Origin of the sequence: Paenibacillus sabuli (assembly GCF_014705605.1) — a bacterium.
GTDB lineage: Bacteria > Bacillota > Bacilli > Paenibacillales > Paenibacillaceae > Paenibacillus_D > Paenibacillus_D sabuli.
On sequence record NZ_JACXIZ010000047.1, the window covers coordinates 1 to 57,671 of the forward strand.

General features: G+C 59.7%; 49 protein-coding genes, 1 tRNA gene and 1 riboswitch (1 of these 51 running past the window's edge). Of the genes, 36 read left to right on the forward strand and 14 right to left on the reverse strand.

Going from position 1 to position 57,671, the window contains the following annotated elements; translation table 11 throughout:
• The 9 genes from IDH44_RS22020 to IDH44_RS22060 all read left to right on the forward strand — a co-directional run.
• The coding region (locus IDH44_RS22020) for a hypothetical protein (RefSeq protein WP_223869936.1) at nt 1–180 on the forward strand (180 nt) is incomplete at its 5' end.
• A 3-nt stretch (nt 181–183) separates the two neighbouring features.
• Entirely contained in the window at nt 184–807 is a 624-nt protein-coding gene (locus tag IDH44_RS22025) for a CIS tube protein (protein ID WP_190920987.1), read from the forward strand.
• 4 nt (nt 808–811) lie between these two features.
• Complete coding sequence (locus IDH44_RS22030; protein WP_190920988.1) at nt 812–1,912, forward strand: phage late control D family protein; 1,101 nt, start codon at nt 812–814, stop codon at nt 1,910–1,912.
• Nucleotides 1,909–2,640 carry a phage baseplate assembly protein V gene (locus tag IDH44_RS22035; RefSeq protein ID WP_223869937.1) on the forward strand — a complete coding sequence of 244 codons (732 nt, stop codon included), beginning with the start codon at nt 1,909–1,911 and terminating at the stop codon, nt 2,638–2,640. Before IDH44_RS22030 ends, IDH44_RS22035 begins: the two co-directional genes overlap by 4 nt.
• Nucleotides 2,641–2,671: 31 nt before the next feature.
• Nucleotides 2,672–3,073 (forward strand): GPW/gp25 family protein, encoded by a 402-nt coding sequence (locus IDH44_RS22040; protein ID WP_190920989.1) that lies wholly within the window; start codon nt 2,672–2,674, stop codon nt 3,071–3,073.
• A gap of 19 nt (nt 3,074–3,092) precedes the next feature.
• Nucleotides 3,093–6,191, forward strand: a complete 3,099-nt coding sequence (locus IDH44_RS22045) for a putative baseplate assembly protein (RefSeq protein ID WP_190920990.1) — start codon at nt 3,093–3,095, stop codon at nt 6,189–6,191.
• Between the two features lie 21 nt (nt 6,192–6,212).
• Entirely contained in the window at nt 6,213–8,441 is a 2,229-nt protein-coding gene (locus tag IDH44_RS22050) for a putative baseplate assembly protein (protein WP_190920991.1), read from the forward strand.
• Between the two features lie 73 nt (nt 8,442–8,514).
• Nucleotides 8,515–10,620 (forward strand): phage tail protein, encoded by a 2,106-nt coding sequence (locus IDH44_RS22055; RefSeq protein ID WP_190920992.1) that lies wholly within the window; start codon nt 8,515–8,517, stop codon nt 10,618–10,620.
• A 32-nt stretch (nt 10,621–10,652) separates the two neighbouring features.
• Complete coding sequence (locus IDH44_RS22060; RefSeq protein WP_190920993.1) at nt 10,653–12,332, forward strand: hypothetical protein; 1,680 nt, start codon at nt 10,653–10,655, stop codon at nt 12,330–12,332.
• Between the two features lie 144 nt (nt 12,333–12,476).
• Here IDH44_RS22060 and IDH44_RS22065 read toward each other — a convergent pair whose 3' ends face one another.
• Nucleotides 12,477–14,555 carry a hypothetical protein gene (locus IDH44_RS22065; protein WP_190920994.1) on the reverse strand — a complete coding sequence of 693 codons (2,079 nt, stop codon included), beginning with the start codon at nt 14,553–14,555 and terminating at the stop codon, nt 12,477–12,479.
• Nucleotides 14,555–14,941: a DUF4280 domain-containing protein gene (locus IDH44_RS22070; RefSeq protein WP_190920995.1), complete on the reverse strand. Its 387-nt coding sequence runs from the start codon at nt 14,939–14,941 to the stop codon at nt 14,555–14,557. Before IDH44_RS22070 ends, IDH44_RS22065 begins: the two co-directional genes overlap by 1 nt.
• Nucleotides 14,942–15,149: 208 nt before the next feature.
• Between IDH44_RS22070 and IDH44_RS22075 the strand changes: the two genes are divergently transcribed.
• The 7 genes from IDH44_RS22075 to IDH44_RS22105 all read left to right on the forward strand — a co-directional run bounded on the left by IDH44_RS22075 (nt 15,150) and on the right by IDH44_RS22105 (nt 24,728).
• A complete protein-coding gene (locus IDH44_RS22075) occupies nt 15,150–17,897 on the forward strand; it encodes an adenylate/guanylate cyclase domain-containing protein (RefSeq protein WP_190920996.1) in 2,748 nt (915 codons plus the stop codon).
• A 29-nt stretch (nt 17,898–17,926) separates the two neighbouring features.
• Nucleotides 17,927–18,436 (forward strand): GNAT family N-acetyltransferase, encoded by a 510-nt coding sequence (locus IDH44_RS22080; RefSeq protein ID WP_190920997.1) that lies wholly within the window; start codon nt 17,927–17,929, stop codon nt 18,434–18,436.
• Nucleotides 18,437–18,441: 5 nt separating this feature from the next.
• Entirely contained in the window at nt 18,442–21,480 is a 3,039-nt protein-coding gene (locus IDH44_RS22085) for an MFS transporter (protein ID WP_190920998.1), read from the forward strand.
• A 57-nt stretch (nt 21,481–21,537) separates the two neighbouring features.
• Entirely contained in the window at nt 21,538–22,365 is an 828-nt protein-coding gene (locus IDH44_RS22090; RefSeq protein WP_190920999.1) for an eCIS core domain-containing protein, read from the forward strand.
• A gap of 134 nt (nt 22,366–22,499) precedes the next feature.
• Entirely contained in the window at nt 22,500–22,970 is a 471-nt protein-coding gene (locus tag IDH44_RS22095) for a GyrI-like domain-containing protein (protein WP_190921000.1), read from the forward strand.
• Nucleotides 22,971–23,034: 64 nt separating this feature from the next.
• A complete protein-coding gene (locus IDH44_RS22100; protein WP_190921001.1) occupies nt 23,035–23,598 on the forward strand; it encodes a GNAT family N-acetyltransferase in 564 nt (187 codons plus the stop codon).
• A gap of 2 nt (nt 23,599–23,600) precedes the next feature.
• Complete coding sequence (locus IDH44_RS22105; protein ID WP_190921002.1) at nt 23,601–24,728, forward strand: glycosyltransferase family 4 protein; 1,128 nt, start codon at nt 23,601–23,603, stop codon at nt 24,726–24,728.
• 40 nt (nt 24,729–24,768) lie between these two features.
• On the opposite strand, the gene IDH44_RS22110 is transcribed toward IDH44_RS22105, so the two are convergent.
• Both IDH44_RS22110 and IDH44_RS22115 read right to left on the reverse strand, forming a co-directional pair.
• Nucleotides 24,769–25,818 carry a YkvI family membrane protein gene (locus tag IDH44_RS22110; RefSeq protein ID WP_190921003.1) on the reverse strand — a complete coding sequence of 350 codons (1,050 nt, stop codon included), beginning with the start codon at nt 25,816–25,818 and terminating at the stop codon, nt 24,769–24,771.
• 175 nt (nt 25,819–25,993) lie between these two features.
• On the reverse strand, nt 25,994–26,701 hold the full coding sequence (locus tag IDH44_RS22115; RefSeq protein WP_190921004.1) for a hypothetical protein: 708 nt from the start codon (nt 26,699–26,701) through the stop codon (nt 25,994–25,996).
• Between the two features lie 233 nt (nt 26,702–26,934).
• On the opposite strand from IDH44_RS22115, the gene IDH44_RS22120 reads away from it, so the two are divergent.
• The 5 genes from IDH44_RS22120 (at nt 26,935) to IDH44_RS22140 (ending at nt 29,202) form a co-directional block, all read left to right on the forward strand.
• A complete protein-coding gene (locus IDH44_RS22120) occupies nt 26,935–27,504 on the forward strand; it encodes a xanthine phosphoribosyltransferase (protein ID WP_190921005.1) in 570 nt (189 codons plus the stop codon).
• Between the two features lie 82 nt (nt 27,505–27,586).
• Nucleotides 27,587–27,913 carry a hypothetical protein gene (locus tag IDH44_RS22125; protein ID WP_190921006.1) on the forward strand — a complete coding sequence of 109 codons (327 nt, stop codon included), beginning with the start codon at nt 27,587–27,589 and terminating at the stop codon, nt 27,911–27,913.
• Nucleotides 27,914–28,051: 138 nt separating this feature from the next.
• A complete protein-coding gene (locus tag IDH44_RS22130) occupies nt 28,052–28,270 on the forward strand; it encodes a hypothetical protein (protein ID WP_190921007.1) in 219 nt (72 codons plus the stop codon).
• A gap of 24 nt (nt 28,271–28,294) precedes the next feature.
• A complete protein-coding gene (locus IDH44_RS27470; RefSeq protein WP_397326826.1) occupies nt 28,295–28,744 on the forward strand; it encodes a TFIIB-type zinc ribbon-containing protein in 450 nt (149 codons plus the stop codon).
• Nucleotides 28,745–28,944: 200 nt separating this feature from the next.
• Nucleotides 28,945–29,202: a hypothetical protein gene (locus IDH44_RS22140; protein WP_190921008.1), complete on the forward strand. Its 258-nt coding sequence runs from the start codon at nt 28,945–28,947 to the stop codon at nt 29,200–29,202.
• Between the two features lie 31 nt (nt 29,203–29,233).
• Here IDH44_RS22140 and IDH44_RS22145 read toward each other — a convergent pair whose 3' ends face one another.
• The gene (locus IDH44_RS22145) at nt 29,234–29,401 is read right to left on the reverse strand and encodes a hypothetical protein (protein WP_190921009.1); all 168 of its coding nucleotides are present in this window, start codon (nt 29,399–29,401) and stop codon (nt 29,234–29,236) included.
• Between the two features lie 148 nt (nt 29,402–29,549).
• Between IDH44_RS22145 and IDH44_RS22150 the strand changes: the two genes are divergently transcribed.
• Entirely contained in the window at nt 29,550–29,786 is a 237-nt protein-coding gene (locus IDH44_RS22150; RefSeq protein ID WP_190921010.1) for a phage holin, read from the forward strand.
• A gap of 87 nt (nt 29,787–29,873) precedes the next feature.
• On the opposite strand, the gene IDH44_RS22155 is transcribed toward IDH44_RS22150, so the two are convergent.
• A tRNA-Leu gene (locus IDH44_RS22155) sits at nt 29,874–29,960 on the reverse strand.
• Between the two features lie 231 nt (nt 29,961–30,191).
• Here IDH44_RS22155 and IDH44_RS22160 point away from each other — a divergent pair.
• On the forward strand, nt 30,192–30,959 hold the full coding sequence (locus IDH44_RS22160; RefSeq protein WP_397326828.1) for a divergent polysaccharide deacetylase family protein: 768 nt from the start codon (nt 30,192–30,194) through the stop codon (nt 30,957–30,959).
• Here the strand turns inward: IDH44_RS22160 and IDH44_RS22165 are convergent.
• Nucleotides 30,927–31,622, reverse strand: coding sequence for an N-acetylmuramoyl-L-alanine amidase family protein (locus IDH44_RS22165; protein WP_190921011.1), 696 nt, complete (start codon nt 31,620–31,622; stop codon nt 30,927–30,929). The genes IDH44_RS22160 and IDH44_RS22165 overlap by 33 nt on opposite strands.
• Before the next feature lie 150 nt (nt 31,623–31,772).
• Here IDH44_RS22165 and IDH44_RS22170 point away from each other — a divergent pair, with 150 nt between their 5' ends.
• Nucleotides 31,773–31,973, forward strand: a complete 201-nt coding sequence (locus IDH44_RS22170; RefSeq protein ID WP_190921012.1) for a YqzE family protein — start codon at nt 31,773–31,775, stop codon at nt 31,971–31,973.
• Nucleotides 31,974–32,010: 37 nt separating this feature from the next.
• Here IDH44_RS22170 and IDH44_RS22175 read toward each other — a convergent pair whose 3' ends face one another.
• The 3 genes from IDH44_RS22175 to IDH44_RS22185 all read right to left on the reverse strand — a co-directional run bounded on the left by IDH44_RS22175 (nt 32,011) and on the right by IDH44_RS22185 (nt 35,799).
• On the reverse strand, nt 32,011–32,892 hold the full coding sequence (locus IDH44_RS22175; protein ID WP_190921013.1) for a hypothetical protein: 882 nt from the start codon (nt 32,890–32,892) through the stop codon (nt 32,011–32,013).
• A 160-nt stretch (nt 32,893–33,052) separates the two neighbouring features.
• The gene (locus tag IDH44_RS22180; protein WP_190921014.1) at nt 33,053–34,024 is read right to left on the reverse strand and encodes a YqhG family protein; all 972 of its coding nucleotides are present in this window, start codon (nt 34,022–34,024) and stop codon (nt 33,053–33,055) included.
• Entirely contained in the window at nt 34,021–35,799 is a 1,779-nt protein-coding gene (locus IDH44_RS22185) for a DEAD/DEAH box helicase (protein WP_190921015.1), read from the reverse strand. The genes IDH44_RS22180 and IDH44_RS22185 overlap by 4 nt, the downstream gene beginning before the upstream one ends.
• A gap of 202 nt (nt 35,800–36,001) precedes the next feature.
• On the opposite strand from IDH44_RS22185, the gene IDH44_RS22190 reads away from it, so the two are divergent.
• The 5 genes from IDH44_RS22190 (at nt 36,002) to IDH44_RS22210 (ending at nt 44,952) form a co-directional block, all read left to right on the forward strand.
• Complete coding sequence (locus IDH44_RS22190; protein ID WP_397326827.1) at nt 36,002–38,698, forward strand: adenosylcobalamin-dependent ribonucleoside-diphosphate reductase; 2,697 nt, start codon at nt 36,002–36,004, stop codon at nt 38,696–38,698.
• 161 nt (nt 38,699–38,859) lie between these two features.
• Nucleotides 38,860–41,181: a helix-turn-helix domain-containing protein gene (locus tag IDH44_RS22195; RefSeq protein WP_190921017.1), complete on the forward strand. Its 2,322-nt coding sequence runs from the start codon at nt 38,860–38,862 to the stop codon at nt 41,179–41,181.
• A 348-nt stretch (nt 41,182–41,529) separates the two neighbouring features.
• Complete coding sequence (locus tag IDH44_RS22200; protein WP_223869939.1) at nt 41,530–42,435, forward strand: ABC transporter permease; 906 nt, start codon at nt 41,530–41,532, stop codon at nt 42,433–42,435.
• Nucleotides 42,436–42,499: 64 nt separating this feature from the next.
• Complete coding sequence (locus IDH44_RS22205) at nt 42,500–43,312, forward strand: carbohydrate ABC transporter permease (protein WP_190921037.1); 813 nt, start codon at nt 42,500–42,502, stop codon at nt 43,310–43,312.
• A 38-nt stretch (nt 43,313–43,350) separates the two neighbouring features.
• Nucleotides 43,351–44,952 (forward strand): extracellular solute-binding protein, encoded by a 1,602-nt coding sequence (locus tag IDH44_RS22210; protein ID WP_190921018.1) that lies wholly within the window; start codon nt 43,351–43,353, stop codon nt 44,950–44,952.
• 164 nt (nt 44,953–45,116) lie between these two features.
• On the opposite strand, the gene IDH44_RS22215 is transcribed toward IDH44_RS22210, so the two are convergent.
• Nucleotides 45,117–45,947, reverse strand: coding sequence for a TerC family protein (locus tag IDH44_RS22215; RefSeq protein WP_190921019.1), 831 nt, complete (start codon nt 45,945–45,947; stop codon nt 45,117–45,119).
• 90 nt (nt 45,948–46,037) lie between these two features.
• Nucleotides 46,038–46,156: riboswitch (yybP-ykoY riboswitch) on the reverse strand.
• Between the two features lie 138 nt (nt 46,157–46,294).
• Here IDH44_RS22215 and IDH44_RS22220 point away from each other — a divergent pair.
• Both IDH44_RS22220 and IDH44_RS22225 read left to right on the forward strand, forming a co-directional pair.
• Nucleotides 46,295–46,606: a HesB/YadR/YfhF family protein gene (locus tag IDH44_RS22220; RefSeq protein ID WP_190921020.1), complete on the forward strand. Its 312-nt coding sequence runs from the start codon at nt 46,295–46,297 to the stop codon at nt 46,604–46,606.
• A gap of 143 nt (nt 46,607–46,749) precedes the next feature.
• Nucleotides 46,750–47,916 (forward strand): hypothetical protein, encoded by a 1,167-nt coding sequence (locus tag IDH44_RS22225; RefSeq protein ID WP_190921021.1) that lies wholly within the window; start codon nt 46,750–46,752, stop codon nt 47,914–47,916.
• A 30-nt stretch (nt 47,917–47,946) separates the two neighbouring features.
• Here the strand turns inward: IDH44_RS22225 and IDH44_RS22230 are convergent, their stop codons facing one another.
• Together IDH44_RS22230 and IDH44_RS22235 are read right to left on the reverse strand one after the other, a co-directional pair.
• Nucleotides 47,947–48,480: a methylated-DNA--[protein]-cysteine S-methyltransferase gene (locus tag IDH44_RS22230; protein WP_190921022.1), complete on the reverse strand. Its 534-nt coding sequence runs from the start codon at nt 48,478–48,480 to the stop codon at nt 47,947–47,949.
• Nucleotides 48,473–49,096: an Ada metal-binding domain-containing protein gene (locus IDH44_RS22235; RefSeq protein ID WP_190921023.1), complete on the reverse strand. Its 624-nt coding sequence runs from the start codon at nt 49,094–49,096 to the stop codon at nt 48,473–48,475. The genes IDH44_RS22230 and IDH44_RS22235 overlap by 8 nt, the downstream gene beginning before the upstream one ends.
• A 177-nt stretch (nt 49,097–49,273) precedes the next feature.
• Here IDH44_RS22235 and IDH44_RS22240 point away from each other — a divergent pair, with 177 nt between their 5' ends.
• Nucleotides 49,274–50,167: a DNA-3-methyladenine glycosylase family protein gene (locus IDH44_RS22240; RefSeq protein WP_190921024.1), complete on the forward strand. Its 894-nt coding sequence runs from the start codon at nt 49,274–49,276 to the stop codon at nt 50,165–50,167.
• Between the two features lie 65 nt (nt 50,168–50,232).
• Here IDH44_RS22240 and IDH44_RS22245 read toward each other — a convergent pair whose 3' ends face one another.
• Complete coding sequence (locus tag IDH44_RS22245) at nt 50,233–51,105, reverse strand: C40 family peptidase (RefSeq protein ID WP_190921025.1); 873 nt, start codon at nt 51,103–51,105, stop codon at nt 50,233–50,235.
• Between the two features lie 391 nt (nt 51,106–51,496).
• On the opposite strand from IDH44_RS22245, the gene IDH44_RS22250 reads away from it, so the two are divergent.
• The 4 genes from IDH44_RS22250 to IDH44_RS22265 form a co-directional block, all read left to right on the forward strand.
• Nucleotides 51,497–53,815, forward strand: a complete 2,319-nt coding sequence (locus IDH44_RS22250) for a helix-turn-helix domain-containing protein (protein ID WP_190921026.1) — start codon at nt 51,497–51,499, stop codon at nt 53,813–53,815.
• A 367-nt stretch (nt 53,816–54,182) separates the two neighbouring features.
• The gene (locus IDH44_RS22255; RefSeq protein ID WP_190921027.1) at nt 54,183–55,121 is read left to right on the forward strand and encodes an ABC transporter permease; all 939 of its coding nucleotides are present in this window, start codon (nt 54,183–54,185) and stop codon (nt 55,119–55,121) included.
• A complete protein-coding gene (locus IDH44_RS22260) occupies nt 55,115–56,014 on the forward strand; it encodes a carbohydrate ABC transporter permease (protein WP_190921028.1) in 900 nt (299 codons plus the stop codon). Before IDH44_RS22255 ends, IDH44_RS22260 begins: the two co-directional genes overlap by 7 nt.
• Before the next feature lie 115 nt (nt 56,015–56,129).
• Nucleotides 56,130–57,671, forward strand: partial view of an extracellular solute-binding protein gene (locus IDH44_RS22265; RefSeq protein ID WP_190921029.1) — the 5' portion only. Its footprint extends 48 nt past the window's final position; only the first 1,542 of its 1,590 coding nucleotides appear in the window; the start codon lies at nt 56,130–56,132; its stop codon lies beyond the right edge, outside the window.

A 57,671-nucleotide genomic window follows, 5' to 3' on the forward strand; every position in this document is an offset into this window, starting at 1 on the left:
GCCCGCGCCCAACCGGCGCCGCCGCCCGCGGCGGCGCCCCAAGCGCCGGGGCCGACCGCCGGCGAGCTGCACCAGATGGTGATGGCTTTGCCGCAGCTCCAGCCTGACGTTTTGGCGGACAAGGTATACAAGGAGCTGCAAAAGAAAATCAAGTTTGAATCCAGACGAAGAGGGTTTTAAGCGATGGCACTCAAAAAAGCGATGATCATCGTCCTGGGCAGCAAGCAGCAGACGATCGACGTCCTGTTCAATCCGAACGAATATTCTCTGGAATCGGGAAACAATTTTTCCTGGAAAACGATTCCCGGTCTGCAGACGCCTATTGCCCAGTTCATCAGCGGCGAGGCGACGACGCTGTCGATGGATCTGTTCTTCGATTCCTACGAGCAGGGCACCGACGTGCGCCGACATACCGCCAAGGTGGCCAAGCTGCTCGAGGTCGACAAGGACTTGCATGCGCCGCCGGCCTGCCGATTCGTCTGGGGCTCGCTCGACTTCAAGGGCGTGGTGGAAAAAGTTACTCAGAAATTCACGATGTTCCTCGATTCGGGCCTGCCGGTACGGGCGACGCTCAGCGTAACGTTCCGCGCCTTGCAAAGCATGAAGGAGCAGTATCAGAACATCCCGCGCCAGTCCGCCGACCGCACCAAGCAAAAAATGCTGGAGCAGGGCGACCAGCTCTGGATGATTGCGGGCGAGGAATACGAGGAGCCCGGCCAGTGGCGCGCGATTGCCGAAGCCAACGGCATTGACAACCCGCGTCTGGTCCGGACCGGACGCAAGCTGACGATTCCGAGGCTGGAGTAACGCGATGGCCAACGTCAAATTCGACAATACGTCCTACAAATTCGATACGCTCGAGGCCAAATACCGCAATTTTTTTGCGCCGGCCTTCGAGGTGCTGATCGACGGACGCAATCTGATCCGCGAGAGCGTGGCGATCTCCTCGCTTACGGTCGACACGACCGTCGAATCGAAGGCCGACTCCTTCCGCTTTAAGGTCGAGAACGCTTTTGATCCGGTGCGCCGCCAGTTCCAGTGGGTGGATTCGTTCCTGGCCGTCGGCAAGTATATCGAGATTCGCATGGGCTACACAGACAAGCTGGAGACCGTTTTTTACGGCGTCATTACCTCGGTCGCGCTCGATTACCCGGCCGACGGCAATCCGAATATTACCGTGAGCGGCATGGACATCTCGTTTTTGATGATGAAGGGCGTGCACTCCAATTCATGGAAAGAGAAAAAGGAGAGCGACGTCGTGCGTTCGATCGCCGCGAAGTACGGAGCCCGCATGAAAATCGACGACACGGCCGTCAAAAAGCCGATCATCGAGCAAAATCAAATGAACGATTTTCAGTTTGTGCATGCGCTCGCCGAAGCCAACCATTTTGATTTTTTTGTGGTCGGAAAAACGCTTTATTTTCGCAAGCCGAAAGCATCCAAAACCCCGGTCGTGACGCTGATGTACGGCAAAAATCTGGTCAGCTACCAGACGAATGTCGATATTTCGAATCAGGTGTCGCAAGTGGTAGTGCGCGGCTTTGACGTCAAAACGACCAAACCGATCGAAGCCAAATCGCGATCCGTCGACATCATCGGCACGAATTCGAAGACCGGCAAGGACATCATGCGCGCGCTGGCCGACTATACCGTCGAATACGTGTACACCAACTCGATCACGCAGCAGGAAGCGCAAGCGCTGGCCGACGCAATGCTGAACGAGCGGGCGATGGACCTGGTGACGGGCTCGGGCGAATCGATCGGGCTGCCGGAGATCCGGGCCGGGCGCTATATCAAGCTGGACGGGCTCGGCGCCAAGTTCAATCAGCCGATGTACCTGAACCAGGTGACGCACCAGATCGATTCTTCCGGCTACATGACGAGCTTCGAGGTGGGAGGCAATGCGATATGAATTTTAACTTGGACGGCATGGGCATGCAGCACCAGACGGGCGGAGCCGGTCAGCAAAAGATGTATGGCGTGCTGCTCGCTGTCGTCACTAACAACCAGGATCCCGAGAAGCTCGGGCGGGTCAAGCTCAAATACCCGATCCGGGAGATTGAGCAGGAGTCGGACTGGGCGCGCGTCATCACGTTCATGGGCGGCAAGGACCGCGGCGGCCTCTTCACGCCGGAGGTCGGCGACGAGGTGCTGGTTGCGTTCCATATGGGCGATTTCAACCAGCCGTACGTGATCGGCTCGCTCTGGAACGACACCGACAAGGCCCCGGCACCGGCCGAAAAAAACGACATTCGCAAAATTCGTTCCCGCTCCGGGCACGAGCTGATCTTCGGGGACAAAAGCGGCGACGAGCGGCTGACGGTCCAAACGAAGAAAGGGCATGTGCTGGAGATGACGGACAAGGACGGCAAGGTCAAGCTGTCCGATTCGACGGGCAACCATTCACTGCTCATCGAAGGCTCCGGCTCGGGAAAGGTGACGCTCGCCAGCTCGGGCACAAAAATTGAAATCACCGCCCAAGGCGACGTGTCGATTACCAGCAACAAGCAAATTACGCTGAAGTCGACCCAGCTCAAGCTGGAGGCGTCGGCCACAATGTCGCTGAAGGCGAGCGCCTCGCTCGATCTGAAATCTGACGGCATAATCAATATTAAAGGCAGCATGGTCAAAATCAATTGATACGCGGGCCCGCGGCAGGGGGAGGAGCACGATGGCGGCATCGTTTCTCGGAAAAGGCTGGAAATTTCCGATCGAGGTGGACCAAACGACCGGACGCATCAAAATGGCGGAGGACGAGGACGATATCGCGGAAGCGATTCGCATCATTTTGTGGACATCCAAGGGAGAGCGCGTCATGCGTCCGGAATTTGGATGCGGGGTGCGCAATTTCGTATTTGAATCGTCGGACGAAACGACGCTGCGTCTGATGGAGACCAACATCCAGGAAGCGATTCGGGTGTGGGAGCCGCGCGTCGAGGACGTCGAGGTGCACGCCGTACGGGACGAGCAGACGCTTGGCCGGCTTGAGATCAATATCCGCTATGTCGTGCGGTCGACCAACAATTTGTTCAATCAGGTCTATCCGTTCTATCTCCACGAAGGCACGAAGTAAAGGATGACGGAGCAGCGAAATGACGACTAAACCGATGCAGGGCCCGGCCTTGCAACCCCCATTGATCGACAATCGGAATCTGGCCGCGCTCATTGAGCAGATGAAGGAGATGGCCCCGTTTTACACGCCGGAATGGCGGTTTTCGCCGGAGGACCCGGATCCGGGGACGGCGCTGTTTTTTCTGGCTGCGGACATGCTCCAGGAGAACATCAAGCGGCTCAATCGGGCGCCGCTCAAAAACTTCATCGCTTTTTTGAATATGATCGAGGTGCAGCTGCAGGAGACGCGGCCGGCACTGGGATACGTGACATTCCGTCTGAACGAAGGCGTCTATGAGCCGGTATGGATCCCGGCGGGGACGCAGGTGACCGCCCAGGATGAAGACGGAGGGGAAGAGCTCATCTATGAAACGACGCAGCCGCTGCTCGTGACGCCTTCCTTGCTGACGGATCTGTACAATGTGAATCCCAAGCTCGACCGCATCATCCGATTGACCGGCGATTATCCCGCGCTGCAGGTGCTCGAGCCGCAGGCTCGGCTGCCGTTGTTCGACGTAACGGGGCCCAATCTGCAGGAGCATGTGCTGTACATTCGCCATGACGAGCTGTTGCATGCGACGCACCCGTCCGAGGTCCGTCTCGTATGGAGCAATACGCTGCAGCGCTACAAGCAGTCCGACCTGCTGCGGGCGCTGGCCGATACGGAGCTGCTGGAATGGGCATACCCATCGGGCGGCGAGTGGGTGGCCTTCGACCGGGTCGTGTCGGACAAGGGAGCCGTCCGTCTGGTCAAGACCCGAATCGCCGCGCTTGACGAGCTGGAGGTGTTTGGCGTCCCTGGCCGCTGGATCCGCTGCAGGCTGCGCGCCCCCGACGGCGCGGCGCCGCCGCTGCTCGAGCGCACGCTGGAGGCGGACAAGCTCGAGCTGGCGACCGATTTTTACCGCGTGGACGGGGTAGCGGGTATCGCGCCCGCGCTGATGTTCCACAATGACATCGAGCTGGACGCCGCCGGCTACCATCCATTCGGCGAGCACTTTGCGCCTTACTCCACCTTCTATATGGGCAGCGAGGAGGTGCTGGGCAAGCGCGGCAGCGAGCTCGAGCTAAGCTTCATGATGGTCGCCCATCTGAACCCGCTGCGCACCGCGCCCGATCCGGAGATCAACTGGCGCATGGTGATGCGCCGCCACGAGCTGGCCAAGAAGGACCCGCCGCGGGTGGGGATCCTCAAGGTGCAGTGGGAGTACTGGAACGGGGACGGCTGGATGCGCATCCCGGGCTCGCAGCCGTACGAGGAGCTGTTCAGCAATCCGCCGCTGCGCGAGGCGGCGCCGCAGACGGTTAAGCTCGTCGTGCCGCATGATCTGCAGCCGACGTATGTCAATGCCCAGCTCGGACATTGGCTGCGAGTGCGCGTGCTGACGATGGACCAGATCTATGCGCCGGAGATGATCTACGCCTCGCCGTGGCTGACGGAGCTGCGCTTGACCTATCGCTATCCGGAGGATCGGCTGTATGCGGCGCAGACCTTGACGACGCACAACAACATGGCATATCGCGATCGGACGCTTGAGGCCAGGCAAGGCGGCACGCTTTTCCGGCTCTTCGAGGGACTGGAGGCGCGCTCCCCCGCCGTATATGCGGGCTTTGACGCGCCACTGCGCAAAGGGCCGATCCGACTGCATGTGTCGCTGTATCCGGCGCCGCCCGCCGGGACCGACGCGCCCGTCGTCGAATGGGAATATTGGGGGCGCGACGCCAACGGGCAGCGCTGGCTGCCGCTCAAGACGGTCGATGCGACGGCGGGGATGACCGAGAGCGGTACGCTCCAATTTATCGGACCGCCGGACATGGTTGCGGGCCTTCATTTTGGACGGGAGCGCTACTGGCTGCGCGGCGTCAATCGGGACGACCGGTATGCGGACAGTACAGCTCCGTACCCCGTCGCGCGGCGGCTGGAGCTCAACGCGGTAGAAGTGCGCCAGCAGCGGAGCGTGCGCGGCGAGACGCCGGAGCGCGTGGCGGGCGCGTACGCCTTGTCAGCGGCGCCGGTCATCGACGCCGAAGTATGGATCGACGAGACCGGGCATCTGTCGGAGCACGAGGTGCTCCAGCGCCGCGAAGCGCTTCCGGAGGAGACCGAGCTCATCCACGATAGCGAGGGACTGGTGCAGCGTGTCTGGGTGCGGTGGCAGCGTGCCGACTCGTTCCTCGGATCGACGCCGTCCGACCGGCATTATATGCTGGACGGCGCGAGCGGGCTGATCCGATTCGGCGACGGCGTGCGCGGCCGGGAACTGCCGCACGAAGGACCGGATATCATCCGCGTGCATTACAGAGTAACTGCCGGGAGCAAGGGCAATGTCGCCGCCGGGCAGATTGACGGTTTGCAGCATTCGATCGCTTTTATCGCCGGAGTGAGCAACAGCGAGGCCGCGGTGGGCGGGTGCGATACGGAGCCGCTCGACTCGGCGCTGTTGCGCGGTCCGCAGCGGCTCAAGCATCGGGATCGGGCGGTGACCGCGGAGGATTTCGAATGGCTGGCGCGCGAAGCCTACGCAGATTTGGCCAAGGTGAAGTGTCTGCCCAACCTGAACGGCCTGATGCGGCGCGAGCTGGGCACGATGACGATGGTTGTGCTGCCGCGCGGCGGCGTCGGCGACAACTTGCTGTTTCCCGTCGTGAAGCGGCAGGTGGAGCGCCACCTGGTTGAGCGGATGGTGGGAGGCGCCGATCTGCCGGCTGCGGTCCAGGTGATCGAGCCGGCCTACCTGGAGGTGTCGGTCTCGGCCGTCGTCGCAGTCCGGACGATGGAGGAGGCGTTGCCGACCGAGCTGGAAATTCTGGAACACCTGGAGCGTTTTCTCGATCCGGAGCATGGCCATATGGACGGCCGGGGCTGGGAGATTGGCGAATCGGTGCATGCGACAGTCTTTCATTCGCTGCTCAAGTCGATTCACGCCGTACAATTTGTGGAGAAGCTGTATTTGAGCATTGCCAAAGTGGAGCACGGCACAGCCGAGGAAATCGATCCCCAGCGCCAACGGTTGTATCCGCACGGGCTGATCGTGAACGGCAAGCATACCATACATGTCAACGCGAGCGGCGCCCGATAACTTCATTTAGGAGGAGACCGCATGCTGCCATCCCCGAATTTGGATGATCGCGATTTTGAGCAGATTGTACGCGAAGCGCGCCGCGCCATTCCGAAGTGGCTGCCGGAATGGACGGACGAGAATATGCACGATCCGGGCATTACGATGCTGGAGATGTTCGCCTGGATCAGCGAGATGCAGCAATATTATATGAATCGCGTGCCGGCGGCGACGCAGCTAAAGTTTTTGAAGCTGCTCGGCTTCGCCCCGCAGCTCGGAAGCTCTGCCGGGGCGCTGGTGCAATTCGGCAACGTAAGCGAGCCGCTGGTGCTGCCTGCCGGGACCAAGCTCAAGGGGCAGGATCAGCTCTACGAGACGACGCTGCCGATTCGGTTGTCGCCGGTCGCACTGCAGCGCATCATCGTCCGAACCGAACAGGAAGCCAACGATTATACGTCGACAAATGAGAACGCGGGAGTCTCATACTACGCGTTCGGCAGCGATGCGCTCCAGGCAAGCCGCATGTATCTGGCGCTGGACCGTGAGCTCGCAGCAGGCGATCTGCTCACGATGGCCATCAAGCTGTTCGACGACGATCCGGTAGAGGCCGCTCCCGTGAAGGATCTGCATGCCCAGGTCGTGCCGTCCGCCCGGGTCTCTTGGAAGTATTACGGGGTCGGGACGGACGGCAAGACCGCCTGGCTGCCCGTCGAGGTGCTGACGGACGAGACCCTGCACATGGCGTATAGCGGCAAGCTGGCCCTGCGCGTCCCCGGCGAGATGCGGCCGGTCATGGTCCATCCCGCCAACGATCAAGGCCGCTACTGGATCTGCTGTACGGTGGAGGAAGCGGGCTACGAATGTCCGCCCCGCGTCGAGCAGATCACCTTCAACGCCGTGCAGGCGCTGCAGCGCGATACGCATAGCGCGCTCTGGTCATTCGACAGCAGCGGTGAAGGCCATCAAGCGGCGGCGCTGGATCACTACCTCTCCCGCTACGGCAAGCTGCGCGTTCAGGTGCGCGAGCAGAGCGGCCGCTGGCGGTATTGGCGCGAGGTAAGGACGCTGGACGACTGCGCGCCCCATGATCGCTGCTACACGGCACAGCCTGGCAGCGACGGCATGCGGATCGGCTTCGGCGACGGCGAGCACGGCGCGATTCCCGAGCGGGGCAGCGGCCAGATTCGATTGATCGCCCATCTGCCCGAGTTCGGGGACAGGCGGATGATCGGGCGCAGCAACGGTCTTCCCGGTCAATCGATTGCGGTCTATGACATTCCGCTGCAGTCCGGCCGCTTCAAGCTGCAGGTCGGGGTGCCGATCGGCAGCGAGCTGCTGTGGGAGGATTGGGAGCAGGTCAGTCACTTTGACGCCTCGGCACCGGAGGCGCGGCATTTCGTGTTCGATGCGCGGGCCAAGTCGATCCGGTTCGGCAACAACGAGCGCGGCGCCATTCCGTCGCAGCACGACGAACCGAATTTATGTCTGATCGCATGCGAATTCGGCGGCGGCGAACGCGGCAATGTCAAGCCCGGCTTGATTACGGCCTTTGTTCATCCGGAGCAGCACCGGCTCGGACTGAATGTCAACAATCCCTTTTTTGCGGCAGGCGGGACCGAGCCGGAGACACTGCAGGATTGTATCGCACGCGCCCAGCGCACCTTGACGGAGCCCTTCCGCGCGGTGACAGCCGAGGATGTCGAGCGCATCGTGCGGCAGACGCCCGGGCTCAAGGTCGCCAAGGTCAAGGCGCTGCCGATGTATACCGCCGGGATGCGCGAATATCCGAAGGAACGCGCGCCCGGACAGCTGACGGTTGCGGTCGTGCCGTTCGGTTACGCGGACACGCCGATGCCCAGCGCCGGCTTCATGCAGACCATCAAGCGGCATCTCGACGAGCGCCGCCTCATTACGACCGAGGTGCATGTGATCCCGCCGGAATATATACGGATATCGATTCATGCGACTGTGGTGGTCGAGCCTTATTTCGTCGACGAGGCGGCGAGCGTCAGACGGGCGCTGCGGCAGACGCTCAAGCCTCTGGACGGTCCTGCAGGGGCCGGCTGGAGCTTTGGCCGCACGGTTCATCGCGGCGATCTGCTCGGCATCGTCAGCCGCATCAAGGGCGTGGCATTTATCCAGGAGCTGTGGATCGAAGCCGAGGGCCGGGGCTGGACCAAGACGTCCGGCGGCGACATCATGCTCCCGCCCAATGGCCTCGTCCATTCGGGCGATCACGAAATCGAGCTGATGAGCCGCACTGACATGTAGCGCCCGGGGCTTGCGTGACGCACGGTGCACGTATCCCGGCCAGGTGGGCCAATAGGAGAGGAGGCGGCGGTTTTTGGAGCAGGAGATTCAATTTTTTTCGCGCAATCGTCCCTCCGACTGGGAGGCGGGCGCAGCTTCCAATCTCGAATGGGCCGAGGGCGGTCTGCGCATCTGCCAGACGCAGAAGTATGGCATCGCGCGCACCGTGCGCCTGACGGAGCTCGAAGGCGTAGGCGAGGTGGCGGCTTTTGCAATCGGCCGCTACGGCCGCATCTATTTGCTCGACGATGCCGGCAACCTGTGGTTGTACGACCAGGAGAACCGCTATCACGAGCTGCTTTTTCCGCCCGGGCACCAATTGTTCGGCAGCTACGCGATGATGGCCGTCGGCGACGAGGCGGTCTATATCGCCGATCCGGACAGCGTAACGCCGGTCGCGGCCTATTCGCTGAGCAACGGCCAGACGTATTGGAGCCGGGACGAAGCGGAGGAGGGCCAACCGCTTCATCCGCTGGCGCTGAGCGCCGATGCCGAGGCGCTGTACGTCGTCACGGCCGTCGATGTCGAGGACGGGGCGGACGGGGAGACGATCGTGCCGGCAGGGGGACGGTTCGGGATTCTGCGAATCGGCCTTCGCGGCGGCCGTTCGCAGCTGTTCCTCGATGAGAAGTGGATCAATAAAGAGCCGGCCAAGCTGCGTCATATGCGGCATCGTTTTTTTACGGCAGTCCGTACGGGCGGAGCGGTGTATGCCTTTGATGGGCACACCCACATTTTGTACGCTTTTGCGTCAGATGGCGAGCTGCAGTCTCGGATCTACCTGCCGGCGCTGCAGTTCGCGGGACTCGCGGTCGACGCTGCCGGCCAGCTCTACATCGGGGATTCGCGGATCATCGAGGAGGAGGGGGAGGACGACCGCTTCGTCCTGAATCTCGGTACGACCGGCGAGCAGATTGCCAAGGTGGCGGGTTTTCGCGGCAAGGCCGATCAGTTGCAGATCGACGCCAAGGACCGCATGTACATACTTAACGGCGAGCAGCGCACCATCACGATGCTCGAAATGCAGCCGCGCACGATGGAACGCCTGGAGACCGGGAGCATGGAAGGGGTACATCTGACGCGCGCCTTTGACAGCACCGAGGCGGAGACCGTGTGGCACAAGGTGTCGCTGCTGGCCCGCATTCCGGAGGAAACGCAGCTCAAAATCAGCTACTTCAGCTCGGACCGCGACAGCCTGATGGTCGATGGCGCCTATATGCATATCGATTCCTACCTGCTCGATCCGGATATCGCCGTAACGGACAAGGCTCGAGCGCTGGCACCTTATTGGTCCGCGCCGATCATCAATCCGAAGGATGCGCTGCTGGCGGATGCGAAGGGACGTTACTTGTGGCTCAAGATCGAATGGATCGGCAGCGAGCGAAAAACGCCGCTGCTGCAGCGACTGAGGGTCCATTATCCACGCGCCTCTCTGCTCACGTATTTGCCTGCCTTGTATCAGGAAGACCCGCAAAGCCGGCAGTTCCTGGAGCGCTTCCTGTCGCTCTTCGGCACTTTGTTCATGAGCGTCGAGGATCGGATCGCCGAGCTGCCGCGCATCTTCGACAGCGATCTGGCGGAGGGGGACCTGCTGCGCTGGCTCGGCACCTGGGTCGGCATCGAGGTGGACGAGCATTGGACGGAGTCGCAGATTCGCCGCTTCCTCCGCGATGCGCCCGAGCTGTACCGCTACCGCGGCACGCGCCGCGGCATCGCGAAGATGGTCGAGATCTACACGGGCGAGCCGCCGTTCATCGTCGAATTTTTCGAATACCGTCAGATGCGGGAGATGAGCGAGCTGCGCGAGATGACAGATTCGCTATACGGCAGCCACTCCTGCAGCTTTACGGTGCTGGTCAAGCCGGAGCACGTGCCGACGGACAAGCACCGGCAGATGCTGCAGCGGATGCTCGATCAGCACAAGCCGGCTTTTACCGAAGCCCGTCTCATTCTGCTCGAGCCCTGGATGTATCTGGACATGCATACGTATATGGGAGTCAACACGCAGCTTACCGAGCCGTCGCTGCTGACGCTGGACCCGCGCAACTCGATACCGAACAGCACGCTGCTGATCGACGTGGACCGCGATCGGCGCATGGATACCCATACGCGTCTGGAGCTGGATTCCGAGATGGAGTAGGACGTCAATTTACACATTGGGGAGTGTGAAGGATGAAGAAGTCTAGGTACTATCCGTTCGAGCGCAACCGTTACTTTTACGGCAAGCTGCTGACGGTGCGGGATTTCGAATCGGAGCAGAAGTATTTCAACGACAAGCGGCGGCTGCTCAATCGGCTGCTGTACGGGGCGGGCATCGTCTCCGGGATGCAGGTCGTCGCCGTGGACGACAAGTCCGTCTCGGTGGAGATGGGCGTGGCAATGGACTACGCCGGACGGGAGATCGTCATCCCCTCGCCGGTCACGCTCAAGCTGTCGATGCTGGAGGGCTTCACGAACAACGAATACAAAAAGAACGTCTACCTCTGCGTGGCGTATGACGAAAAGGGCAAGGAGCCGGTGCATTCCATTGCGAATACGACGATCCGGTCGGAGGAAGTGAGCGAATACAATCGCGTGCTGGAGAGCTACCGGTTGTTCGTGCGCGAGGAGGCGCCCGACCCGGCGGCGTACGAGCAGATCCAGCTCACGGAGAGCATCGCCACGATCTATCAGGACGCGAACATCCGCATCTATCAGCGCATGCCCAAGTATGTCAATCCGGAGCAAATCTTCGAGGTGACGCTGGTGGTCGAAAAAACGCTGCAGACGCCGAAAATCGCCTTTGAATGCCGGTATACCTGCGACGGCTTCACCGCTGTAGGCGACGGGGGCGACACATCGATCGCCTTCGCCGAGCCGGGCGACGGCCAGGAGACGGAATACACGATGACCTATGCGCTGAAGGCGGCCAATCGACCGGACACGACGGCCCTGCTGCGTGTGCTGCGCGAGACGGCGAAGCTGACGGTCGGCGACCAGCGCATCGCGATCGACACGCATCCGGAGCATCGCGTCGAAATTATCCAGGGTTCGATCATGGATCGCATCAGCGCCGATTATTTCGATCGCTCGCTGGATCAGTCGCTGGACAGCTCCAGGCAGCAGGGAATCTGCCTGGCGAAGATCAGCCTGCTGCAGATGGGGCCGACCTATATCATCGACAAGGTCGATCGCGTTCCGTTCGGCGAATACATCTACAACGCGACGATGCTGCAGATGAACGCGCGCAAGGGCGGCGAGGCGCTGCATCATTTCTACGCCAATGCGGACGCCTATGGCTTGCCGTTCGACCGCGAGCCCGAGCTGAAGGTCGACTACAACCCCGAGCACAATGAATTCAAATTCCAGCTCGGTGTGCCAAAGCCGCAGATGGTCAATGACGAAATCGCCACCGGCTCCTATACGTTTTCGCGCGACCCAGGCGCCAAAACGGGCTTTTTCACGCGCGGTCCGCGCAATCTCGTGTCCGACGAGATCGAGCATCAGCTCGGAAGCGGCCAGATCTACATCATGGTCGGGCTGGAGGAGAGCGATCCGAGCGTCGCCTCCGACCTGCTGCGCTCCAATGAGCTCGTCTATTACGGGGCGTCGGAGGTATTTCGCGGCAGTCCGTTCGAGGCAAGCCTGCCCAGCGTGACCTTCGGCACGGTCGTATACCCGGCCAAGGGCTCCTTCCGGATCGGCATGCGCCTGAATCAGGACACCGACGCGGAGACGATCAAGGTGCGCTGGTGGGCGTTCAAAAAGCTGATCGATGCCGAAGCGCACACGCTCGCAGCCTCCGAAGCCGAGCAGGCCGAATTGGAGGCCGCTGCCGATAAGGGCAAGCGCAGGCGCGAGGCCGACGAGTAACACACCAGCATTAAAACGATGCGTCGATTGCCGTCCTCGGGCGGCATGTCAATTCATAAATAAGAGCCGTTTGCTCGGGACGCCGGTCGTGACCGGGTTTTGAACAAACGGCTTCTTTTATGCAAGTTGAGCGACCAACTGGCATCAGCGTGGGGGGAGCGCGTCGCTGCCGATCATACCGAGTCGCACCGGCGTATTGTCGGCGCTGTACGTAAAGGTGAAGTAGGCACTGTCGTCTTCGGCGGTGAAGACGGCCATCGTCCGTCCGCCGCCAAGCGGCGCACGCGAGCTCGGCAGACCGGCTGCGGCGAAGCGCTCCAGCAGCGTCGTCATGACCAGCCGGTTCCAGGTGTTGGCCTCGGTGACGTAATACTCCTCCGGATTGATCGGGTCCGGCGTCAGCACGAAGGAAAATTGGATCGAGCCGTACGTGTAGGTCACCGGCTGCGGCGAGGCGGCGCCTTCCTGGTCGCTCTCGCCGTTGACGCCGTCGCCCGAGCCGTCCAATGCCCCCGAGCCCGGGCCTTCCACTGCAGTCAGAATGGTGACCGCGCCTTTGCGTGCGGCGCGCGGGAGCGCGCTCGCGGAGGAGAAGGGCGGACCGGCATAGCCTTCGCCGCTATTAGGCGCGGGCGTCTGCTCCGTCGCTTCGTCCGTGTCCGAAGCATCGCTCGAGGGCTCGCCGCTCCCGGCATTGCCGCTCGAAGGGATATCGGATTCGCCGCCATCGGCGTCGCCGACGCCAGATGGTCCTCCGCTTGAGGAATCGGCCGAGTCACTGCTGTCATCCCCTGGACTTGCCGGCTGCTGCGCATCATTCGTCCCGCCGTCCGCCGCGTCCTCGCCGCCGCTCTCTGCGGCCCCTGCGTCGTCCTGGCCAGCCCCATCGGTCGTGCCCGCCTCGGACGAGCCGCCATCGTCGGTCTCCGGCGCCGGTTCGTCGTCCGCTGCGGCCGGGTCCTCCTGCGCCGGCGCTTCGACGTCAGGCTCTTCCTCCACCGGCAGATCCTCTTCGATCGGCGCTTCTTCCTCGGCTTGGGCTGGCGGGTCGGGATCGCCCAGCAGCAGCTTCAGATCGGTCAGGGTCAATCCGACGAAGTCCTCCGCATGCATCAGGCCCTCGCGGAAAAAGCCCTTGTAGCGCGGATTCCCCTGCGCGTCAAGCAAGGTGCCGAAGCCGTCGTAGACGCCGTCTGCGAAGCTGCCGTTGTAGACGACGTTGCCGCTCTCGTCGTAGGCTTCGCCCTGCCCGCTCGGCACCCCTTCGGCAAAATTGCCGACGTATTGCTTGATTCCGGCTTCGTTCATCAGCGTGCCCGTCCCGTGATACTTGCCGAGCCGGAATTCACCCTCGTACTTGGGCAAGCCGTTCGTCATGTATTCGATGCCGGCGCCGGTCAGGCTGCCGTTTTTGAAGCTGCCTTCGTATTGCACGCTGCCGTCCGGCAAATAGAGCTTGCCTTCCCCCTCATAACGTCCGCTCTGCCAGCCGCCTTCGTAGCGCACCGCGCCGGTCTCGTCGTACGATTTGCCTTGGCCGCCGTACACGCCGGTCTCGAAGGCGCCGGCGTAGAGCATGCGGCCGTCCTCGGCATAGGCTGTGCCGGAGCCTTGCGGCAGTCCGGCCGCGAACTGACCGGTGTAGCTGGGCTGTCCGTTCGGATAATACAGCGTGCCCTCGCCGCTGTACTGATCGGCGGCGAAGCCGCCCTTGTACAGCAGCGCGCCCTGCGCGTCGTAGAGCTCGCCCGTGCCGGCTTTCATGCCCTTGTCGAAATCGCCCTGATAGATCAGCGTTCCCGCTTCGTCGTAGAGCTTGCCGGCGCCTTGATAGAGGCCGTCCTTGACGGGGCCCCGATACAGCAGACGTCCGCCGCTGGTGATGCGCGCGCTTCCGCTGAAGGCGGATAGCTTGCTGCTGGCGGCCTCGATGGTGGTCGGCCGCGCCAGCAAATTATTGAGCATCTTCGGGGGGCGAATGAAGCCGAAATAGACGACGACCAGACCGATCAGGAGCACAATGACGATTAACCGTTTGGCAACATAGACGCGGCCGAACGGAATATAATTTTTAATGGAATTTTCCTTTGGGTTAAGCAGACTGCGCACGAATCCGACAAGGAAACGCATGACCAGCTTGGGCAGCATTTTGGCCTTGCGGAGCGGCACCATGACCATCTTCTTGATCGGCTTGACGAATGGTTTAATGAAGCGCTCGATCATCAGGGCACCTGAATCGTCATCTGGCCGGCCATCGAGAACTGAATGACGCCGCCCCAGCTGCACATGCACTTGGAGGAATTGTTGAGGGCGGGCATATTGCCCACCAGCACCGTCGGTGACCCGGGCGCCCATGGCGCGACGGTGACGGGAATGCACGGCATCGGCGTGAAGACGCCGAGCTTGGCCGCGGTCGCGGCCGCGACCTGCGGGTTGGACATCGAATTGCACATGCCGAAGGGCATGATGTTGACCATCGGCTTGCTGTCCATGATATTGGCGATCGGTGTCGCCGTCATGACCCGGTTAACGGGCAGAACATTGAGCGTACTGGGGGCGGCGCCGAATGAACAGGTCATCATCGCGCCTTGGCATACCAATTGACCCATAAAATATCCCCTCTGAATATGTGGTGATCTCGCTAGATTCATAGTACTATATTCATATCCTTCCAGCAATAACCGATGTCAACAATTGTCGCAGCACTGTGCGGAATTGCGTGTAATGTTGCGTAAAATGGTGTAGTATGGAAGAAGAAACGGACAAAAGAACGCAGAATCGGTCAAGGCAGGACTGAAAGGTGGAGCGAGGGCGGCAATGCAAAGCGCAAAAACGAAGCTGTTATTTGTGCTGCTGATCGCAGTGGCGATCGGAGCGGGGTATTATTCGGTGCAAATGAGAGACGTGTTGACGCGGTCTCCGCTCAGCGGCGGAGAGCCGCTGGTCAATCTCTCGGCGACAACCGTCGACGGGGAAGGCAATACCTATGTCGTCGCCCAATCCAAGCAAGAGGTATACAGCATCCGCCCCGATGGCACGCTGCGGTACCGGATCGGGCATGAGCCGGACGACTCCGGCAACCAGATGATTTTTACGGATGTCGCCGCGGACCGCGAAGGGCGGCTCTATGTGCTGAATACAGTGCTCGATCCGTATGGGCTGTACGTGCTGTCGGAGCATATTTTGCGCTATGATGCGAGCGGCGTCTTCGACCGGCAGCTGTTTGAATGGAAGGGCGACGGCCAGAGCAAGCGGATCGGCCAGGTGCGGGCGCTGACCGTTGCCGACAGCCGGCTCAGCTTTTTCATTAGCGAGGCGGAGTCGGTCAGTCTGAAGCTGATCGATTTGCGCACCGGGACGATCGAACAGCCTTACATATTTGATTTGCCCGCCGACCGCTACGTCTCCGAGCTATACGGCCGGGAGCCAGGCGAGCTCTATTACACGACGAAGCGAGGCGCGATCTACGAGGTGGACGTCCAGGGCGAGAGCCGGCTGATCTACCCGCTGGACGGCAGCGACGAGATGCGCAAAAAATTCCCTGAGCGCCCGCATGCCGACGCCGCCGGGAACATGTACGTGGTCGACCGCTCGCAGAATGCGATCGTGCGGCTGGCGCCGGGAGCGTCTTCCACTGAGCTAGTCGTGACGAACGAGGCGCTCGCCGAGGCCGCTCCGGATGCGGAGAGCTACGACATTCAGGACTTCACGCTCGTGCAGGGCGGATTGCAGGTGGTGCTGCCGGACCGGGTGCTGACCTTCGACGGGGCAGGCGAGGTAGCCGCCTCGGTGACCGAGGCGGCGTACGACGGGGCGCGCATGACGCAGCGCGCGCTCGTCTGGGCGGCTCTGGTCGCCGGCGTGGCGGCGCTCTTGGCGCTGGTCGGGATGTTCCATGTTCATGTAATGCAGAGGCGCACGTCTTTTTTCCTCAAGCAGAGCGCGGCGTTCATCCCGTTGATCGTGATCTCGATGGCGCTGCTGTCCAATACGATCTACAACAGCTTCACTGACCGGCTGGAGGAGGAGATGAAGCGCGAGCTGTCGGTGCTGGCCCAGAGCGGCAAGCATATTATCGAGGGCGACCGGCTCGAGCGGCTGACCTCGCCCAATGATTATATGAACGAAGACTACCAGGCGATCAAGTCGCGCATGAGCTTTTTGTTCGAGGGCGATTCCGATCGGCGCGGACTGTACAGCACGCTGTACAAGTACGACGACGGCAAGCTGTACATCATTGCCGACGACGACGACAGCGTCAATATGTTCAAGCCCTTCCCCGTTAATGAGGAGAATCTGCTCGTCGTCGAGCAAGGACGCGTCATTGCCGGGAGCTGGACGGACAGCACCGGGGAATGGACCTATGCGATCGCGCCGGTCACCAACAGCGCGGGCGAGGTCGTCGGCATCTACGAGACCGGCCGCGACATGAATGTGCTGGCGCGCGACAATCAGAAGATCATGCTGAGCATTATTCGGAACATCGTGCTCATGACGGCGGCGATCCTGCTCGTCTTTTTGATTACGACCTACTTCATGATGGCCTCGCTGCGCAAGCTGCGCAAGAGCGTGATGGACATTGCCAACGGCAACTGGGACGCAGAGGTCAAGATCCGGACGCGGGACGAGGTCGCCGACCTGAGCGAGCAATTCAATCTGATGGTGCGCCACATTCGCCAGTACATCAAGGACATCACGGCCTTCAGCGAGGCGTCTTACCGCTTCGTGCCGCAGCAGTTTTTCAAGTATCTCGGCAAACGCGGCATCCTCGACATCCATCTCGGCGATCAGGTGCAGCGCAATATGGTGTTGATGGTGACGAAAATCCGCGCCTTCGAGCTCATGTCCAAGCGGCTCACGCCAAAGGAGAACTTCAACTTCATGAACGCCTTCCTGAGCCGCTTCGGCCCGATCGTCCGTCAGGAGGAAGGACTGATCAGCAGCTACATGGGCGCGGGCTTCATGTCGCTCTACCCGCGCAATTCGGAGGACGCGGTGCAGGCGGCAATTCGCATTCGCAAGGAGCTCGCGGCGTACAACGAGCACCGCGCCCGCGACGGCTATCAGCCGGTCGACATCGGCGTGGCCATACACAAGGGCCCGCTCATGCTCGGGATCGTCGGCGAGGAGACGCGGATGGAGGGCAATGTTATCTCCGACGATGTCAACCTGACCGCGATGCTCGAGGAGATGTCGGCGAATCTGGGCGTATCCGTATTGGTCACGCGGACGGTCATGGATGCGATGCGCGAGCCCGAGCGCTTCCAATTCCGCACGCTCGGACGCATTCGCGTGGAGGGCAAGGGAGAGGCAATGGAGCTATATGACGTGTACGAGGGCGACGACGAATCGATCCGCGCGGCCAAGCACAAGACCAAGCCGCTGTTCGAGCAAGGCATCTCGCTCTATCAGCAGGGCCGCTTCTTCGACGCGCGCGAAGCCTTCATCGAGGTCATCAAGCGCAATCGCCAGGATCAGGCGGCCAAGCTCTACTTCTACCTCTGCGACGAATACTATCAGCGCGGCACATCGGCGGACTGGAACGGCACGCTGGCGGTTTCCTAGACCATGAGCGACAAGGAGCGTAAGAGACGATGAAAAAAACGGCGTACCGGATCAAGCGGCTGACAGAGGAAGCGGAGGCGGCGCGCGTTGTCGATTTTTTTCTCTCCGACGCTTCCTTCGACGATACCCGGCACACCCCGGGCGAGCTGGTTCATTTTCGCACCAATCCCTTTAAGGCGCTGCAAGGCGAATACTGCTTCTGGATTGCGCAGAACGAGCAGGGCGATATTGTCGGCGTGAACAGCCTGCTGCCCAACGAGCAGCAGACGGGCGGCTATTACTGGGATTATGTCGTGGTTCATCGCGCCTGTCGGCAATCCGGCATCGCCGCGGGACTGATCGACGAGATGCTGGCCTTTTTGCAAAAGGCCCGGGCCCGCTATGTCATTACCTATACATGCGATCTGGAGGCGTACGATCCGATTCGCAAGCTGTTCGAGCGGCGCGGCTTCGTGCAGATCGGACGTTGTCCCGATTATTATTTTGACGGCGAGGACCGCTTGATCTATTACCTCAAACTTACAGAGTCTGGAGTCTGACGCTTGTGGAATTTTTGCTTCGCTTGCTGAATATTCGCTCCGAGGATCGGCGCAAGCTCGTCTTGATGGCGCCGGTCTTCTTCCTGTGCGGGATCGCCGAGCTCATGACGTACAATGGCTTCATGACGCTGTTCAATCAACGCTTCGGCAGTGAATTCTTACCCTACGTCTATGCGGCCGAGGCTGTGATTTTGCCGCTGGAGGCGTGGTTCATGTCATGGCTCACCGGCAGATTGAGCAAGCCCGCCTTGATGCGCACGCTGTATGGCATCATGGTCGGTCTGGTCGTGCTCAACGCGGTCGTGCTCGCCGCGTTGCTCGCGGCGGACGCCGATGTGCGCTGGTACTATCCATTCCTGTTCCTGACTTCGAGCTTCGTCGTGCGGCAGCAGACGATCCTGCTGTGGAGCCTGGCCGTCGATCTGTGTCCGACGCAGCAGGCCAAGCGGCTGATGCCGATGTTCGTCTCGGCGGCGACGCTGGGCGGCATCGTCTCGGGCCTGCTCGTGCAAGCGGTCAACAAGCTGCTCGGCGCGGACTTTGTGTATATCCTGGCGCCGCTCTTTTTGCTCGCAGGCATGATCAATTACCGCAAGGCCATCGTGCGTTATCTCGTGCCGCTGACGCTGCGCGACGACAAGCGGGCCGCCGAGGCGCCGCAAGTCCTTCGCTCGTCCGATTACTTCAAGCAATCGCTGCGCTCGCCTTTTTTGCTATGCGCAATCGGTCTGATGACGCTGATGCCGGCGCTTTACTTTTTGATGGAATATCAGTTTTTGACGATCTCGCATCGCTATTTTGCGACGGAGGAGCAATTTGGCGCCTTTTTTGGCCTGATTACGACCTTGCTCTTCACGGCGGCCTTCCTGCTGCAGATGATCTCGGGAAGGCTGATGGCCAGGCTCGGCGCCAGCAATGTGCTGGTCGCCATTGCCGGCGTATTCGTATTGTGCTTTCTCGGCCTTGCCCTGGCGTTCGATACGTCGCTGCTTTTGTACGCGGTGTCCGGCGGGTACATGTTCGTTTATTTGCTGCTCTATTATTTCGCCGAGCCGTCGTATCAGCTTTTTTTCAAAATTATGCCGATCGAGAGTCGCGACGGCTTCCGCTATGTGGCCCAGGGCATCGCCGCTTCGGCCGGCATTGCGCTCGGAGCCGGACTGCAATTCTTGCACACGGGCTTCGGCCTGCCGCTGCAGCCGCTGGCAATCGTCGGCACGCTCGCGGCCGTCGCGCTGATCGGGCTGGCCTGGACAGAGCGACAGCTCTATGTCCGCGAGCTCATTCGTGGCGTCCAGCATATGCGCAGCGCTGGAATGGAGCTGGCTGCCTCGTTCGAGGGCTTCTTCCATCACGCCAAGACGCTCGCGGCCGTGCGCGGGCTGCTGCGCCATCCCAACGACTATGCGCGCGAGGTGGCGCTCGATATTATACGCCGCACGCAGGACGAGCGCTTCCTCCCGCAATTGCTTGATCTGGTCGATGATCGGAGCGCGCGCATCCGCATCGCCGCACTTCGGGCAATGCGGCTCGACCTGGCGGATCTGCCGGCGATGGTCAAGGTTGCCTCTTACCTGGAGGACCCGGATTACGAGGTGCGGGCCGAGGGAGTGCGGCTGCTGGCACGCGCGGTTCATATGAAGCATCAGGCGTTCTACTTCATCCGGCTCAAGCTGCTCGACCCGCATCCGATGGTCGTGGCGGAGGCGGTGAAGGGGCTCTACGCGCTGGAGAGCGAGCAGAGCTACGAAGCGTGCTACGAGGTCATCCAGCGGCTGCTCGGCGAGGGCGGGGAAGGCGCGGTCTACATGATCGAGGCGATCGCCGAGCTGGACATGTACAGCTTCTTGCCGGACGTGGAGCCGCTGCTGCAGGCGGAGCAGCCGTCGGTGAAGACTGCCGCGATCCGGTGTCTCGGCAAGCTAGGGCATCATGCGGCGATCGGCGGCATGCTGACGCTGCTGCCGACCTCGGACCCGGAAGTCCACGCTTCGGTGACCGAAGCGTTCGGACAGATGGGCGAGCAGGCGGTCGAACCGCTGCGTCAGGCGCTATTCTACGCGCACCCCAAGGTGTGGAACACCGCGATGACGGCGCTGGCGCGGCTGCTGGATGAGCAAGGCTGCCAGGCGCATCTCGTGCCGGAGTGTGTGCAGCGGCTCGATCAGCTGCACGGCGAACGCGGCATGGCGGCCGCGCTCGCCTATCGGGACTGGGCCGATCTGGCGGAGCTCACGGAGCTTCGTCTCGGCGAGATTCGCGCGCTCGTACTGGGCGGCGTATGGGCGGTCATGAGCCGCCTCTCCGACGAGCAGGTCATCGCCGCGCTGCGTCAGGCGATTGAGGACGCCGATGAAGAAACGCGGGAGAACGGGCTGGAAATTCTGTCGGAGGGCACGGGCGACCGCAGGCTCTCGGCGGCGCTGCTCGCCACGCTGCAAAAGCTGGAGCAGCCGATTCGCGTGGCCTCGGAGGCCGAAGCGACGGAACGGATTCAGCAGGGCGGGCAGTCCACCGATCATTGGCTGTGCGCCCTGGCCTTCAGTGCATATCAACGAATGGAGAACAAGACGATGCAGGATGAATTGCAATTATTCGGCATGCTGGATAAAGTCGTTTTCTTAAAGCAAGTCTCGTTTTTTTCGGATCTGTCGATTGAGGAGCTGGGCCTGATCGCGGGCATCGCCGAGGAGGAAACCCATGCGGATCAGGCCGAGTTGCTGCGCAAGGGCGAGGTCAGTCCGGCGATGTACGTCATCATTTCCGGCAATGTCGAGCTGTCCAGCCGCTCGACCAGCGGCGTCGAAGGGACAATCGGCGTGCTCGGGCCGCGGGAGGTATTCGGCGAGACGTCCGCACTGGACAGCAGCCCGTCCAATGTCACGGCGGTTGCGCTGCTCGGCGAGGTGCGGATGCTCGCGCTGAACGGCGAAGAGGTGTCGCGGTTGATCCGGCTGCATCCGGAGATCGGCATCGGCCTGCTGCGCGCCTCCTTCGCCCGCGTGCGCCAACTGGAGCAAATGATCATGCGGATCGGGGAGTAGCGACAAGCGAGGCGAGTTGTGCTATATTGATAACAAAATGAGCGAGGAGGCGAGCGTATGGGGATGCTGCGACGGTACCGTTCCGCACACAGAAAAGGGCGCAGGCGCGAGGAAACGGATGCCCTGCCGCTCCAGACCCGCTCGGCCGCGGCCGAGCGGGCGACGCCCGCCGCTCAGCCGATGACGCTCGCTCCGACGCACATGCATCACCTGCAGCGGACAGTCGGCAATCATGCGGTGCAGCAGCTGCTGCGCCGCAAGGCGGAGCAGCCCGTCCCGCTCGTGACGCCCAAGCTGCAGATCGGCGCGGTGCATGATCCGCAGGAGCAGCAGGCGGATCAGATCGCGTACCGCGTCGTCCGCGAGATCAACACGACGCGACCCTCGGATACGACGATCCAGCCCAGCCGCTCCCAGAGCCCCGCGGAAATGACGGAGGCCGAATCCGAGCATGCGGCGCCGGGATGGACGATGCTCCCGCTGCTGCCGGGCCGCTCCAAAAAGAAGCCGCAGCAAAAGCAGGCGCCTCCGAAGGTTCAAATGACGCCGCAGCCGCATCAGCATCCTCGGCAATGGGCGGGCGGCGCTTTTTGGCAGCAGGGGCAAACGGTGGAGCAGCTGCTGGCGCGCACGCGCGGCAACGGAGACCCGTTGCCCGCTGCCCTGGCGCAGGAACTGCAGCAGGCGTTCGGCGCGGATTTTTCACATGTCGTCGTCCATACGGGAGAGACGGCCGATCGGCTGGCGCGAATGGTCGGCGCACGGGCCTTCGCGAGCGGACGCGATCTTTATTTCGCCCAGGGGCAATATTTGCCGCATACGAGAGGCGGCCAGCAGTTGATCAGTCACGAATTGGCCCATGTGCAGCAGCAGATGCGGCAGTAAGGGGCGCGCGTCCGAGATTTTATGCCTGGATAGTTGCGGGGAGCGGGGAATTACGAGTACAATAGCAGGGTGAACCACTGCGCATGGCGCACTTGCGGTGTTTCGCGAATTCAGGTAGCCGGGAGGAATCCGCAATGGACAACTGCATGTTGGTCAGCAAGCCTGCGCTGCATTTGGTGGGCATCAGCTATTCCGGTCCGTATTCCACGATTCCGGACGAGGCGATTCGTCTCCAGGGAGAATTCCAGGCCCGCAAGCATGAATTAAACGACAGCGTCATCTCCAACGCGATTTACAGTCCGTATTACGGCAACGAAGCGTTTGCTACGTATTGGGCGTGCTGCGCGGTGCGCCGGCAGGAGCAGGCGCCAAAGGGCATGGTCCAGTTCACGATTCCCGAGCGGACCTACGCGCTCGTGTCCTGCACGAACAAACGCATCGGCGAAGGCTACGAACAGATCTTTTCGTGGATGCGCGAGCACAGCCTCATCAAAGAGGAAAAGGCCGTCGCAATCGAGATTTATTACGTCGACGAGCATCTCGAAGAAGAGCAGGTCGAGCTATTGATCCCGGTCGTCCAGCATGATCGGACGGGCTCGCAGTAGCAATTCCATAGCGCGACAACCAAGAGCTGAATATCGGCTCTTTATTTTTTTCGGGGGGCTGAGCATGGCGCATATGATTGGAGAACGGATCAGACTCAGGGAATATCGGCGCGAGGATGTGCGCTGCATGCGGGAGTGGGTCAACGATCCGGACATCTGCAATTGCTTGTCCGACATTTTCATGTACCCGCATACGCTGCATCAGACCGAGTCGTTTGTCGAGCGCGTACTCGAGGGACAGGACGGGCATCAAGGCTTTGTCATCGCGGAGCGGGACACGGAAGCTTATATCGGTCAGCTCGATTTGTTCGAGATTGATTGGAAGAACCGCTGTGCCGATCTGGGCATCGTCATCGGCAACAGACACCATCACGGCCTGGGCTACGGCAGAGAGGCGCTCCGGCTGCTGCAGCGGTTCGCCTTCGAGACGATGAATCTGCACCGGCTGCAGCTCGAGGTCCATGACGACAACGAGCGTGCAATCCGCTGCTACGCGAGCTGCGGCTTCCGCGAGGAAGGCAGGCAGCGGCAGCGCATCTATCGACGGGGCGCATATCGCGATCTCGTCTGGATGGCTTGCCTGCGCGAAGACTATGCTGCCGCGACAACGTTGGAACAGGAGGCTTAATCGTGAATATTTTGCAGGCTTTGTTTTTCCCTCCCGAGCAGCCTGGAGGCGTATCGTCGATGGTGCCGTATATTCAGGACCGCTTCAAGGCGATGGGGTGGCAGACCGAGCTTTTCTCCCTGCCCAAGCGCATTCGCGGCAAAGGGCAGGAAGAACTGCCGTTCGTCACTTTCGACGTCGGCCCTTACAAAGGAAATGCGACGGTGGATAAATATTTACAAACGCTGATGGATTATTTGTGGTGGACGAGATTGCGCATCACCAAATCCTACGACTTGATTCATGCGCATCATCCCATAGCGGCGCTCGTCATGAAACGCGTATTCCCGGATACGCCGGTGCTGCTGACCATCCACTCCAGCTATGAGCGCGAGCTCATGCTCAATGGCAAAATTGCAGAAGGCGGTCTGGAGCATCAGTTCTTGACCGGACTATATGGGGAGCTGGAGCAGCTGACCGACGGCATCCTGACCGTCTCGGCCTCCTTCCGCGATTATATGGCGCCATACCTGAAGGCTCCGGGCAACGTGAAGGTCATTCCCAACGGCTTCGACGAGAAGCGGTTCCGGCCGGTTTCGCATGAGAATCCGATTCCGCAGCTCATTACCGTCTGCCGGCTCGTCCCGGCCAAGGGACTCGATGTGCTGCTTCGCGCGTGCGCGCTGCTCAAGCAGCGCGGCAAGCCTTTTGTGCTGCATATGATCGGCGACGGTCCGATACGCAAGGAGCTGGAGGCGCTTGCGGTCGAGCTGGATCTGTATGACGACATTATTTTTTACGGATACATGCTGCATCCGGAGGAGTTCATGCCCTTTTTTGACATCTTCGTGCTGCCGTCGCGGGCGGAGGCCTTTGGCTCGGTATTCGCGGAGGCGGCGCTGTGCTGGCTGGCGTTGGTCGGGACGAACGTCGGCGGGATCGCCGAGCAGATCGATCACGAGGAGAACGGCTTGCTAGTGCCGCCCGACGACCCGGAAGCGCTCTGCGAGGCGCTCGACAAGCTCGTATCCGATCCGATCTACCGCTACAACATGGCGCGCGCCGCCTGGAACAAGGCCAAGCAGGTGTATTCGCTGCAGCGGGTCATCGTGCAGCTGCAGCGCGTGTACGAGTCGTTCCGCCCTGCGTGAAGCCGGCGCGTGAGGACGAGGGCGAGGCTCCGGTGCGGCATTAGGGCGTCCGATGCCGGGAGCGCGCGCTGCGCCGGATCATGAGCGCCAGCCAGCCCAGGCTGACGAAGCCGAATATCGGGTACAAGGTCGAGAGCAGCGTGCCGAATCCGATCTGGCTCAGCAGGAAGCTGACGCCCAGAATCGCAAGGATCAGCAGATCCCGCGGCCAATTGAAGCGCGAGCGGACCTGCAGACTTAACCCGTAGACGTCGGCGATCAGCGTCGTGAAGATTTCGGAATAAATTAAAAAAATATAGATCCACTGCGCCACCATGCCGAGCTGACGGGCAATGCCGCCCATCGGGATCGCGAATTGCGAGATCCCGGGCATATTGGCGGAAAGCGCGATGTGCCCGACGAGCAGCATGAAGCCGATCCCGATGCCGCCGAGCAGCGCGCCGAGCCGAATGGCGCCGCGGTCCTGGATGCGGGCGCCGAGCGGCACGAGAACGGCCTGGGCCAGCGTAAGATTAAACGCGGTGTAAAGCAGCGGAGACAGCCATAGCGTCCAGGGCGAATAATCGTTGGTCAGCTCGAGCCATCGATCCGCGCCGGGGGCGCGAGTCGTGTGCCACATGACCAGCAGCGTGAACAAGAGCATGATTGGCACCACTACCGTATTCACGAGCAGGATCGCATGCATCCCTTTGCGCAGCAGGAGGAAGCACGCGAGCAAGGTGACGGCCAGACCGAGCTGATAGGAGGCGTTCAGATGCTCGGAGAATACCGAGCCTGCACCGGCCAGCATGACCCCGGTCACACCTAGCAGTACGAGCATCATGAAATAACTGACCAGCTTGCCGAACCTTGGTCCGAACAAGGCCATATTCAAGTCTTCGTAAGACTGCGCGCCGATCTCGCGCGCAAGCAACATCATTTTGGCGCCAAGCCAGGCGAAGAGCGCCGCTGCAAGCACGATGGTCAACGCGGCTACAGCGCCAAAACGGGTGAAAAATTGCAGAATTTCCCGACCGCTGGCAAAACCTGCGCCGACGATCGTCCCGATGTAGGTGAGTGCAATCTGCAGGGCGAGTCCCAACCTTCGCATCGCTGCTCGTCCCTTCCTTGAGGCTGACTTCTATATCAGCCTATGTGCAGGGGCGGACAGGCATGACAACGAACAAGAAAAAGACGCGTGCGCCGCGTCTTTTGAACTCGAACGTATGAAAGGAAGGCGTCAGCCGTTTCGCCTTAGCGTAGGGGCGGCCGCCGGACGTTATCGCTCAGTTGGCAAAAAGCTTGATGGAGAGAATCTCGCCGCTGTGCGGATCCATATCGAGCTTGAGCAAGGAGCCGCTGGCTGCATAGCTCAGCACGTAGGTGGTGTGGTTGGTCGGCTTGCCTAGCGCTTCAATGGCCATTTCCTCGTCTCCGCCGATTCGGAGCCCGTTGAGACCGGTAGTCGCCTCCGGGCCGTGCACCTCGACAAAAATGACGTGCCCGTCCGAATCGAAGCCGATCGAAAACCCGTCATAATCGTTGACCTCGACCGTCTCGCTGTCCCCTTGCATCGTAAAGGCGTCGCGGGGCTGACCGAATCGCGCTTCGACGTCGCTGCGCGCCATGCCGATCGAGACGTTTTTCAGCAGGGGCCGCTCGGTGTTCCACTGCCGCTCTTGCGTCGTCGAATCGTCCGCATCGCCAGAGTCCGCGTCCTCTCCCTTGCCCGGAGTCTTGACGCCGTCGTCGGGCAAGGCCAGCCCGTCCTCCGGCTGATTCTCAGTCAGCGAGCTGTCGTATGCCTGCTGGGGACTGGACTGCCCGTCCGGTCGATTGCTCGTGTCTTCCGGAGAGGAAGTGCCCACATTCGAGGGGCCGCCCGAGACCGGAGGCTGGTCATCGGCGGCGCAGCCGAGCGCGCCCGCCAGCAAGAGGGCGGCTGCCGCGCCAGCCGCAGAGCGTATGTATAGAGGCATAGCCTGCTTGTTCATTGGATTCAACTCCCGTAGGTTACGAATCAAGGCGAAACGGGCAAGCCGTCTTTTACGGCGTTACCCGTTTCGTTCCGAATATTCAAGAATAGATACTATATTAGACGCGCCATGCTGGCAAAAGGTTTCATCGTCTCGGCATTTTTTGTTTGCCGTGGGCCTGCCAGTTGCGCAGGGGCCGGGACTATGTTAATTTTAACGGAAAAGGATTACCCATGGAAGGAAGCGAAGCCATGCAAAAATTAAAGGAGCGCATCTTGGAGGAAGGCGTGGTCGTCTCCAACGATGTGCTGAAGCTGGACGGACTTTTGAATCATCAGGTCGACCCCGAGCTGACGATGGACATGGGAAGGGAGTTCGCCGCACGTTATGCCGAGGAGCCGATCACCAAGGTCATCACCGTGGAATCGTCCGGCATCCCGGTCGCCTTTGCGACTGCAATTACCCTCGGCGTGCCGCTTTTGTTCGCGCGTCGCAAAAAAACGCTGATCGCCGAGCCCGATGCGCTTACTGAGCGCGTCCCTTCCTTCACAAAAGGCATTGTCACGGACATTATGGTTTCGCGCCAGTATCTGGGGGAGCAAGATCGCGTCTTGTTCATCGACGACATCATCGCCAACGGCGACGCAGCGCGCGGCTTGATCAAAATCATCGAGCGTTCCGGCGCATCGCTGGCCGGATTGGGGATAGTGGTCGAGAAGTCATTCCAAGCGGGCGGCAGAACGCTTCGCGAGCAGGGGATCCGAGTCGAATCCCTGGTGCGAATCGCTTCGCTCGCAGGGGGCAAAGTTACCTTCACATAGAAAGTTCCAGCCCCTTATCTCTTTTCTCTCGCGTCAATATCATTTATAATAGGAACCAAGTGGCTAAGGGGAGGCACAAAATATGGAAAATCATAATGTTCCCGAGCAGTTCTTTGAATCGAAGTTGTCTGACGCCAAGCTGCATTTTGAGCGCGCGCTTGACTGCAAGCATACGGAATTTGACGATCTTTATCCTTATATGATCGAGCATCCGCAATTTTTCTGGTACAAGCGCTATGTGGCGTGGTCGGAGTTGTTGACGGTTGTGAAGCTGTGCGAGGAGCTCAAGATCGACTGGTCGCAGCAATTCACCGAACGCCAGGTCGACTATATCGCCAAGCGGGTCATGTCCTCGCGGGTGTTGGACGAATGGTACGAAACGAATGATTCCAAAGAGCATGTAGGCTGACAAAGCTTTTTTTGAATGGGACGGGGGCCGGTCGCTCCGCTAGACGTGCGCGTGTCGCGACGGCTGGCGGAGCTTTTCGTTTAGGCGCGCCGCTTCGTGCATCTTAGCTTAACAGCGGTCTTGATGAGGAGAATGAATATGATCAGCGAGGAACAGTTAAACGAATATCGTCTGGACGGCACGAAAATTCGTGTCATCCGCGACGAAATGCCGGAAAACGACGTGCGCGGCATCATCGTAGCGTGGGACGAGACGCATGTCATGGTGCGCAGGGCGAACCGCCGCATCGTCAAGCTGAGCCGCAGCTACCGCTTCGAAGCAGCCGCGCTGAAGCGCTCGGATACGGAGTCAAATTAGGAGATCGAAAAGGGAGGGACATGCATGTTGAACTGTCCGGTATGCGATGGAATTCGGATGCGCGAGGTGGAGCGGGAAGGCGTCATGATCGATGTCTGCCCGCAATGCAAGGGCGTGTGGCTGGATCGCGGTGAATTGGACAAGCTGATGAAGGGCGTGCACGATATGCAGGATGAGCTGAACGCACGCGAGGAGGAGATGGCGCGTGACGGGTATGGCATGACTCCGCCGCCGCAGCCTCCCGGCGGCCTGGGTACGCCTCCGCCACGGCCCGAATATGGGACGCCGCCGATGAATAATGGCCAATACGGCCACCAGCCGCCGGCCTACGGCAGCGGTGGATACCGCCAGGATAGCGGCCGACTTGATGCGTATGACGACCGATACCGCTCCGGCAGCGACAAGCACGGCTACCCGTATCGCAAAAAGAAAAAGAAATCGGTGCTGGACGTGTTTGGCGATCTGTTCGATTAAGCGGTGACAGCAAATTATTTCGTTTCGGCCATCGACACCTCTGGATAAAGATGTTATACTGATGTTAATAAATCGAACATCGATATAATGTTTGAAGGCTAACGATTCCGGTTATATTGGAGTATACAGTTCTGAAGCGTGGGCAACAACGCATAATCTAGTACTGTTCCATATTCTAATATAGAGAGGTTGATAGACCTATGACGAAGGCAGCGATGCAGGAGTATTTCGAGGAAATACTTGAAACGACTGGGGATTTGCTGTACCGCGTAATTATATACGATCGGGAATTGAACAATTGCGACGAGATTGTCGCTCTTGACGAAGCCTACACCGCGATCAAAAAGTCCGCATGGATGAGCAGCAACTCGGTCTGGCTCGGCAAAGCGATCGAGAGGCTGGAGCGCATGAAAGCGCGGTTGCTGACGCTTATGGAGGACTTGTTATACACGGCTTAACCTGGACCGCCAATCGGCGGTCCTTTTTGTTTTACTTGCGCGTCTGGACCCACCTCAGCACTGCGCTGAATACACTGATGCATAACCCGACGACCAGCAAGGGCACCCCGTATGTCGGATAATCCAACACATACAATACGAATCCCCCGATGATTAAAAGAGATGAAAAAAGCGACAGTCCGACTGGATTAATGCGCATCAAGAATCCTCCTTTCTGTTCGTGTAGCTAACAACCAGCATTTTACCATCGAATAATCGGCGTTTGCCGTCTCACCGTCACTTTACGCTCATACACTAGCAGAGGACGAAGCAAGCGCGTCCAATTTGCTGGTGGAGGGGAACGCTTCATGGATATCGGAACGATCGTTCGCACAGCGCTGCTGGTGCTGGCGTTGGTGAACCAAGTGCTGGTCATATCGGGAAAATCGCCTGTGCCGATCAAGGATGAGGACGTGGAAATGACGGTGACCACCGTAGCCACAATTATAACGTCCGTCTGGGCATGGTGGAAAAACAACTACGTCAGCAAGCGCGGGCAGGCTCAAAAAGAGGCGCTCAAGAAAAACAACCTGTATAAACCTTAGAAAAGCGGCCCCGGGCAAAAGCCCGGGGCTCGTTGCGGACATAAAACAAAAGCTCCAGCCGCATGAGCTGGAACCGATGATAAAAAATGGTGCGGTCGAGAGGACTCGAACCTCCACGGTATTGCTACCACTGGAACCTGAATCCAGCGCGTCTGCCAATTCCGCCACGACCGCATTAGTTGTGCGCTTGTTTCACAGTAAGCTGTGTCCCTCGCGACTACGTTCCTAATATTAGCATGGGCTATATGGGAAGTCAAGCTGTAGAATCGCTTTGTGCCAAAGTTCCAATTTTCACGCAATACAAGCAATTTCATGCCGGTTACATACTTTTCGCATGCCTGCCGCACAATGAAGGTAAACGACAAAGGAGGTTGGCATATGCCCTCTACAACGCTGCGCCTCATGATAAAAGCGGCAGTCAGTGCGGCCTTGCTGTTGACGCTAATTGGGCCAAGCCTTGCACATGCAGATGAAAAAAACAAAATTGCGCTGGTCATTGATGATTTTGGCAACGGAATGAACGGCACAGCGCAGATGAAGAAGCTGCCAATCGCATTCACCGCAGCGATCATGCCGTTCATGCCGACGACGAAAGCGGACGCGGAAGCGATGTTCCAGCTCGGCCATGACGTCATTGTTCACCTGCCGATGGAACCGAACCAAGGCAAGCCGGAGTGGCTGGGCCCTGGCGCCATTCTGACCCGCATGTCGGACGAGGAGATCCGCTCTCGTACCGAAGCCGCCATTCAAGACGTGCCGCATGCAGTCGGAATGAACAACCATATGGGCTCCAAGGCGACGTCCGATCCGCGCGTCATGCGAATTGTCCTGCAAGTCTGCAAGGAGCACGGCTTGTTTTTTCTGGATAGCCGGACGACGCATCGTTCGGTCATCAGCCAAATTGGAAGTGAACTGGATGTCGCAGTGCTGCGAAACGACATGTTCCTCGATGATCAGTATAGCGCGTCTCATATTGCGGGGCAAATAAACAAGTTAACTGCCGAAACGGGCCGTACGCCGGCGCTCGTCGCAATTGGACATGTCGGTCCGCCGGGTAAGCTGACGGCGGCGGCCATCGAGCAAGCGGTGCCGCGATTACGGCGGCAAGCGAGCTTCGTGCATTTGTCCGAGCTGCTGCCGTCAATTTCCCGCGAGCGTCAAATACTGCCGTAAGCCGGCGGCAATCGCTTGCGCGATTTTCGTTTGACCGACAGGGGTCGTTAGCATTTGCCGGTCATTGACATTGCTGATGAACCCCATCTCGATAATGACGGCGGGCTGCTCGACACGACGCAGCAAATAGAAGGGCTTGCCAATGCGAGGCAGCCGGTCCGTCCTTTGCTGCGCGTTAAGCGCATCCTGCAAAAAAGAGGCGAGTAAATAGCTTTCGCCCTGGTCTTGATGCAAAATCAGGGGTCCCCGGGTACGGGCGTTGCGTGCCCAATTGACATGCAGACTGACCAGAAGCTTGGTGCGAAGCTCACGCGGAAGCTGACCGCGCTGCACCAGGTCGCGGTTGTGGCGCGAGCGGCTGGCGTGCCAGCGATTCTCGTCGCTGAGTGCGTAGTCGCCGGTCCGGTTCATGATCGCGGTCAAGCCGTGCGCGCGCAGCAGCAGGTAGAGCTTGCCGGCAACCGCCAGATTGATGTCTTTCTCGAGCGTAGCTCCGGCGAAGGTGCCGCCGTCGATTCCGCCGTGCCCGACATCGATCAGAATTTCCGCTTCCGGAAGCGCCCGGTGGTATTCGGGTTCGGTGCGGGCGGCGCGCGCCGATGAGCGGTCGGTCAGCAGGCAGGCGATGAATAGGAAGCAGCCTAGTAATCGTACAAGTCTCACCTCGTGAGCCTCCCTTTATTCGCGTCGTCATTGCTTATATCCTGACACAAAAAGGGATGTGCTATGCATACGGTCACAAAGCGATCTTCCGTTTATGAAATCGGTCGCAATGGCAATACTGAAAAGAGGCAGCAAAAGAGGAGGGCAAGCATGGCTAAAGAAGGCTCGGAATGGGTCAAATACATGACGAAGCGCGTCGCCACATATATGGATCTGCCAAGCGACGAACGGAAGGCGCGCAGGCAAGCGGCGCGCGTCAAGCGCGAACCGTGGCTGTCGCGCTGGTTCGGCATTGCGCCGCTTGGAATACGGCTCTGGTGGAGCCGGCGCAAGGGCAAGCGAAGCGGATGAAGTGGACCGCACCCCGCAAGGGGAAGCGGCCTATCGTTCAATCGAAAAACTGTCCGGTCGCCGCCAAAACCTCGGACGGGATCATACGCACGCCTTGTTGGTCCACCGCAAAATAGGAAACCTCTCCCCATACATGAGCCCCTATTGTCGGCCATACATAGCGTGCGCTGTCGCCATACGGCTCTGCGCTATACCATACCTTACGGCGCTGTTCCAGCAGGGACAGCGCTTCGTTCATGTCCTGCAGCGGCGTCTTGGTCAGCCAAGGAAAGCGGATGTAGGGGTCGAAGCTGGGGTTCAGCAGCGTGCGAGCCAGCTTGTCGTGTTCGTCCGCAGCGTAATCGCCGGACTTGTCCGCCCGCTTCGCGGACTGCGTCCATTGCCGGTCCTCGATCGGCAAATATTCGCCGCTTTTGGCGTCAAAGTAGTAAATCGCCCGGTTCGGCAGTGTGACGCGCCACACGGCCAGGAGCGGGCTCAGGTAGCGGCGCTCCACGCGCGCGTCTGCAGCCGAATAAGAAGGAATGAGTTCAAGCTGCACCATGGATCGGTACAGCGCCTGCTCGTCATATAGCGGTTGTCCGCCTGTGCCGTACTCGCCCAGCTTGTAGCCGCCGTCGGGCTTGGCTTGTACGACGAGGTAACCGACGACCTTGTCGTCGCTCGCAAGCTGAACGTACCAGCCGTGCAGGCCAGGACCGAGTGGCATGATTTCCTGCTTCGCCGTCTTCCAGGCTTCAAAACCCGGTTGTTTGGCAAGCTCGCTTGTCCAGCGGGCAACGGTATGTTCCAGCCGGCTCGGCTGGGCGGCTATGCTCGCCTCCTCCGGAGGCGAGCTGCTGCGAGCGGCATGCACGCTGCCCAGCGAGGTGAAGATCAGCACGGCTGCCGTGTAGACCGGCATCCATTTGCGCATCACAATGGTTTCCACCTTCTTTAACATAATTTTGTCTTATAAGATGCCAGCAACGTCCATTCTACCAAAGCCGACAAGCGAAGACTGGTGGATGGTGTCGCGCGAGCGGCCGGGTTGCGCTTCTATTTTTGACGTCAGGCTGCGAACGTTGTCCGATTCTCGTTCACTGAATGCCGCTCAGATGAAAGATGCCGCAATTGATGACGGAAACCGTCACGCGTGGGCGATACTGCCAATCGATCTCATGCGCTCTGGCCCGATACTGGGCTTCGATCTCCGGGCGTCGCTCCTCCTCGACCGATTCGAGCAGAGGCTCGTAGTAGAGCTTAACCAGCTCTTGTTCCTCGGCGAAGCGGGAGGCGGCCTGATCCGCCCAACTATAGTCGTAAGTACGCAGCTTGCGCTCCAGCGCTTGCTCGGCGAGCGCGGCGGCGCGGCGCACCGTCACGGCGCTGCGGGCGAGATGGATATTAGGCGGCAGTCGGGGCGTCATGCGCAATCCGGACAGCTTGTCTTGGAATTGCTCCTCGCACTGACCGGTGGCGAGCGAGACGCCGATAGCGTGAATTTCCTCGCGCTTGCGGTCGCAGTGCAAGGATACCTTGAAATTTACGCCGAGCCACGGGGTGTACGCCTGCGATGCGAAGGGGTCGCGTTCGCGCTCCTGCGGGGTCTCGAACAAACAGACATACGAGCCGTCCTGCGCAGCCGCTTCGAACATTTGCTCCAGCCGCCGGGAGCCGAAATACAGGTCCTCCCGCGGCATGCGCGCCTGCTGCAGCGCGCCGCGCGGCACGAAGCCGAGTGAGCGTCCAAGCGCGGTTTCAGCTGCCTTGTCTTGGGTCTGCTCTTGATCGTCGCCCGTCCGATTACTCGGCTCGGCAGCAGGCTTGCTCTCCGCCTCTTCCTTCATTTTGTCGTAGCGCGGCTTGTCGGTGACAAATATAAACGTCATCGTCTCCGGCTCTGCACCAGTCCGATCGACAAAGCTCCAGTAATAAGTTCGGCCCGTTAACCTGCGGTCGGCCTGGGGTGACAGCTTGACTTGCAAGTGAGCGGGCGACTTCTCGATAATCCGGCTTCCGGTCGATTCCATGTACTGCTGGACAAAGCGGTGCACCTGCTTTGTATTCATGGTCTCACCTCCACGGATTGACTCGCGCCGTCGAGCAGCGCCTGCAAGGCGGCCCGGTCCTCCGTCGCATTGTCTTGATGCTCGCGCAGCTCGCCGAGTGTGTCGCCGAGCGCGTCGAAGCGGTGCCGCAGTTCCTCCGAACCGCGAGACTCCAACGCCAGCTTGGCGATCTGCTTCTCCATCTCGCCGCCATCCTTGTCGAGACGCTCCAGAATATGATCGAGCCCGCCGATAACCAGCTCGAACAGGTTGATTTTCTCATGCAGCAAATTGACGATATGCTCCTCGATCGTACCCAATGTGCACAGGTTGTAAATCTTCACATCCTCGGTCTGTCCGAGCCTGTGCACGCGGCCGATCCGCTGCTCGACGCGCATCGGATTCCAGGGAAGATCGAAGTTGATCATGTGATGGCAGAATTGCAGATTGATGCCCTCTCCGCCGGCCTCTGTCGCGATCAACACCTGGGCGCGCCCGCGAAACAGGTCCATCATCCAGTCTTTTTTGCCCCGGTTCATGCCGCCGCGATACGGCACGGCCACCAGGTTGTGGCTCCGAAAGTACTGCAGCAGCGCTTCCTGCGTCGCGCGGTATTCGGTGAACAGAATGAACTTTTCATCCGTCTGCTGAATCAGCTCGAGCGCTTTTTCCGCTTTGGTGTTGGCTGTGATGCCCCGGATGCACTCGACAATTCCCCAAATTTTAGCGCGAAGCGGAGAATCCTCGGCGGTTTTTTTGAAGAGATTGACCAGGGTCACGAACACCGCGTCACGGCTGCTGCATACCTCGCGCTGCAAGGTGACGAGCGACAGCATGCTCGTCAGATCGCCGCCGCTCTCGTCATAGCGCTCGCGCACGAAGGCGGTCACCGCGTCGTAGAGCGCCTGCTCCTCCTTTGAGAGGCGAAGCGGAATGTTGCGAACGATGCGCTTGGTGAAGCGGATGCCGCCGTCGCCTCGGCGATTGCGGATCATCACGCCGGACAGCGCTTCCTGCAGCTGAGCTTCGTTTTTGGGCAGTCGCTTGTCGACCACAAAATTGGCTGCGAACTCGCGCTGCCCGCCCAATTGGCCGGGCTTAAGCAGGGTGATCAGATTGTAGAGCTCGTCCAGATCGTTTTGCACCGGCGTTGCCGTCAGCAGCAGGCAATATTTTTTTCGTAGCAACGTCACGAACTGATAGTTGGAGGTCTTTTTGTTTTTAAGCTTGTGCGCCTCGTCAATAATAATCAGATCATAGTCGGTGCCCAGCAGCAGCTCGCGGTGCGGCTCGCGTTTGGCCGTGTCGATGGACGCCACGACGACGTCGTATTGCCACGTGTGCGCTTTTTTTTGCGCGACGGCGGCAATGCCGAATTTTTGGTTGAGCTCGCGGACCCACTGCAGGACGAGCGAGGCCGGGACGAGGATCAAGGCCTTGCGTACCAGTCCGCGTACCAGGTATTCCTTCAGCACGAGACCGGCTTCGATGGTTTTGCCGAGACCGACCTCGTCAGCCAGGATGGCGCGGCCGCCCATCTCGTGCATCACCTTGGCTGCGGCCTCAATCTGATGCGGCATCGGCTCGAGGGCCGGCAGCACGCGCAGGCACTGGAGCTCGTCGAAAGAGGCGACGAGTCTGGCTTGTTCGGCTTCGTAAGCCAGCTTGTACATGCTCCAATCGTCCCAAGGCCCGTTGCGCTTGATGCGCTCTTGCAGCTGTTCCTGCCATTCGCGCTCGTAGCGCAGCTCGACGAGCGGATGAATGCGATGATTCGTACTGGCTTGTTCGGTCATAGCGACTCCTTTCCAAATGAAGGAATTGGTTAGGTATAGTATGGCCGCAAACGCGACGAATCATAAGGGGGGGTCTTTCAACCGATAGAATTCCTACATATTGAGGTGTATAATATGTATTCAGACTAGATGTTGTGCGAGACGAGCTTGGAACGCGGGAATTGATTCTAGCACCGATTGTGGATCAAGGAGGATGCGGACGATGAAAACAAGCGGCACGTATCAACTGGAAGGCCTAAGCGAGAAAATATTTTTGGACCGTTACGCCTGGAAGCAAGCCGACCCGAGCGGCGCGGCCGTCGGCGACGTCGTGCTAGTCCTGACGAAGGACGACCCCAAATTTCCGACGAAGGAGGTAGGCGAAATCGTCGCGCGTAACGGCAGCGTGGTCCAGGTGCGCACGCGCAGCGGCCAACTGGTGGAGTCAGAGGTCGAGAAACTGACGCTGACGGTTGAAAAAACGCCGGACGAGATGTGGGACCGCCTGGCAGCGGCGATGGCGGCCGTGGAAGACAGCGAGGCCAAGCGGGCGCAATGGATGGAGCGTTTTCGCTACATTCTCGACGATTGGAAGCTGGTGCCGGGCGGGCGGATCGCAGCGGGGGCGGGAGCGAGCGACGAGCTCACGCTGTTCAATTGCTATGTCATTCCGTCGCCCCACGACTCGCGCGGCGGCATCATGAATACGTTGACGGAGATGACAGAGATCATGGCGCGCGGCGGAGGCGTCGGCATCAATCTGTCCTCGCTGCGCCCGCGGCGGGCGATCGTCGAGGGCGTCAACGGCTCGTCGAGCGGCTCGGTATCCTGGGGCGGCCTGTTCAGCTATACGACCGGACTGATCGAGCAAGGGGGCAGCCGCCGGGGCGCGCTCATGCTGATGATCAACGACTGGCATCCCGATCTGCTCGATTTCATCACGGTCAAGCAGACGATGGGTCTGGTCACCAACGCGAACCTGTCGGTCTGCGTCAGCAACGATTTTATGCGCGCGGTCCGAGAGGATCTCGAGTGGGAGCTGGTTTTTCCGGACACGAAGGACCCCGAATACGATACGCTCTGGGACGGCGATCTGGAGAAGTGGCGACAGTTGGGGAAAAAAGCGAATGTGTACAAAACGGTGCGCGCTCGCGAAGTCTGGCATACGATCATTCAATCGGCGTGGCGCACGGCCGAGCCGGGCGTGGTTTTCATGGAATATTACAACCAGATGTCCAACAGCTGGTACTTTAATCCGATCATCTGCACCAATCCGTGCGGCGAGCAAGGCCTGCCCGGATGGGGCGTGTGCAATTTGTCCGCGCTTAATTTATCCAAGTTCTACGATGCCGACAAGCATGACGTTGATTGGGAGGAGCTGTCTCGGGTGACGCGCTATTCAGTGCGTTTTTTGGACAACGTCATTGATCGCACGCCGTATCATTTTCCGGAGAACGAGCGCAATCAAAAGCGCGAACGCCGCGTCGGGCTCGGCTCGATGGGGCTGGCGGAGCTGATGATCAAGCTGGAGATTCGCTATGGCAGCCCGGAATCGCTCGACTTCCTCGACAAGCTGTACGGCTTCATCGCCAAGGAATCGTACATGGCCTCCACGGAAATCGCCGCAGAGAAGGGTTCGTTCGAAGCATTCGATGCGGATAAGCTGCTGCAAAGCGGCTTCATGCGCAACCTGACCGGGTCCTTCCCGGAGGTGGGCGAGGCGGTGCGCAAGCGCGGCCTGCGCAATGTCACCGTGCTCACCCAGGCCCCGACCGGCAGTACCGGGACGATGGTTGGCACGTCGACCGGGATCGAGCCTTACTTTGCGTTCGAATATTACCGTCAGAGTCGGCTCGGTCACGACAGGCAGTTCGTGCCGATTGCCCAGGAATGGAAGGAGCGCCATCCCGGCCAGCCCTTGCCGGCGTACTATGTGACGTCGATGGAGCTGTCGGCGATGGATCATATTCGCGTGCAAGCGGCGGTCCAGCGCTGGGTGGACAGCTCGATCTCCAAGACGGCCAATTGCCCGGCCGACTTCACCGTGGAACAGACGAAGCAACTGTACGAACTGGCCTTCGAGCTGGGCTGCAAGGGCGTGACGATCTACCGCGACGGCAGCCGCGACGTCCAGGTGCTCTCGACGAAGAAGGACGAGAATCCGGCGGAGGCGCTGGCCGAGCTGGAACGGCAGCAGGATACGCAGGTGACGGAGGCAGCGCAAAGCCCACATGCCGGAGGCGCGGCCGGGTCGGCCGATCTATCGGAGGCAGTCTCCGGGGCAGCGTCCGCGGCTCCGGGTCCGACGGATGCGCCGGAGGAGGCGACATCTACGGACATGGGGAGAGCCGCCCTCGCTGCCGAGCCGGTCTACTCGCCCGAGCGGCCTTACAAGCGCCGTCCCGAGGTAATGCGCGGCGCGACGTACCGGATGGACACGCCGCTGGGCAAGGCGTACATCACGATCAACGACCTGGACGGCACGCCGGGCGAGATCTTCCTGAATGTCGGCAAGGCGGGCTCGGACGTCTTCGCGATGGCCGAGGCGCTCGGACGCGTCTGCTCGCTGTTCCTGCGCTATGGCGATCACGGCGACAAAGCACAGCTGCTCATTCACCATCTGCGCGGCATCGGCGGCTCGGGTGCGATCGGCTTCGGTCCGAAGCGAGTGGAATCGATTGCCGATGCGGTGGCCAAAGCGCTGGAGATGCACCTGGTGGCGGGCGCGATGGCGGCCACGGCGGAGCGAACGGCATTAGCCGATCGAGCGGAGGACAGGCGCGATGCCGATCCGGCCCCGCATGCGGCGGGCGCGCAACAGGCGGAGTCGCGCGACCTGTGCCCGGCCTGTGGCTCGGCTGCGCTGCTCAACATCGAAGGCTGCCGCACGTGCAGCAGCTGCGGATACAGCCGCTGTTAACGGATCGACGTGGTATAGAAGAAGCGCCGGCGGTAAGATCGTCGGCGCTTTTGCTTATGTGAAAATTTCTTTGCTACAAAGTGCCTACGCGGTATACTGTATGTAGAAAGCGTTTACAGTGAGTTGGATTCACATTATCGCTATGACCGAGGTGAGAGGTTATGCTGCGCGCGTTGCTGGGCAAAGGGGAGTTTCGGTTTCGATTGTTTCGCTATTATTACGCCATTTTTTTGCTGCTGATTCTCACGCCGACCATTGTCGCCAGCGTGCTGGTGCACACGTATGTGGTCGGACTGATCGAGCGCGAGGTCGACAAGTCAAGCAGCATCCTGATCGGCCAATCCGCTTCCGATACCGACAAGCTCGTCGACGAGCTGCAGGGAGACATGATCGGCATGCTGGATTACCCCGGACTGGAGCGCTATGTCCGTGCTCGCGAGGAACTGGATCGGATGGCGGTCAATGAAATCATGACCGGATTATTCAATCGGCTGCAGGCGCTGGACGACCATGCGCTGGCGGGCTATGCATTTTTATTTTTTCCGGAATCGGGGCTTGTCGTGGACAGCTTCAACGGCCATTTCGATCAGTCGATGTTTTTTCAATATACGAACCGCTTCGTCGAAGACGAGCGCGTGGCGCTGCGCGAGCTGTACAACGGTCGGCAAATGATGACGATGAGCGCGCCGATGGAGATTGATCATGTGCAGCTATTGTCGCGCACGCTGCTCGGCTCGGGCGAGTATATCTACGCCGTCGTCAGCTACCCGTTCAACGCCGCTGTACCGTCCGCCTACTTGACGGTGGCGATCGATACGGCGAAGCTGCAGCGTCAGATTGCGATTGACAGCGAACCGTCGATCAGCACGGCGGTCATGAATGCATCCGGCGATCTGCTCGCCTATGCCGGCACGCGGCCGCTGGGCGGCGAGCGGCTGCACGAAGCGCTGCTGAGCGGCGGCGGAGCGGCGCAGTCCGTGGCGGCCGAAGGTCGGCGCTACAACATCTCCTACGATCAATCCAGCCGCTATCAGTGGACCTATGTAGCGATCGCCAATATGAACCAGCTTCGTCAGCCGGTGGCGACCTTGCGCACGGGCAGTGTGGCCTTCGTCCTGTTCATGCTGCTGGCGGGCGCAATTGCTTCGTATTATCTCAGTCGCCGCGTGTATACCCCGATTCGCGGCATTGCCGAGGAGCTGGCAGTCGGGCCGCAGACCGACGGCGAGCTGCAGGCGTCCAAGGACACCGAGTTTGCGCGCATTCGCAGACGATCCAGCTTGCTTGTGCGGGAGCACAAGAGCATGCAGGCCTTGATTAGCGGTACGGCGCCCGTGGTGCACGAGCATTTTTTGGGCAAGCTGCTCAGCGGAGAGCTCAAGGACGAATTGGCGGTCGCCTACTACGGCAAGGAAATCGGTCTCGACGCCCGCTCGGCCGGACCGCTGGCCGTGCTTTGCGTCGAATTCAACTGGCTGCCTGTGACGGCGAGCTGGACTGAGACGGATCGCTCCTTCCATCTCACCGAGCTCAAAAATGAGATCGGCAAAGAGCTTGAGGTCTGGTTCTGCCGACTGCGCGAGGACCAGCTCGCCTGTATCGTGCATCTTGCGGATGATGCGTCGACAGGGCCGCAGACGGCCGCGTCGGTTCTCGTCAGACAGCTCCAGCGACACACGGCGTTCTATCACGCGGCGATCGGCGTCGGCGGCGCGGTCGGCGGGGCATGGCAGCTGCATGTCTCCTGCCGACAGGCCCAGCAATTGCTGCGTCGGCGCCGACTCGTGTCCGGGGTGGATCTCTGTGTCGATGCGGCGGATTGGGAGGAGCGCAGCCCGGTGGACAGCTTCTTGCCCGCAGCCAAGGTCGGACAGTTGCTCGAGTGGTACAGAGCCGGGCAGTACGAACGGATGCTGGAGGACGTGGAACGGCTGCTCGACGAAAAGATTCCTTCTGATGCGCCTGCGGAGGAGGTCCGATTGCTCTGTGTCGACGTGCTGAATACCTGGCTGCGCGCAATGGCGGCGGACAGTCAGGCGGACTATGGCATCGAGCACAGCGCGACCTTGTATCGCCAGGTTCAAGCTTGCGCGACGCGCGAGGAGCTCAAGCAGCTGTTTCGGCGAACCTGCGGCGAACTGGCGGCAGCCGAGACGGAGCAGCCGCCCGAACGATTTGCCGGCGTACTGCAGCAGATCCGCGAGCATTACGGCAGCGACCTGACGATCGAGCAATTTGCCCGTGAACTGAATATGTCGGTCGGACATTTCAGCCGCAGCTTCAAGGAAGCGGTCGGTGAGAAATATATGGACGTGGTGTTGCGGTGTCGCCTGGATGCTGCCAAGCGGCTGCTGAGTGAATCCGATCTGAAGCTGGACGAGATTGCCGGCCGGGTCGGATACCTGAGCCGCAATTCATTTATCAAGGCCTTTCGCAAGCAAGAGGGTATCACGCCCGGCAAATATCGCGAGCAGACCAGTTGAGTCGGACGCGAGCCTCCCTGCTTTTCAGATGAAGCAAAGTCCGGCCTGCACATTCGTCGACGCGCACTTCCGTCAAGCGGCGGCTTTCCGGCAGTGCGCGTATTTGCGTGCCTGCAGTTCGTATTGCTGTACGCAATTCCGGCGTCTGCGGCAACTGAATCGTTAATTTTACAGCGCGCAACTATGGATACCGCACCTCAATTTCGGACACTCTGCCGCCCGCGGCGCCAGACGTGCCCGGCATTCGACCTTCGAAGGCCGGGGCGGAACAATGGAGCCTTTACCGGCAGCGTCCGCGCCGAGTAGCATGAGGTTGACGGCGACGAACCAACGAAAGGAGGGGGAGGAATGAAGCGGCACCCGCTGATGCGCTACAAGGCGTTGTATCTGCTGATGCTGCCCGGCATCCTGTATTATCTGATCTTCAAGTATGTGCCGATGTACGGCGTTTTGATCAGCTTTCAGAATTATTCGGTCGTGCGCGGCGTATGGGGAAGCGATTGGATCGGGCTTCGGCATTTCGTCAGCTTTTTCTTTGAGACGCCGGAGGCCTGGCGGCTGATTCGCAATACGTTGCTGCTCAACGTGTACGACATGCTGTTCCATTTTCCGGCGCCGATTGTGCTGGCGCTGCTGCTCAACGAATTGCGCAGCGTTCGCTTCAAGCGAATCGTACAGACGGTCAGCTACATGCCGCATTTTTTATCGACGGTCGTCATTGTCGGCATGGTGGTCAATTTTTTGTCGCCGCAGAGCGGCATCGTCAATCATTTGCTGGCTGCTGTATTCGGTACCGATCCGATTCTGTTCCTTGGGGAGCCGGGGTGGTTCCGCTCGGTGTTCATCGGCTCGGAAGTGTGGCAAAAGCTCGGCTGGGGGACGATTCTTTATCTGGCCGCCATCGCCGGCATCGATCCGACGCTCTACGAGGCAGCCAAAATCGACGGGGCATCGCGGCTGCAGCAGGCGCGCCATATTACGCTGTCGGGCATGGTCCCGGTCATCATCATCCTGTTCGTATTGAACCTGGGCAATATGATGGAGGTCGGCTACCAGAAAATTATTTTGCTGTACAACCCGATGATTTATGAAACGGCCGACGTCATCAACACCTTCGTGTACCGCAGGGGGATACTCGGGGCCGATTTCAGCTTCGCCACTGCGGTCGGTCTGTTCCAATCGGCGGTCGGCTTCGTGCTGGTCGTGCTGGCCAATCGGGCGGCGCGCAAGTATTCGGACACCAGTCTATGGTAAGGGGGGATGCTAGGTGAAAGGCGGATCTGCCTCGCGGGCATTCGATGCGGCCAACGTGCTGCTCATGCTGCTGCTGATGGCTGCAATGCTGTACCCGATGATCTATGTCATGTCCGCATCGGTCAGCAACCCGGCTCTGGTCTCCAGCGGCGCAGTCAAGCTGCTGCCGAAGGACTGGACCTGGATTGCCTACGAGCGCATCCTGGCGCTGCCCGAGCTGTGGACCAGCTATTGGAACACGATTCGGTATACGGTCGTGCAGACCGCTCTGACGCTGCTTGTCACAGCGATGATGGCGTACCCGCTGGCGAAGCGCTGGCTGCCCGGCCGCAGAGCCATCCTGCTCCTGGCCGCATTTACGATGCTGTTCAACGGCGGGCTGATTCCGACCTTCCTCGTGGTCCAGCAGCTCGGCATGTTGAATTCGATCTGGGCCATCGTCTTGCCGACATTGGTCAATACGTGGTATTTGTTTATTATGCGAACGTTTTTTGAAGCGCTTCCACAGGAGCTGGAGGACGCGGCGACGATCGACGGCTGCAGCTCGCTCGGCGTGCTGCTGCGGATCGTGCTCCCGCTCTCCTTGCCGGTTATGCTGACAGTCGGGCTGTTTACCGCGGTCGGGCAATGGAACTCCTTTTTTGACGCTTTGATTTATTTGAACGACCGCGATCTTTACCCGCTGCAGATTTTGCTGCGCAACATCGTCGTTGCAGGTTCGGGCTCGGAGGCTTATATGGACGAAGGCGGCGGCACGTTTGTGGAGACGGTCAAATATTCGACGATGATCATCGCGACACTGCCCATTTTGTGCATCTATCCGTTCATACAGAAATATTTCGTGCAAGGCAGCATGATCGGCGGAATCAAAGGATAGAAGGAAAGCAAAGCATAAAAGGACGAGGGGGCTAAAGCATGAAGCATGCAATGCAAGCGACGGGATGGGCGAGAGGCAAGGGGGTCGGAGCGGCGGTGCTGGCGCTGCTGCTGGCGACCGCGTGCAGCAATAATGGAGGCGAGCCGGCCGCACCGCCTGCAGGCGGTGCGACTGGCACGGGAGACGCGGTCGAGAACGGCAAGCTGTCGGCGGATCCGGTCACGTTCAAATGGCTCGTCACCGATCGCCGCGAGGCGCCGGTCAGCAATGACTGGCAGATCTTCGACGAAATCTACGACAAGACGAATGTGCAAATCGAGTTCGAGCCGGTGCCTCAGGACGGAGCGGCCGAGAAGCAGCAGATCATGATCGCGACCAACTCGGTCACCGATCTGATGTCCGTCTCCCATGCCGACGCCCGGCTATACGGCGCGGAGGGCGTCTTCCTCGATCTGGCGCCGTATCTGGATACGATCGCACCGAATATGAAGGCGTTCTTCGAGCAGTATCCCGATGCGAGGGCGCTGGCCAGCGGCGAGGACGAGGGCATCTATTCGCTGCCGGTGGTGGACGGACTCGGCTTCAACTACAACTGGATTGTGCGTCAGGACCTCAAGGATGAGTACGGACTCGAGACGCCGGACTCGCCCGAGAGCTTTTACGAATTCCTCAAAGCGCTCAAGCAGCATCAGCCGGACACCTATCCGCTGATCACGGCCGGGGTGAGCGGCGATACCGGATTGTATACGGTCATGCTGCGGATATTCACGGGCATCGAGGGCTACCTGGAGATCGACCCCGACAGCGGGGAGTACGTATTCGCCCCGGACCGCCCCGGCTTCGAGGATGCGCTGCAATTCATGCGGCAGCTCTATGATGAGCAACTGCTCGATCCCGAGTTCGCCATTGTCAACGGCGCGCAATGGGAGGAGCGGATGCTATCGGGCAAGTCGCTCGTGACGTATCACTGGAAGACGCGCAACCAGATCTTCACCGACCGCGCCAAGGAGTCGGGCCTGATCCCCGGCTTCGACGCCAATGCAATGCCGGAATTCGCGGCGGAGGGCATCACGCCCTACCAATATTCGCGCAATATCATCTCCGGCAGCGGTCTGGCGATCTCGGCCAAGGTCAAGCACAAGGAGGCGGCGGTGAAATTCCTCGATTATCTGCTCAGCGAAGAAGGATCGGACTATGTGGCGCTCGGCATCGAGGGCGAGACCTATGATCGCTCGGAGGGCGAACCCAAGTTCCTGGCATCGCTGGGAACGGCGCCTTACGACCTGCTGCGCGGCAAATGGGGCGTCTGGTACCCGGGCATCAATCCCGACATGGACAAATCGCGCAAGGCCGAGCGCTTGAGCGAAAAAGCGCAGGCTATCGAGGAACTATACATGCCGCTTGTCGTGCCATCGCCCAAGCCGCTCGTGCTGAGCGAGGAAGAAAATGCGCTTCGGCAGCAAAAGCTGGATCAATTAAATGTCTACATCGAGGAAAAAATGACGGAATTCGTCACCGGGCGGACCTCGATTAACGAACAGACGCTGCAGGAATTCCAGGCGCAATGCGTCAAGCTCGGCGCGCATGAGCTGCGCGATATGTTCAATGCCGCCAATGCGCGCGTGTACGGCGATGCGTAATTCGGGCACGCGGATGCGGTCCGCAAACAGTTACCGCATCTCCCGATCGACAGGCCTGCAGCGCTGACAGCATGCACGTAAAAAAAAGCGGCGGTCCGGACACTGGTCCGGGCCGCCGCTCTATGTGTGCGTGCGGTGACGCTCAGATGACGCTTCGTCTTGGGTTAGCGAGGGCCGTCCTCCAGCCGCTCGACCACTTTTTCCTGCTCTTCGACGACCTTCTCCTCCCGATCCGTCACCGGGCTCTCCGCTGCGGTCTTGCCGGAGAGGAACCAGCCGCCCACTGCAATGCCCACGAGCACGAGCCAGAAGATCGACTTCCAGACTGTGGACTCGATAAAATGCTTGTCGATGACGTTGATCTGCTCATGCGCCAACGTATACAGCGCCAGCTTGACGCCGACCCAGCCCACGATGAGAAAGGCGGCCGTCTCCAAATTCGGGCGCTCGCGCAGCAGCTTGACAAAATAGGTGGCTGCAAAGCGCATGATGATCAGGCCGATCAAGCCGCCGGCAAAAATGACTCCGAATTGCCCACCGTCCAGACCGCCGATCTCGGGGAATGTCGTCGGCGGGAGCGTCACCGCCAGCGCGACAGCGGCCAGAATGGAATCGACCGCGAAAGCGATGTCCGCCAGCTCGACCTTGAGTACGGTCATCCAGAAGCCGGATTGCTTTTTGGGTTTCCCGTCATGATCATCCTTGCGGAGCACGAACTTCTTCACGATGTGATTGATGGAGATGTACAGCAGATAAAGCGCCCCAATCGCCTGCACCTGCCACACGTTGACGAGGAACGAGATCAGGAAGAGCGCCCCGAAGCGCAGGACAAATGCGCCGGCAAGCCCGTAAAACAATGCTTTTTTGCGCTGCGCATCCGGCAGATGCTTGACCATTACCGCCATGACAAGGGCGTTGTCGGCGGCCAAGATGCCCTCCAGAGCAATCAACACCAACAATACCCAACCGTACTCCAAAACTAACGACGGATCCATGCACGACCTCCAAAATGGTGGATTTTCTCGTTTCCCAGTGGGCCGGGCAATAAAAAAAGACCTTTGCCGACATTGGGCAAAGGTCTTGCTGAGCATGATTAAAGTTCAAACATGCCAACAAAGCCGATGGACCGCACGGATCCATGTAATGACGACTTTGTTTCCGAATCGTTAGCGTGATTCGGACGCTACTCCCCTTTGAGAGAATATTATTAAGTTAGATTCATTGTAGCCGGAAACAAACAGGTTGTCAAGCGAAGGACATGGAACGAGGGGCGGGTAGCGGATGCGGGCCGAAACGGCATGTGCTATGCTAAGGGGAAGCAGGGACTGGGAGGCGATAGCAGATGAAGATCGAAATTGAGGAACAGGCGGTCCAATGGTACAAACGCGAGATGGGGCTTGGCGACGGCGATTCCATTCGGGTGTTTGTCAGGCTCGGCGGCTGCGGCAGCGTGCAGCCCGGATTTTCGCTCGGCATCGCGCGCGAGGAGCGTTCTGCGACGGCGGCGCTGAGCCAGTCGGCATTCGGGCTCACCTTTTTTATCGAACCCGAGCAGCTGTGGTATTTCGACGGCCGCGACCTGCAGATTCGATATGACGAGGCAGCCGACGAAGCCGTGCTGCAGGTCGCGCAAGGAGCGGCAGATGACCTTTAACTTGCAACACCGCCAGAGGCGGGCGGCAGCCGGTTCCCCTTGAAACGTTTCAAATCGCTGGCTGCCGGTGAAGATGAGGATAGGAGCCGCAGGCTCCCTTAGCTCCGATCTCATCAGATTGCCGGAAGGGACTACTGCCTACAATGAATAAAAATGCGAATAAGCTCGTGGCTGCCCTCGCAGCGCTTGTGGTGGCGGCGGGGTGCTCCGTTCCGTCCTCCGGGAGCCCTGTCGCAGCCACAGAAGCGCAAGCCGCTGCGAGCGAGCACCAAGCCGCGCAAAACAACGCCAGCAGCAGCGCCTCGCTGGACGAGCCCAAGCGAATGCAGCAGGCGTCCAAACGCCTAACGTCGGCCAGCGGCGAGCTCGAATTGACAGTTCCGGACAACTGGAGCAACGATCCGGTGCTGGAGCGCACTGCCATGCTCAACGCTTCGCATCGCGGCGAGGAGCAATACGTTGTCGTCAATCGCTATCCCAAATCGGATTTCAGCGATGGGACCTCGCTGGAGGCGTACAAACAAACGTTTCTCGCTGCCACGTCGGCTTCGATCGAGGCCTTCGAAGAAGAGGGGACGGAGCGGCTCGACATCAACGGCAGGTCGGGTATTCTGGTGACCTTCTCCGGCACATCCGATAACGTAAACGTTCGTTACATCGCCGGCCTTGCGGAGACCGAGCATGCCTTTTATCAGGTGGTCGCGTGGTCGACAGCCTCGAAATTTTCGGAGCACGAGGCGCAATTCAAAGCAGTCATAGGCTCCTTGAAGGTGCAAAGGGAAACGCTGACGCAGCACAGCGGCGAAGCGAAACGACCGCACAAACAGGACGAGACCGAGCCAGGCGTCGTCATGCGCAGTGCCGACGGGACACTGGAGCTGACCTTGCCGGGCAGCTGGGAGGAAATGCCGCTCAACGACGAAGCGGATCTGCAGGGCGGAGTGCTCGCCACCGAGGACTATTTTATCGCCATGCATGAGCCCAAAGCGATGTTCGCAGACGACATGAACCTGGCCCAGTATACTTCGCTCGTGTTGGAGAACATGGCGACGGCGCTTGAGAACGGAGCAGTGGGCGAACCTGCTGCAGTAGAGGTGAACGGCATGCCGGCCTTGCAAACGGAGCTGAGCGGAGAGGTCGAAAGCGTCAAAATCCGCTACCTTGTCACAACGGTCGAAGCTGAGCAATCCTATGTCCAGGTGCTTTTTTGGACACAGCATCATTTGATGGCGGACAAGCTCGGCGACTACCGCGCTGCCGTCGAAACGCTCAACGTAAACGAATCGCAATGGCCGGAAGGCGCGAGATAGCAGGATCGTTTTGAACGGCCCGGCGGACCATCAGGTCCGCCGGGCCGCTTGCCGTTCCAGCTCGAGCAATCTGGTTTTTAGCGGGAGGCCGCCCCGATATCCGGTGAGCGCGCCGTTTTTGCCGATTACGCGGTGGCAGGGCACGAGCACGAGCAGCGGGTTGGCGGCGACGGCCCGGCTGACCGCGCGCACTGCGCCGGGCCTGCCGATTGCTTCCGCCAGTCCCGAATAACTAACGGTGCGCCCGTAGTCGATCGCAGTCAGCTGCTGCCACACCTCGAGCTGGAAGCGAGTGCCCTTATAATGAAGCGGGACCGAAAAGTCGGTGCGCGCGCCGCTAAAATAAGCGGCAAGCTGTCCGGCAGGATCGGCGGTAGCCGCCTCATCGTAGATCAGCCGAGCCCGAGGGTGCTGCCGAGTAGCCCAGCCGGCCAATGCGGCTTCGGGTGTCACGGGATCGGCGCTGCTGTCGACAAAGCAGACGCCACCTTGACTGACCGCAAGGACAAAGCGATGCTCCAGCCAACAGTATCGGCTCCAATATAACGATAACGATTCACTCATCCGAGCAAGCCTCCTGATTCGCAAAGGGTGCCTGACTGGCGCGATATGCGGTAGGCGTCAGCCCGAAATGGCCGCGGAACGCCGCGGCGAAATGGGCGACACTGCGCCAGCCGCCGCGAAGTGCAATGACGCTGACGGTATCGCTGGTGCTGCGCAAGCGCTCCGCCGCGGCCAGGAGCCGCAGCCTCTTGTGATAGTGAGCCGGACTCACGCCATACACACGCTTGAACAAGCGCTGCAAGTGGTATGGGCTGCTATGAAACGTCTCGCCCAGCCTGCGTAGCGGTACCGCCTCGCCGAGATGCGAAGCGAGGCATTCGGCGACACGAGTAGCCAATTGCTCGTCCGGCTGCTGAAGGGCGTCCGGCCTGCAGCGCTTGCAGGGACGATACCCCTCGGACGCTGCTTCCGCTGCACGGCGGAATAGCCGGACATGCCAGCGCAGCGGCAGGCGAGAACGGCAGGAAGGGCGGCAGTAGATACCGGTCGTACGGACGGCATAGACAAAACGTCCGTCCTGATCGGACCGGCACTCCACGATAGCGTGCCAGCGTGCTTCGTCGAGCGCGAGAAGGTCCGGTCTGCTCGGGTCTGCAGTCAAATCGAACGAGCGCATATATGGACCTCGCTTTCTATCCGTTGTTGACATCAGTATAACGCGAATACACGTTGCGTGTAAGCTTTGAAAAATAGGAGCGCAACTTTTCGATGGGCAACCGGATGACTCGGGAGTGCCAAATAGGGTATAACGGAGAAGACAGAAGACACTAGCAAAAGCGGGGGAGGTATTGCGATGGAATCGCCAAGTCTGCAGCTGCCAGTCCCGGACCTATTCGACTATCGGCAGCTGGTGGAGCGGTTGATGCGAGCCGCCAGTGAAATTGTGCATCAAGTCGAGAACGACAGAATCTATAAGTGTATCCCATGGAATGACGAGGATGTGCTGCTCGAGCTAAGCGACGGCGGCGATTGCTTGCGCATTTGGTTGCCGACGCAGACGAACCCGCCCAATGAAGAACTGCTGGCGCATATTGCGGATTATGTAAAGGAGTGGCTCGATCTGGATACGAATCTGACTCCGTTCTATGCGCTCGCCGCGCGCGATCCGTTGCTAGCCGAAGCGGCGAATCGCTTCCGCGGGCTATGGCTGATCGGCATTCCGGATCTGTACGAGGCGCTGAGCTGGGGCATTCTCGGTCAGCAGATCAATCTGAGCTTTGCCTATACGCTCAAGCGCCGGCTCGTCCAGCGGTACGGCAGCGCGGTGCATTACCAGGCTCGGACGTACTGGCGGTTTCCGGATGCGTCACGAATTGCGGCCGTCGCGCCTTCGGAGCTGCAGGAATTGCAGATCAGCGGGCGCAAGGCGGAGTATCTGATCGACATTGCTTCGCGCATTGCGGCAGGGACGCTCAGCAAGGAAGGCTTGCGCGCGGCCGGCGATGCGGCCGCGGACGAGCTGGTCGCGCTGCGGGGCATCGGACCGTGGACGGCCCAATACGTGCTGATGCATTGCTTGCGCCGTCGCAACGCTTTTCCGGTCGCAGATGTCGGCCTCCACCAGGCCATTCGGCAAGCGGCTGGTCTGCAGCGCAAGCCTACGCCGGCCGAGGTCTCCGAGCTTGGCCGCGGCTGGAGCGGTTGGGAGGCCTACGCCGTCTACTACCTTTGGCGGCTGCTTTATTGACGGATGCGGCGATGCCCCATGCTGAGCAGCACGGGACATCGCTGATCGGAATGACTTGTCCAGATTCAGAGCACGCGTCTGGCACTCACGTATTTTTTGCTCCAATAACCAGACGAGAGCGAGCTGATATTGACATTTCCGGACGGTGAATTGTGTATGAATTCCCCGTCGCTTATGTAGATGCCCACATGATTGATGCCGCCGCCGTTCGTATCGAAAAACACCAGATCGCCAGCTTTCAGGTTGCTTTTGCTGACACCGTAGCCGGCATTTTTTTGATAGCTGGTGCCCCATTTCAATGAGACGCCGTTTTTCTCAAACACATATTCCGTAAAAGAAGAGCAGTCAAAAATCAAGCGCGATACATTCCGGGTGCCGAATTCGTAGCGGACCTTGCCGATCAGGTTGCGGGCGTCTGCAATAATCGATGCGGCCGTGCCGCTAACGGCGGAGCCGCTCTCGCTCCCGCTGTTAGAGCCGCCGCTGGATGACAAAAAGCTGGTATCAACGTAGCCGGTTACGCCGTTGTATACAATTTTGACCCACCAGGAATTGACTTGTTCTACGATCCGGACATTGGCGCCCCGCGGTACCGTGCCGATTTTGTTGTTCGCCACCTTCGGCGAGGAACGGAAATTGACGGAGCGGGCAATGGTTGCGTTAGCGGATCCGCTCGAGCCGCCGCTGACTGACGTATACTTGCTGCTGGTGGAGATATAACCGACGCTGCCGCTGGCCGTCTTGACCTTGTACCAGTACGAATTAGGCTGGCCGACGATCTCCACCTGCTGACCGCGCGTCAGCATGCCGACGACGCGCGCATCGGTGCTCGGAGCAGTGCGGAAATTGACGCCGAACTTGACCGTTGCAGTTGCGGCGGATGCTGCCGTCGGCACCACGAGCGATGCCGCCAAAACTAGAAAAATCAACTTCTTCAAGAAATATTCCTCCTTGCTTGGTAGTCTACTGCCATACTAACCAAAAGGATGAAATGATTGCATTGCACAATTATTTACAGTTGCACTACGAAAGCGTTTTATTTGTGTGTAAATTTCGCCAAACAGCCCGGAATATTCACGTTTTGCATGATTTTCTCCCGCTTGGATTAAGATTTTTTAACGATTGGTTCAAGCAGCTTGCAAACGTTTAAAGTATGATAAAATTTTAGTAAAACCCAACTGAATTTTAGTGATGAAAAAAAGAAACAGTTGTGGTAGGATGAATATAAATCGACAAAAACCAAATTAAAACGAAATGTAAGCGGATTCAAAAAAAAGGGGGGCTTTCCCGTCTTCAGAAGGCTTCTCCGGCATTGCGGGGGGATAACGCATGAAAAAACGGCTGCTGAATCGCGATCGCAAGGGGAGGCTGTTTCGGCGCTTTTTGCTGCCGTACTGCTTGCTGCTTCTCATTCCGCTGATCATTGGCACGCATGCCTATTACCAGACGGTGCAGGTCGTGCGCGAAGATGCGCTGGAATTGCATCAGGCGGTACTCGAACAGACCGAACACAGCTTGAATCAACTGTTTACCGAGATTCGCGACGTCGTATCGCTGATTTCCATTGACAAGGATTTGCTTGCGCTGATGCTCAACGCCGAGCCGGTATGGACGCCCGACAATATCTATCAATTTTCGCTGCAGCGCGACGAGCTGAACAAGCTGTCAACCAACAATTATATTTCGGATCTGTTCGTGTATCTCAAAAAAAGCGGCACCATCATCGCCCGCGACCATATTGAACGGCTGAGCACGCACCCGATGCAGATCGGGGAGGAAAATTTCGAAGCGTGGCTGGAGCGCATTGTCGAGACGGAGCAGCTAGGTCGGTATCACCGGCTCGAGAATGTGACCAACGGTCGCACGGTCGGCAATTACCTCGCCTATGTGAGCGGCCTGCCGGCCGGCTACAGCAATAAGCCAGAGGGCGCCGTCGTCATCATGATCCGGGAGCAGTCGATCGTCAACTTGTTCAGCCGTCTGCTCGGCCCGGAGGGCTCGTTCGCGTATATTGTGGACGGCGGCGATGCGCTCATCGCCGCGGCCGGCGTCCAGGCGCAGCCGCTCGCGCTCGCAGGCCAGGGGCGCATGAATTATACGTTCGAGCAGATCGGCGGGCGCGACATGCTCGTGAGCTATGCCAATTCGCCAGGCAACGGATGGACCTATGTGGCCGGACTGCCTGCCGATACCGTGTTCTCCAAAGCCGATTTCGTCAAGCGCATCAATTGGATCGTGCTGGGTGTCGCTTTGTTGCTGGGCGCGCTGCTGGCGATGTTGTTCGCACGGCGCAATGCCAAGCCGATTTCCGAGGTGCTCGATGCGCTGCGCGACTTTGCGTCCAAGGGGGAGCCGGGGCGCAAGCTCGGTGAACTGGACGTGCTCAAATCGGCGGTCCATCAGGTCATCAGCAGCAATACGTCGCTCAGCGTGCGGATGAAGCTGCAGCAACCGGTGCTGCAGGCGGCTTTTGTGGAGCGTTTACTAAAAAACGGCTTCAATCGCCAGGAGGAGCTGGAGGCCCACGCCGAGCACGCTCAGCTCGATCTGGGCGAGGCGTCGAAGCGGGTGGTCGTCCTCCGGCTCCTGGAGCCGGAGCTGCTGCCCGCCGGCTCGACGGCGATCGCGGATACGGAGCTGGCCATGGAGCAGATGCGCGCGCTACGCGGCTGCCGCTACGTACACGAGCTGAGGAGCGGCCGTCTGGCGGCCATCGTCGCCTCGGAGGCGGGCATCGGTCTGAGCGAGCAGGAAGCGACCGACGCGCTGCAGACTGCGCTAGCCGAGCTGCAGGAGGCGCTGCATCAGCAATTCGGACTGCTCACGCTCGTGGGCATCGGGCAGCCCTATGCGGCATGGCTCGATCTATGGCGCTCGTGCAACGAGGCCGAGCAGGCGCTCGATTACCTCGATCCGGAGATGCCGCAGCAGCAGGCGCGGTACGACGCCTGGGGCAGCATGTCCGGCCATTACTACTATCCGCTCGATCTTGAGGTCAAGCTCATGCACGCCCTGCGCGCCGGCGATTCGCAAGCGCTGGAGCGGCTGCTGGACCACATTGAGGAAGAGAATTTCCAGCGTCGCCAGCTCGGGCCGTGGCGTAAAAAGCAGCTCTTCACCGAGCTGCAAGGCACCCTGCTCAAACTATCGGAGCATCTCCAGCCCGGACATGTCGAGCTGGAGCAGCAGCTTGAGGGCATCGACATCGAGGCAGGGGACGGCGGCGGGACCGAGCAGGCCTTCGCGCGATTGCGACAGCTGGCGCTGCTCGTCAGCTTGCGGATTCAGGATCAGAAATGCAGCAAATATTCGGAAATGTTCGGGCAGCTGGAGCGGCGCATCTTGGAAAGCTATGCCGACAGCAATCTCAGTCTCGGCCAGCTCGCTTCCGAATTCAAGCAGACCGAAAGCTTCCTCTCCACGCTGTTCAAAGAACAGAAGGGCATTACCTTCTCCGAGCACGTCGAACGGCTGCGACTGGAGCAGGCGTGCAAGCTGCTGAGCGGCACCTCCGATCCGATTCAGGAGATCGCGGCTCGGATCGGCTACAATAGCGACAAGTCGTTTCGCAGGGCCTTCAAGCGCGCTTACGGCGTACAGCCGACGAGCTATCGCAGTTCCGCGCCCGCGGCCATGGAAAGTCTGTAACGAGCGAAGTTATAGAAGGAACCGCAGGTTACGGCCGGATGCGCGCAGCTCATGCGCCAGCCGGCCGTTTTGGCGTCAGGGCATCTTGAAGCGGGACGCCGGCGGAACCGTCGCGCGACTGGCGAAGCGATGCGCGGCACACCCTGCAAGCCTCGAGCGGACGTTGTTTTGCAAACGTATTCATTTTCGGGGTACAGAACAATGGTGTGCCCAAAAAATAAGGTGTGTATCCGTTAAAAAGCCTTGTGCGGAGCGGGTTTCCAGGCATTTCAGAAAAGGTCGGGGCGCTGATGAAGTGTTCCTTTACGAAGCTGTCCGGGGCGAGGTATGGTGAACACATGACAGCGCTAACAAGGAGGGATGCCGGATGGGTTCAGGCGTGCTGCTGCGAAAAGTAAAGAAGCAAAAGGTGCTGCTGCTGCTTCTGCTGCCGGCGATTGTGTATTTTATTGTATTCAACTACGTGCCGATGTACGGGGTGCTGATCGCCTTCAAAAACTTCAAAATGCAAGAGGGCGTCAATTTCGTAGCGAATGTATTCAACGCGCCATGGGCCGGAAAATGGGGGCTGGATCATTTTAAAACGTTTGTAAACGGGCCGTACTTCTGGCAGTTGCTGCGCAATACCTTTTTACTCGGCATTTATTCGCTCGCGTTTGGCTTTCCGATTCCGATCATCTTTGCACTGCTGCTGAATGAGCTGCGCAAGCGCTTCTATAAAAGCTTCGTGCAAACGGTCAGCTACCTGCCGTACTTCCTCTCCATCGTGGCCGTCATCGGCATGATGAAGATGGTGCTCTCGCCGAGCTCGGGCGTCGTGAACAAGCTGCTGGAGCGGGTAGGCCTCGACTCGATCTACTTTTTCGCCTTGCCGGAGTGGTTCCGCTTCCTGTTCATCTCCTCCGGCATCTGGACGAGTATGGGGATGGGCGCCGTCATCTACCTCGCGGCTCTGTCCAAGGTGGATACGGAGCAATACGAGTCCGCGGTCATCGACGGCGCGACGCGGCTGCGTCAGATGTGGCATATTACGCTGCCGGCCATCAAGCCGGTTGTCGTGATCACGCTTATACTGAACATGTCCGGCGTGCTGAGCGTCGGCGCCGAGAAAATTATTCTGATGTACAACTCGCTGACGTACGAGACGGCGGACGTGTTCTCGACCTTCGTCTACCGGCGCGGCCTGATCGAGCTCGACTTCAGCTTCGGCGCAGCCGTCGATCTGTTCAACGCCATCGTCAACATCATTTTCCTGGTCACGGCCAATACGATCGCAAGAAAGGTGGCAGGTGAGAGTCTATGGTAAAGGATACGTCGTTTGGCTCGCGCGTACTCGATGTGGTCGTTCATGCCACGATGGTGCTCGTCGTCTTGATCACCTTGCTCCCGATTGTTCACGTCGCCTCTATCTCGTTGAGCTCGCCCGACGATATCGTGCGCGGCGAGGTGGGGCTGTGGCCGAGCAATTTCAGCCTGGGCGCCTATCAGACAATTTTATTTGAAAACGCACACATTCCGCGTTCGTTCCTTAACTCGGTCCTGATCACGATCGTGGGCACGGCCATGAATGTCGTCTTCACGACGGCGGCGGCCTACGTGCTGTCAAAGAAGGATCTGCTGCTGCGGCCGCTGTTCATGACGATCTGCATTCTGCCGATGTTCTTCACTGGCGGCATCATTCCGCAATTCCTGCTCGTGCAGTCGCTGGGAATGATGAATACGATCTGGTCGGTGACCGTGCCGGTACTGATCAGCTCCTGGTGGCTGATCATCATGATTTCGTTCTTCAAAAACTTTCCGGTCGAGATTGAGGAGGCGGCCAAGCTCGATGGCTGCGGCGACCTGCAGACGCTGATTCGTATCGTGCTGCCGCTGTCGACCGCAGCGGTGGCGACAATCGGTCTGTTCTACGCGGTCACCCATTGGAATTCCTACTTCACAGCCATGCTGTATCTGCGCAACTACGAGAACTATCCGCTGCAGTTGATCCTGCGGGAGATCGTGCTGCAGAATACGCTGGCCGACCAGTTGGCCTCGCAAGGCAATGCATCCTTGGCCGAGGACATGAGCTCCAATCTGACGCCGGAGAGCGTGCAATATGCAACGCTGGTCATTTCGATCGTCCCGATGCTGGCCGTCTATCCGTTCATTCAGAAATATTTCGTGCGCGGCATCATGATCGGTTCGCTCAAAGGCTGACGCGGCCGACGACGAACAGATTCGGCAACCATGAAGGAGGTGGTGCTCGGGCTGAGTGGGCAGGGCAACTGATAATCGAAGGGGCTTGACCAAACTCATTAAAGGGGATGAACACATGGCACACAGAAAATGGCTGAGCGTGCTGCTGTCGGCAATGCTGGCCGCATCGCTGCTCGCGGCATGCAGCAACTCCGGCAACTCGGGCAATGCGGGCACGACGAATAGCGGCGGCGACGGGACGGGCGGCAACGCGAATAGCAGCGGCGACGCAACTGTTGAAATCTCGGTGGCAAGCATGCCGAAATATCCGCCGAACAACGTTCCCAATGATTACATCACCGAGGTGGAAAAGAAGTTCAACATGGAGTGGGACTTCCAATCGATTCCGCTGTCGGCCGGTATGGAGAAATATAATGTCATGTACGCCTCCGGCGACTATCCTGACTTCATACCGAATATGAACAGCCCGAGCAGCGTCGCCAAATGGGCATCCGGCGGCTACCTGCTGCCGATCGGCGATTATATCGATCAGCTGCCGACGTACCGCGCCCTGTTCAGCGACGAGGACTGGGAGCTGCTGCTCGACTTCGGCAGCACCAACGGCAAGCTCTACATGCTTCCGAGCGTCGCGACCAACGATCCGATGACCTGGATCTACCGCAAGGACGCCTTCGAGCAGGCCGGCATCACGTCGTTCCCGACGACGCTGGACGAATTGCATGAAGCGCTCAAGTCGCTCAAGGCCGAATTCCCCGGCAGCGTAGGCATCGGCGTACGCGGCGGCAATGACAATACCGGCATCAACAACCTGATGAACGGCTTTCGCCAGGCGTTCCGCAATCCGAACAACACGCACACCAACGGCTTCTGGAATGATCCCGACGAAGGCGGCGCCGTCGTATGGAATATGGCTTCGCCCAAGCATCGCGAGATGCTGACGTTCCTCTCGCAGCTGTACAAGGAAGGCTTGATCGAGCCGGAATTCGCCACGATTACGAAGGAGCAATGGGCGACCAAGCGGCTGACCGGCAAGGTGCTGCTCGACTTCCAGTGGGCGAGTCACACCGTCGATCCGGAGTACGAGCTCAAGGACATTCCGGGCGGGCAGTGGGATTATGCACGCACGCTGCCAAGCGCGACCGACCAGCCGGCACTCGAGTTCAAGCCGCTCAACTTCTCGCTCTTCGGACCGATCTTCAGCAACAAGCTGGCCGACCAGCCAGACAAGCTGGAGCGACTGTTCGACTATGTCGAGTGGGGCTCGACCCCGGAAGGCCAACTGTTCCATCAGATGGGCCTTGAAGGCGTGACGTACGCCAACGAAGGCGGCAAGATCGATTATATCGAGGGCTACGACCGGCAGAAGGTCGCCGAGCAGCACGGCTTCGACTGGTGGCTCAAGCAGAGCGAGGAGAAGCTCTCGACCGACCCGATGTTCCAGAAAAAACAAGAAGCGATGACCGAGCTCGCAGACATGTTCAACACGATGCCGAAGAGCGCGGCGCTGACCGAGGAAGAGCAGCAGACGATCAACACGACCGTCAGCGCGATGCAGGATATCGCGTATCAGTACTCCACCAAGGCTGTCATGGGCATCGTCGACCCGACGAGCGACAAGGAGTGGGAGAGCTATCTGAGCGACCTGGAGAAGGTCGGC

Excerpts from the sequence above, each read along its gene's own strand:
- IDH44_RS22035 (WP_223869937.1), top strand. The coding sequence starts at position 1,909 with ATGAATTTTAACTTGGACGGCATGGGCATGCAGCACCAGACGGGCGGA.
- IDH44_RS22030 (WP_190920988.1), top strand. The coding sequence starts at position 812 with ATGGCCAACGTCAAATTCGACAATACGTCCTACAAATTCGATACGCTC.
- IDH44_RS22095 (WP_190921000.1), top strand. The coding sequence starts at position 22,500 with ATGGACAACTGCATGTTGGTCAGCAAGCCTGCGCTGCATTTGGTGGGC.
- IDH44_RS22225 (WP_190921021.1), top strand. The coding sequence starts at position 46,750 with ATGAATAAAAATGCGAATAAGCTCGTGGCTGCCCTCGCAGCGCTTGTG.
- IDH44_RS22240 (WP_190921024.1), top strand. The coding sequence starts at position 49,274 with ATGGAATCGCCAAGTCTGCAGCTGCCAGTCCCGGACCTATTCGACTAT.
- IDH44_RS22195 (WP_190921017.1), top strand. The coding sequence starts at position 38,860 with ATGCTGCGCGCGTTGCTGGGCAAAGGGGAGTTTCGGTTTCGATTGTTT.
- IDH44_RS22045 (WP_190920990.1), top strand. The coding sequence starts at position 3,093 with ATGACGACTAAACCGATGCAGGGCCCGGCCTTGCAACCCCCATTGATC.
- IDH44_RS22115 (WP_190921004.1), bottom strand. The coding sequence starts at position 26,701 with ATGAACAAGCAGGCTATGCCTCTATACATACGCTCTGCGGCTGGCGCG.
- IDH44_RS22050 (WP_190920991.1), top strand. The coding sequence starts at position 6,213 with ATGCTGCCATCCCCGAATTTGGATGATCGCGATTTTGAGCAGATTGTA.
- IDH44_RS22080 (WP_190920997.1), top strand. The coding sequence starts at position 17,927 with ATGAAAAAAACGGCGTACCGGATCAAGCGGCTGACAGAGGAAGCGGAG.
- IDH44_RS22180 (WP_190921014.1), bottom strand. The coding sequence starts at position 34,024 with ATGAATACAAAGCAGGTGCACCGCTTTGTCCAGCAGTACATGGAATCG.
- IDH44_RS22040 (WP_190920989.1), top strand. The coding sequence starts at position 2,672 with ATGGCGGCATCGTTTCTCGGAAAAGGCTGGAAATTTCCGATCGAGGTG.
- IDH44_RS22130 (WP_190921007.1), top strand. The coding sequence starts at position 28,052 with ATGATCAGCGAGGAACAGTTAAACGAATATCGTCTGGACGGCACGAAA.
- IDH44_RS22190 (WP_397326827.1), top strand. The coding sequence starts at position 36,002 with ATGAAAACAAGCGGCACGTATCAACTGGAAGGCCTAAGCGAGAAAATA.
- IDH44_RS22210 (WP_190921018.1), top strand. The coding sequence starts at position 43,351 with ATGAAGCATGCAATGCAAGCGACGGGATGGGCGAGAGGCAAGGGGGTC.
- IDH44_RS22215 (WP_190921019.1), bottom strand. The coding sequence starts at position 45,947 with ATGGATCCGTCGTTAGTTTTGGAGTACGGTTGGGTATTGTTGGTGTTG.
- IDH44_RS22230 (WP_190921022.1), bottom strand. The coding sequence starts at position 48,480 with ATGAGTGAATCGTTATCGTTATATTGGAGCCGATACTGTTGGCTGGAG.
- IDH44_RS22260 (WP_190921028.1), top strand. The coding sequence starts at position 55,115 with ATGGTAAAGGATACGTCGTTTGGCTCGCGCGTACTCGATGTGGTCGTT.
- IDH44_RS22205 (WP_190921037.1), top strand. The coding sequence starts at position 42,500 with ATGCTGCTGCTGATGGCTGCAATGCTGTACCCGATGATCTATGTCATG.
- IDH44_RS22125 (WP_190921006.1), top strand. The coding sequence starts at position 27,587 with ATGGAAAATCATAATGTTCCCGAGCAGTTCTTTGAATCGAAGTTGTCT.
- IDH44_RS22200 (WP_223869939.1), top strand. The coding sequence starts at position 41,530 with ATGAAGCGGCACCCGCTGATGCGCTACAAGGCGTTGTATCTGCTGATG.
- IDH44_RS27470 (WP_397326826.1), top strand. The coding sequence starts at position 28,295 with ATGTTGAACTGTCCGGTATGCGATGGAATTCGGATGCGCGAGGTGGAG.
- IDH44_RS22110 (WP_190921003.1), bottom strand. The coding sequence starts at position 25,818 with ATGCGAAGGTTGGGACTCGCCCTGCAGATTGCACTCACCTACATCGGG.
- IDH44_RS22075 (WP_190920996.1), top strand. The coding sequence starts at position 15,150 with ATGCAAAGCGCAAAAACGAAGCTGTTATTTGTGCTGCTGATCGCAGTG.
- IDH44_RS22250 (WP_190921026.1), top strand. The coding sequence starts at position 51,497 with ATGAAAAAACGGCTGCTGAATCGCGATCGCAAGGGGAGGCTGTTTCGG.
- IDH44_RS22070 (WP_190920995.1), bottom strand. The coding sequence starts at position 14,941 with ATGGGTCAATTGGTATGCCAAGGCGCGATGATGACCTGTTCATTCGGC.
- IDH44_RS22170 (WP_190921012.1), top strand. The coding sequence starts at position 31,773 with ATGGCTAAAGAAGGCTCGGAATGGGTCAAATACATGACGAAGCGCGTC.
- IDH44_RS22060 (WP_190920993.1), top strand. The coding sequence starts at position 10,653 with ATGAAGAAGTCTAGGTACTATCCGTTCGAGCGCAACCGTTACTTTTAC.
- IDH44_RS22185 (WP_190921015.1), bottom strand. The coding sequence starts at position 35,799 with ATGACCGAACAAGCCAGTACGAATCATCGCATTCATCCGCTCGTCGAG.
- IDH44_RS22065 (WP_190920994.1), bottom strand. The coding sequence starts at position 14,555 with ATGATCGAGCGCTTCATTAAACCATTCGTCAAGCCGATCAAGAAGATG.
- IDH44_RS22255 (WP_190921027.1), top strand. The coding sequence starts at position 54,183 with ATGGGTTCAGGCGTGCTGCTGCGAAAAGTAAAGAAGCAAAAGGTGCTG.
- IDH44_RS22220 (WP_190921020.1), top strand. The coding sequence starts at position 46,295 with ATGAAGATCGAAATTGAGGAACAGGCGGTCCAATGGTACAAACGCGAG.
- IDH44_RS22145 (WP_190921009.1), bottom strand. The coding sequence starts at position 29,401 with ATGCGCATTAATCCAGTCGGACTGTCGCTTTTTTCATCTCTTTTAATC.
- IDH44_RS22100 (WP_190921001.1), top strand. The coding sequence starts at position 23,035 with ATGGCGCATATGATTGGAGAACGGATCAGACTCAGGGAATATCGGCGC.
- IDH44_RS22235 (WP_190921023.1), bottom strand. The coding sequence starts at position 49,096 with ATGCGCTCGTTCGATTTGACTGCAGACCCGAGCAGACCGGACCTTCTC.
- IDH44_RS22025 (WP_190920987.1), top strand. The coding sequence starts at position 184 with ATGGCACTCAAAAAAGCGATGATCATCGTCCTGGGCAGCAAGCAGCAG.
- IDH44_RS22140 (WP_190921008.1), top strand. The coding sequence starts at position 28,945 with ATGACGAAGGCAGCGATGCAGGAGTATTTCGAGGAAATACTTGAAACG.
- IDH44_RS22120 (WP_190921005.1), top strand. The coding sequence starts at position 26,935 with ATGCAAAAATTAAAGGAGCGCATCTTGGAGGAAGGCGTGGTCGTCTCC.
- IDH44_RS22090 (WP_190920999.1), top strand. The coding sequence starts at position 21,538 with ATGGGGATGCTGCGACGGTACCGTTCCGCACACAGAAAAGGGCGCAGG.
- IDH44_RS22150 (WP_190921010.1), top strand. The coding sequence starts at position 29,550 with ATGGATATCGGAACGATCGTTCGCACAGCGCTGCTGGTGCTGGCGTTG.